This window comes from Streptomyces europaeiscabiei, assembly GCF_036346855.1.
GTDB classification, from domain to species: domain Bacteria; phylum Actinomycetota; class Actinomycetes; order Streptomycetales; family Streptomycetaceae; genus Streptomyces; species Streptomyces europaeiscabiei.
On sequence record NZ_CP107841.1, the window covers coordinates 230,686 to 288,356 of the forward strand.

The 57,671-nt window shown below is 70.0% G+C and carries 49 protein-coding genes and 3 pseudogenes; 31 read left to right on the forward strand and 21 right to left on the reverse strand.

The window, feature by feature from the left end; all coding sequences use genetic code 11:
• Positions 1-617: 617 nt before the first annotated feature.
• Positions 618-1,670: a LacI family DNA-binding transcriptional regulator gene (locus tag OG858_RS01065; RefSeq protein WP_086749420.1), complete on the forward strand. Its 1,053-nt coding sequence runs from the start codon at positions 618-620 to the stop codon at positions 1,668-1,670.
• Positions 1,671-1,873: 203 nt separating this feature from the next.
• Here the strand turns inward: OG858_RS01065 and OG858_RS01070 are convergent, their stop codons facing one another.
• The 3 genes from OG858_RS01070 to OG858_RS01080 form a co-directional block, all read right to left on the reverse strand.
• The gene (locus OG858_RS01070; RefSeq protein ID WP_328545238.1) at positions 1,874-2,434 is read right to left on the reverse strand and encodes a hypothetical protein; all 561 of its coding nucleotides are present in this window, start codon (positions 2,432-2,434) and stop codon (positions 1,874-1,876) included.
• Positions 2,435-2,507: 73 nt separating this feature from the next.
• A complete protein-coding gene (locus OG858_RS01075; RefSeq protein ID WP_086749422.1) occupies positions 2,508-3,071 on the reverse strand; it encodes an MBL fold metallo-hydrolase in 564 nt (187 codons plus the stop codon).
• A 55-nt stretch (positions 3,072-3,126) separates the two neighbouring features.
• Complete coding sequence (locus OG858_RS01080) at positions 3,127-3,741, reverse strand: TetR/AcrR family transcriptional regulator C-terminal domain-containing protein (RefSeq protein WP_086749423.1); 615 nt, start codon at positions 3,739-3,741, stop codon at positions 3,127-3,129.
• A 788-nt stretch (positions 3,742-4,529) separates the two neighbouring features.
• On the opposite strand from OG858_RS01080, the gene OG858_RS01085 reads away from it, so the two are divergent.
• The 5 genes from OG858_RS01085 (at position 4,530) to OG858_RS01105 (ending at position 7,829) form a co-directional block, all read left to right on the forward strand.
• Entirely contained in the window at positions 4,530-4,694 is a 165-nt protein-coding gene (locus OG858_RS01085) for a hypothetical protein (protein WP_328545237.1), read from the forward strand.
• 39 nt (positions 4,695-4,733) lie between these two features.
• Complete coding sequence (locus tag OG858_RS01090; protein ID WP_328545236.1) at positions 4,734-5,093, forward strand: amidohydrolase family protein; 360 nt, start codon at positions 4,734-4,736, stop codon at positions 5,091-5,093.
• 52 nt (positions 5,094-5,145) lie between these two features.
• Entirely contained in the window at positions 5,146-6,354 is a 1,209-nt protein-coding gene (locus OG858_RS01095; RefSeq protein ID WP_456243132.1) for an IS1634 family transposase, read from the forward strand.
• Positions 6,348-6,827: a hypothetical protein gene (locus OG858_RS01100; protein ID WP_328545235.1), complete on the forward strand. Its 480-nt coding sequence runs from the start codon at positions 6,348-6,350 to the stop codon at positions 6,825-6,827. Before OG858_RS01095 ends, OG858_RS01100 begins: the two co-directional genes overlap by 7 nt.
• A 252-nt stretch (positions 6,828-7,079) precedes the next feature.
• Positions 7,080-7,829: a hypothetical protein gene (locus tag OG858_RS01105; protein WP_319266097.1), complete on the forward strand. Its 750-nt coding sequence runs from the start codon at positions 7,080-7,082 to the stop codon at positions 7,827-7,829.
• Between the two features lie 813 nt (positions 7,830-8,642).
• On the opposite strand, the gene OG858_RS01110 is transcribed toward OG858_RS01105, so the two are convergent.
• Positions 8,643-9,212, reverse strand: a complete 570-nt coding sequence (locus OG858_RS01110; RefSeq protein ID WP_086754391.1) for an AMIN-like domain-containing (lipo)protein — start codon at positions 9,210-9,212, stop codon at positions 8,643-8,645.
• Between the two features lie 616 nt (positions 9,213-9,828).
• Between OG858_RS01110 and OG858_RS01115 the strand changes: the two genes are divergently transcribed.
• The 4 genes and pseudogenes from OG858_RS01115 to OG858_RS01130 form a co-directional block, all read left to right on the forward strand.
• Positions 9,829-10,170, forward strand: coding sequence for a hypothetical protein (locus tag OG858_RS01115; RefSeq protein WP_319266099.1), 342 nt, complete (start codon positions 9,829-9,831; stop codon positions 10,168-10,170).
• A 212-nt stretch (positions 10,171-10,382) separates the two neighbouring features.
• Positions 10,383-10,946: a sortase gene (locus tag OG858_RS01120; protein ID WP_327723130.1), complete on the forward strand. Its 564-nt coding sequence runs from the start codon at positions 10,383-10,385 to the stop codon at positions 10,944-10,946.
• Positions 10,947-11,046: 100 nt separating this feature from the next.
• Positions 11,047-11,814: a class F sortase gene (locus tag OG858_RS01125; RefSeq protein ID WP_328545234.1), complete on the forward strand. Its 768-nt coding sequence runs from the start codon at positions 11,047-11,049 to the stop codon at positions 11,812-11,814.
• 24 nt (positions 11,815-11,838) lie between these two features.
• Positions 11,839-12,036: pseudogene (locus OG858_RS01130) on the forward strand (dihydrofolate reductase family protein); the annotation flags it as partial.
• Between the two features lie 166 nt (positions 12,037-12,202).
• Here the strand turns inward: OG858_RS01130 and OG858_RS01135 are convergent.
• On the reverse strand, positions 12,203-14,866 hold the full coding sequence (locus OG858_RS01135; protein ID WP_319266103.1) for a cellulosome protein: 2,664 nt from the start codon (positions 14,864-14,866) through the stop codon (positions 12,203-12,205).
• A 608-nt stretch (positions 14,867-15,474) separates the two neighbouring features.
• Between OG858_RS01135 and OG858_RS01140 the strand changes: the two genes are divergently transcribed.
• The 6 genes and pseudogenes from OG858_RS01140 to OG858_RS01165 all read left to right on the forward strand — a co-directional run.
• Complete coding sequence (locus OG858_RS01140) at positions 15,475-16,530, forward strand: LacI family DNA-binding transcriptional regulator (RefSeq protein WP_319266105.1); 1,056 nt, start codon at positions 15,475-15,477, stop codon at positions 16,528-16,530.
• Positions 16,531-16,755: 225 nt separating this feature from the next.
• A complete protein-coding gene (locus OG858_RS01145; protein WP_086752476.1) occupies positions 16,756-18,000 on the forward strand; it encodes a sugar ABC transporter substrate-binding protein in 1,245 nt (414 codons plus the stop codon).
• A 20-nt stretch (positions 18,001-18,020) separates the two neighbouring features.
• Positions 18,021-19,004 carry a carbohydrate ABC transporter permease gene (locus OG858_RS01150; RefSeq protein ID WP_319266107.1) on the forward strand — a complete coding sequence of 328 codons (984 nt, stop codon included), beginning with the start codon at positions 18,021-18,023 and terminating at the stop codon, positions 19,002-19,004.
• Positions 19,001-19,843: a carbohydrate ABC transporter permease gene (locus OG858_RS01155; RefSeq protein WP_319266109.1), complete on the forward strand. Its 843-nt coding sequence runs from the start codon at positions 19,001-19,003 to the stop codon at positions 19,841-19,843. The genes OG858_RS01150 and OG858_RS01155 overlap by 4 nt, the downstream gene beginning before the upstream one ends.
• Positions 19,844-19,935: 92 nt before the next feature.
• Positions 19,936-21,690, forward strand: a complete 1,755-nt coding sequence (locus OG858_RS01160) for an amylo-alpha-1,6-glucosidase (protein WP_319266194.1) — start codon at positions 19,936-19,938, stop codon at positions 21,688-21,690.
• A 16-nt stretch (positions 21,691-21,706) separates the two neighbouring features.
• Positions 21,707-21,811 (forward strand): annotated as a pseudogene (locus OG858_RS01165) (transcriptional regulator); the annotation flags it as partial.
• 214 nt (positions 21,812-22,025) lie between these two features.
• Here OG858_RS01165 and OG858_RS01170 read toward each other — a convergent pair.
• The gene (locus OG858_RS01170) at positions 22,026-22,817 is read right to left on the reverse strand and encodes a hypothetical protein (protein WP_319266111.1); all 792 of its coding nucleotides are present in this window, start codon (positions 22,815-22,817) and stop codon (positions 22,026-22,028) included.
• A 1,050-nt stretch (positions 22,818-23,867) separates the two neighbouring features.
• A complete protein-coding gene (locus tag OG858_RS01175) occupies positions 23,868-25,010 on the reverse strand; it encodes a substrate-binding domain-containing protein (RefSeq protein ID WP_319266113.1) in 1,143 nt (380 codons plus the stop codon).
• Between the two features lie 416 nt (positions 25,011-25,426).
• Here OG858_RS01175 and OG858_RS01180 point away from each other — a divergent pair, with 416 nt between their 5' ends.
• Genes OG858_RS01180 through OG858_RS01195 form a run of 4 tightly spaced genes read left to right on the forward strand, consistent with a single transcriptional unit; the run spans position 25,427 to position 29,421 of the window.
• Complete coding sequence (locus OG858_RS01180) at positions 25,427-27,925, forward strand: sensor histidine kinase (RefSeq protein WP_319068557.1); 2,499 nt, start codon at positions 25,427-25,429, stop codon at positions 27,923-27,925.
• Positions 27,906-28,382 (forward strand): roadblock/LC7 domain-containing protein, encoded by a 477-nt coding sequence (locus tag OG858_RS01185; protein ID WP_037698046.1) that lies wholly within the window; start codon positions 27,906-27,908, stop codon positions 28,380-28,382. The genes OG858_RS01180 and OG858_RS01185 overlap by 20 nt, the downstream gene beginning before the upstream one ends.
• Before the next feature lie 30 nt (positions 28,383-28,412).
• Positions 28,413-28,859: a DUF742 domain-containing protein gene (locus tag OG858_RS01190; protein WP_086752620.1), complete on the forward strand. Its 447-nt coding sequence runs from the start codon at positions 28,413-28,415 to the stop codon at positions 28,857-28,859.
• Positions 28,807-29,421 carry a GTP-binding protein gene (locus OG858_RS01195; protein ID WP_037698049.1) on the forward strand — a complete coding sequence of 205 codons (615 nt, stop codon included), beginning with the start codon at positions 28,807-28,809 and terminating at the stop codon, positions 29,419-29,421. Before OG858_RS01190 ends, OG858_RS01195 begins: the two co-directional genes overlap by 53 nt.
• A 985-nt stretch (positions 29,422-30,406) precedes the next feature.
• On the opposite strand, the gene OG858_RS01200 is transcribed toward OG858_RS01195, so the two are convergent.
• Genes OG858_RS01200 through OG858_RS01230 form a run of 7 tightly spaced genes read right to left on the reverse strand, consistent with a single transcriptional unit; the run spans position 30,407 to position 39,113 of the window.
• On the reverse strand, positions 30,407-31,135 hold the full coding sequence (locus OG858_RS01200; protein WP_060893783.1) for an alpha/beta fold hydrolase: 729 nt from the start codon (positions 31,133-31,135) through the stop codon (positions 30,407-30,409).
• A gap of 34 nt (positions 31,136-31,169) precedes the next feature.
• Complete coding sequence (locus tag OG858_RS01205; protein WP_319266117.1) at positions 31,170-31,925, reverse strand: maleylpyruvate isomerase family mycothiol-dependent enzyme; 756 nt, start codon at positions 31,923-31,925, stop codon at positions 31,170-31,172.
• Complete coding sequence (locus OG858_RS01210; RefSeq protein WP_086752618.1) at positions 31,922-32,755, reverse strand: fumarylacetoacetate hydrolase family protein; 834 nt, start codon at positions 32,753-32,755, stop codon at positions 31,922-31,924. Before OG858_RS01210 ends, OG858_RS01205 begins: the two co-directional genes overlap by 4 nt.
• The gene (locus OG858_RS01215) at positions 32,752-33,882 is read right to left on the reverse strand and encodes a cupin domain-containing protein (protein ID WP_328545233.1); all 1,131 of its coding nucleotides are present in this window, start codon (positions 33,880-33,882) and stop codon (positions 32,752-32,754) included. The genes OG858_RS01210 and OG858_RS01215 overlap by 4 nt, the downstream gene beginning before the upstream one ends.
• The gene (locus OG858_RS01220) at positions 33,872-35,545 is read right to left on the reverse strand and encodes a (2,3-dihydroxybenzoyl)adenylate synthase (protein WP_086752614.1); all 1,674 of its coding nucleotides are present in this window, start codon (positions 35,543-35,545) and stop codon (positions 33,872-33,874) included. Before OG858_RS01220 ends, OG858_RS01215 begins: the two co-directional genes overlap by 11 nt.
• An 11-nt stretch (positions 35,546-35,556) precedes the next feature.
• Positions 35,557-37,599: an acetate--CoA ligase family protein gene (locus OG858_RS01225; RefSeq protein WP_328545232.1), complete on the reverse strand. Its 2,043-nt coding sequence runs from the start codon at positions 37,597-37,599 to the stop codon at positions 35,557-35,559.
• Entirely contained in the window at positions 37,596-39,113 is a 1,518-nt protein-coding gene (locus tag OG858_RS01230) for an FAD-dependent monooxygenase (RefSeq protein WP_327723140.1), read from the reverse strand. The genes OG858_RS01225 and OG858_RS01230 overlap by 4 nt, the downstream gene beginning before the upstream one ends.
• A gap of 183 nt (positions 39,114-39,296) precedes the next feature.
• Here OG858_RS01230 and OG858_RS01235 point away from each other — a divergent pair, with 183 nt between their 5' ends.
• Positions 39,297-40,130 carry a PaaX family transcriptional regulator gene (locus OG858_RS01235; RefSeq protein ID WP_086752608.1) on the forward strand — a complete coding sequence of 278 codons (834 nt, stop codon included), beginning with the start codon at positions 39,297-39,299 and terminating at the stop codon, positions 40,128-40,130.
• A 245-nt stretch (positions 40,131-40,375) separates the two neighbouring features.
• Here OG858_RS01235 and OG858_RS01240 read toward each other — a convergent pair whose 3' ends face one another.
• Complete coding sequence (locus OG858_RS01240; RefSeq protein ID WP_086752606.1) at positions 40,376-41,158, reverse strand: IclR family transcriptional regulator; 783 nt, start codon at positions 41,156-41,158, stop codon at positions 40,376-40,378.
• A gap of 339 nt (positions 41,159-41,497) precedes the next feature.
• Between OG858_RS01240 and OG858_RS01245 the strand changes: the two genes are divergently transcribed.
• Genes OG858_RS01245 through OG858_RS01265 form a run of 5 tightly spaced genes read left to right on the forward strand, consistent with a single transcriptional unit; the run spans position 41,498 to position 47,279 of the window.
• Positions 41,498-42,484: an amidohydrolase family protein gene (locus OG858_RS01245; RefSeq protein ID WP_328545231.1), complete on the forward strand. Its 987-nt coding sequence runs from the start codon at positions 41,498-41,500 to the stop codon at positions 42,482-42,484.
• 16 nt (positions 42,485-42,500) lie between these two features.
• Entirely contained in the window at positions 42,501-44,051 is a 1,551-nt protein-coding gene (locus OG858_RS01250) for a bifunctional 3-(3-hydroxy-phenyl)propionate/3-hydroxycinnamic acid hydroxylase (RefSeq protein ID WP_328545230.1), read from the forward strand.
• Positions 44,048-45,340: an MFS transporter gene (locus OG858_RS01255; RefSeq protein WP_086752600.1), complete on the forward strand. Its 1,293-nt coding sequence runs from the start codon at positions 44,048-44,050 to the stop codon at positions 45,338-45,340. The genes OG858_RS01250 and OG858_RS01255 overlap by 4 nt, the downstream gene beginning before the upstream one ends.
• Entirely contained in the window at positions 45,337-46,431 is a 1,095-nt protein-coding gene (locus OG858_RS01260) for a maleylacetate reductase (protein WP_328545229.1), read from the forward strand. Before OG858_RS01255 ends, OG858_RS01260 begins: the two co-directional genes overlap by 4 nt.
• On the forward strand, positions 46,428-47,279 hold the full coding sequence (locus tag OG858_RS01265) for a dioxygenase family protein (protein WP_327742940.1): 852 nt from the start codon (positions 46,428-46,430) through the stop codon (positions 47,277-47,279). The genes OG858_RS01260 and OG858_RS01265 overlap by 4 nt, the downstream gene beginning before the upstream one ends.
• Before the next feature lie 333 nt (positions 47,280-47,612).
• Here the strand turns inward: OG858_RS01265 and OG858_RS48030 are convergent, their stop codons facing one another.
• Complete coding sequence (locus OG858_RS48030; RefSeq protein WP_406194270.1) at positions 47,613-47,705, reverse strand: DUF6368 family protein; 93 nt, start codon at positions 47,703-47,705, stop codon at positions 47,613-47,615.
• A 142-nt stretch (positions 47,706-47,847) separates the two neighbouring features.
• Complete coding sequence (locus OG858_RS01270) at positions 47,848-48,783, reverse strand: LysR family transcriptional regulator (protein ID WP_328545228.1); 936 nt, start codon at positions 48,781-48,783, stop codon at positions 47,848-47,850.
• Between the two features lie 95 nt (positions 48,784-48,878).
• Between OG858_RS01270 and OG858_RS01275 the strand changes: the two genes are divergently transcribed.
• From OG858_RS01275 to OG858_RS48035, 5 genes and pseudogenes are all read left to right on the forward strand, one after another.
• Positions 48,879-50,036, forward strand: a complete 1,158-nt coding sequence (locus OG858_RS01275; protein WP_086752624.1) for a nuclear transport factor 2 family protein — start codon at positions 48,879-48,881, stop codon at positions 50,034-50,036.
• A gap of 74 nt (positions 50,037-50,110) precedes the next feature.
• Positions 50,111-50,695 (forward strand): hypothetical protein, encoded by a 585-nt coding sequence (locus OG858_RS01280; protein ID WP_086752592.1) that lies wholly within the window; start codon positions 50,111-50,113, stop codon positions 50,693-50,695.
• Between the two features lie 324 nt (positions 50,696-51,019).
• Complete coding sequence (locus tag OG858_RS01285) at positions 51,020-52,135, forward strand: carbohydrate kinase (protein ID WP_179201386.1); 1,116 nt, start codon at positions 51,020-51,022, stop codon at positions 52,133-52,135.
• 1 nt (position 52,136) lies between these two features.
• Complete coding sequence (locus OG858_RS01290; RefSeq protein WP_086752590.1) at positions 52,137-53,057, forward strand: pseudouridine-5'-phosphate glycosidase; 921 nt, start codon at positions 52,137-52,139, stop codon at positions 53,055-53,057.
• 498 nt (positions 53,058-53,555) lie between these two features.
• A pseudogene (locus tag OG858_RS48035) lies at positions 53,556-53,868 on the forward strand (site-specific integrase); the annotation flags it as partial.
• 451 nt (positions 53,869-54,319) lie between these two features.
• Here OG858_RS48035 and OG858_RS01300 read toward each other — a convergent pair.
• From OG858_RS01300 to OG858_RS01315, 4 genes are all read right to left on the reverse strand, one after another.
• A complete protein-coding gene (locus OG858_RS01300) occupies positions 54,320-54,853 on the reverse strand; it encodes an AAA family ATPase (RefSeq protein WP_327725962.1) in 534 nt (177 codons plus the stop codon).
• Positions 54,854-55,171: 318 nt separating this feature from the next.
• Entirely contained in the window at positions 55,172-55,921 is a 750-nt protein-coding gene (locus OG858_RS01305) for a class I SAM-dependent methyltransferase (protein WP_086748269.1), read from the reverse strand.
• Between the two features lie 430 nt (positions 55,922-56,351).
• Positions 56,352-56,828 (reverse strand): hypothetical protein, encoded by a 477-nt coding sequence (locus OG858_RS01310; RefSeq protein WP_319316010.1) that lies wholly within the window; start codon positions 56,826-56,828, stop codon positions 56,352-56,354.
• A gap of 483 nt (positions 56,829-57,311) precedes the next feature.
• Positions 57,312-57,482, reverse strand: coding sequence for a DUF5670 family protein (locus tag OG858_RS01315; RefSeq protein ID WP_107482317.1), 171 nt, complete (start codon positions 57,480-57,482; stop codon positions 57,312-57,314).
• Positions 57,483-57,671: the final 189 nt, after the last annotated feature.

Here is a 57,671-nt window from a genome sequence, read left to right on the forward strand (position 1 = left end):
CGCGGAGCGCCCTCTCGTTTCCTCGACGTCACCCTCGTGAACCCGAAGACAGCCGGACCAGCTGGTCGGCAGCCTCACGCGCCGATGACGGCGACGAGGCCGATGAGGCCGACTCTATGCAATGCGCGGGTCAGTGACCCTTGGCAAAGGAACCACCTGATGCCTGGCCAGGGGCCCAGTCGAGGGCGACCAGATCGGCCGCCGGCCCGTCCGAACGGCTCCCGCGTTCCCGTCATGCGCCGCGTTCGTGCCGACCGCGAGAACGTTTCCGTCGCTGCCGACGGACAACGCCTGCGCAGGCACGCTGCCCCGGGCCGCGGTGAACACCCGCCCGTTCAGCGCCGCTGTGGCCACCCGCACCAGGGTCCGGCCGGTCGCGGCCAGGGCGACCGGGGCGGCTTCGGCCACCGCAGGTGCGCGCACCCCGGCAGCGGCCAGGAAAGTCCGACGGTGCAGCGGGCCGTCCGTGGGTGCCACGGAGGTGCCGTGGAGAACCTCTGACATCTGATAACTCCTCACCCGACGGCAGTCGTCCCGACCGCCGTCGCCGGGTACGCTGAGTGATTAAGGTGTTAACCACAAGCCGTCATGGGGCTGTTGGGGTACATGGGGTACACATGACGAGTTCGCGTGTCTGGCGGCGTCCCACGCTCGGCGCCGTGGCGGCACGGGCGGGGGTGTCCACGGCCACGGTGTCCAACGCGCTCAACGGCACCGGACGGCTTTCCGAGGCGACCAGGCAGCGCGTGCTCGCCGCGGCGCGCGAGGTCGGTCACGCCCCGGCCAGCGCGGCCCGGGCACTGGCCCGCGGGAGCACCGGAGTACTCGGCCTGACCATGACGACGTACGGTGAACTTCCCGTCTCGTACATGGAGATCCCCTATTACGCACAGCTGGCGCTGGGCGCGATGTCGGCGGCGCACGAGCGTGGCTACATGCTCATGGTGATGCCGAGTTCCCTGTCACCGTGGATGTGGCTCAACACGCCGATGGACGGCGTCATCCACGTCGGGCCACGGGCCGATGACCCGGTGTGTTCCATCCTGCGGGAGCGGGGTATCCCGATGGTCACCGACGGCCGGCCGCCCCAGCCGCACTGGCGCGACGCGTGGGTGGACCCCGACTACGAAGCGGGCCTGCGCCTCCTGCTCGACCACCTCGCGGAGGCCGGCGCTCGGCGGATCGCACTCTCCCAGCCGCGGCACGACGACGAGTACCCGCACCTGATCGGACGCGCCTACGCCTCCTGGTGCGCCGAGCACGATCTGCCCGCCCTCGTCGAGGAGTACGCCTCGCTGCCCGACTACTTCACGGCTGAACGGGACGCGGTCAGCCGGTTGCTCAACCGCGATCCACGACCGGACGCTGTCATCGGCATCTACTCCGACTCCGGTCACAACATCCTCGCCGCCGCCCGGCACCATGGGCTTCGAGTGCCGCGGGATCTGCTGGTGGCGTGCATCAGTGAGGATCCGGATTACGCGACGACGACCCCGCCCGTCACCACGCTGGGCCTCCGCCCGGACCGGTTGAGCGACGAAGCGGTCGACCTGCTGATCGCTCTCATCAACGCCCGCAGCTGTGTGGACCGGCATCGGCTCGTGCAGCCGGTCCTGACCCCTCGCCGGTCCACGCGACGCCCGGTGCGGCGAGAGAACGGCACAACCTGACCGCAGGCCCGGACCGCATCGCCGGTGCATGGCCTCGCCATGGCGTTTCGTTTGGATCCAGCCGCCCTTGCTCCTGGTGTGCCAGGGGACGCACGGTCACCCCTCACGAACGGCAGCGGCGACGCCATGCACCGTCGGCGCAGCTCAGAATGGCCCTCGTGCGCGGGATGGTCGTCGCGCCGCGGTGCTCGAAGCTGCCGGGGCTACTGGCCCTCGCCCAGCGCTCCCACGCGCCGCGGAAGCGCCGTCGGCCCGCGCGCCCCCTCGCGCGTTGCCCCTGCAGAGTTCTCGTAGGTGCGGCGTGCGAGAACTGGGAAACGGAACCCGAGGAGGTGACTTGCGGACGAGGGGTGCGGTACGTACCCGGGTGCGGCAAAACGGCCCTCAGAGGCTTCGATGTCGTGGCATCGGCCTTGGCCCAGCGTCCACTTCGTCTTCTTCAGCTGCTCGACGGCTGTGTTCGCCAGGTTGCGAGCGACCAGATCCAGTGGGTGGGGCGTCGACGGCTCCGGCTGCCCGCTCGGAGCGCTGCGTCGGCGGACGCGGAGCGCTCCGAGCGGGCCGGTCAAAGCGGGCAGTGGGTCCATCCAGCACATGACCAGCAAGGTGTTGTTCTTGTCGGCGTCACGCACGGGACCGCACAGGAACGGGCTGAAGGGGGTGTCGGCACGCAGCCAGTGGATGAGGAACGACACGATCCGTTTGCCCTGCTCGGCCTTGTTGCCGGAGCCCGTCATCCCGCCGCGGGGTGCTGTCTCCGGCATTGCGCCGAGGAACACGGCGCTCAACCCTGCCGCAGCAGGCCAGGCAGCCGACGGGCCTCGGGGACAAGCCGGGCTACAGGGGCGTCGACGAAGACGGTACGAAGGGTGCACCGTGTCCCGGCACAATCAGGGCCGGGCCGAGAGCAAGGACCTTCTCCCTGGCCGCCCGCAGGCGATCACGGTCGGGCGCGAAGGGGTCGTCGGCCGGCCCTTCGGCGGTCCACCACAGATGGGTCATGACCACCAGGCCCTCGTCCACCGTGACCAGGGTGCTGACGTCCTCGGCGGTGTGACCGGGGGTCGTCATCAGCGTGATCGACGGGGAGAGTTGGTATCCGTCGGCGTCCCGGTCTTCCCAGACGTCGTCGTGGTAGATGGCCATGTGGTCGTGGAAGCGGGCTTCGGGAAACAGGGCGGCGTTCAGCGTGTGGTCCGGGTGGTGGTGGCTGAAGATCACGTCGGTGACGTCCTCGGGGGCGAGTCCGTGGGGTGTCAGCGGGTCCAGGATGAGCCGGCGGTCCGCGACCATGCCGGGATCGACGATCGCGACGGTCGCGCCGTCGACGAGCAGGGTGACGGTGCCGGCCACCCGCGTGTCGGCGTAGCCGGTGGTCAGGACGTGGAACGAGGCGGTCATGAAGAAACCCTTCCGGTGAGGCGTTGAGTGGTGGGTGTGGGGCCGTGCGAGCAGTTCACCGGGGTAGGAGTGCCCGGAAGCCGGTGATCAGGGCGCGGAGACCGACGTCGAAGGCGAGTTCGGCGCGGCGATGGTCGGCGGGGGTGTCCTCCAGTACGGCGGTCAGGTGCGGGGCGGTTTCGCGGGTCACGTCGGAGACCATCACCGGCGGGGCCACGAGGTCCAGGGCGGAGCCGAGGACGAAGCTCTCCATCGCGGTGATCAGGGGCATGACCTGGTTCGCGCTGAAACCGGCGGTCAGCAGGAGTTCGGCGACCTTCTCGTACATCGCGTGCATGAAGGGTTCGGCGAGCGGGGCGGTGGCGAGCAGAGGTACCGCCCCGGGGTGCGTGGCGAAGGCCATGCGGTAGGAGCGGGCCCATTCCTCCAGGGCCTGCTCCCAGGGGTGTGACGAGTCCCAGGCGCCGGGGCTGGTCTCCAGGACGAGTTCCTCCCTCATGAGCGAGATGATCTCGTCCCGGCCGGACACATGGTGGTAGAGCGCGGAGGGGGCGACGCCCAGCTTCCTGGCCAGGGCGGGAATGGTGAGGACGCCCTGGTCGTCGGCGAGTCTGAGCGCTGCGGCACCGATGCGTCGGCGGTCCAGCAGAGGGGTGCGCGGCCTTGGCACGAGGGCTCCTCTTCGCATGTCTCCCTGTTCGGCAGGCGGCACACGGCCGCCTGCACGACGTCACCGGAACTTTACCGAACGACTTTCAGTAAAACTCTTCCAGGCCGTTCGAGTGACCCCTGCATTACCGAAACCGAATCGGTTTCGGTGCTGTGGCCGTACAACGGGAGGGCGTCATTGCCATGCGCGCCGACATCGTGTTCACCGGAGGAACCGTCAGCACAGGGCCGCCGAACGCCCCTTGATCGACGCACTCGCCGTCACGGGAGCAGGATCAGTGCGCTCGGACCGGAGGCGCTCGCCGCCCGGGGCAGGCGCACCACCGTGGTCGATCTGCCAGGAGGCGCGCTGCTGCCCGCGCTCGGCGACGGACACGTGCACCCCGGTGATGGGCCGTCTCGGCCTGCTCGGAGCGCCCGTGCACGATTGCACCTCCGTGGACGGGTCGTCGAGGCCGTACGGCGTTGGGCCGACGGGCGCCCGGAGGCAGAGTGGATCATCGGTGACGGCTTCGACGCCTGGCTCCCCCGACGGCGGGAAGATCGTGCGCCGGGAAGGCTCCACCCAGGACGCTTCTGATGGCTCTTGGCCGGAGATCATCCGGCCGGTTGACGCCGCGCGAGGTGACTCGTGAGGCGCCGGCCGCCTCACCGGACTCGTCCGTACCGCTCACGAACGGCTTCAAGAGCCGTCAGAAACGGCCTAACCGCTGGGAACCTTCGGGAGTTCGGCGCCGTGCGGCCCGTCCTCAGCCTCGTACCCCGGCCATCCCACGACGCACAGGCGGGGTGCTGCGCGAGACCGCCGCCCGATTCGCCGCCTCCGGCGCGACCTGGGTGCAGGACGCCTGGGTGGAGCCGCACCACGCTGATGTCTGGATCACAGCGGCGACCAGCGGCCCCGGGCTTCCCGTCCGTGCGGACCTCGGCTTCTTCCTGAGGCCGGAGCACTGACTCGAACGGATCGCCCTGCTCTCTGCCGAGCGTGGTCGTGTGGAGGGTGCCGCCCCCGGGCTGCTCACCGCCCACACCGTGCAGTTCTTCGCCGACGGGGTCATCGAATCCGGTACAACCGCCCTCCTCAAGCCGTACAGCGACTGCCCGCACTCCCACGGAATCGCCAACTGGACACCGGCCGAACTGGCGAACGCCGTCACCTCGGTCGAGATCCTCGGCTTCCAGCCGCACATCCACGCACTCGGCGACGGAGGCGTCCGCGCCACCCTCGACGCCATCGATGCCGCCCTGCGCCCCAACGGCACCCGCGACCGCTGGCCGGTCATCGCCCATGCCCTTCACAGGTTTCGAGGCCACCGTCCTCTACCGCTAGGCCCGTACTTCGCGGGTCGTTGATTCGTATGGTGTGACCGGTCCGGGGTGTCCTGGGCCGGGGGTGTGGCGTTGGGTGGGGTGTGTCGATGACTTCCCGGTCCCGCGGCCACGGTCTCAGCGTCAGCGCCTTGAAGTGGCGGTGACGTCCGTGGTGGAGAAGCGTCTGGGCGCTCTGCCTGTCGCTGCCGAGTTTCTGCGCCGGCTGGATGTCGCCGGGATCGTCGACGAGGTGTGTCCTGGTGGCGCGAGTGCGCTGGTGACGCACGGGCAGGTGATCGAGGCGCTGGTGGCCAACCGGCTGACGTCGCCTGCGCCGCTGGTGCGGGTGGAGGACTGGGCCAGGTGCTGGGCGGTGGAAGAGGTCTTCGGGATCGAGGCCGGTCTGCTCAACGATGACCGTCTGGCCCGGGCACTGGATGCGATCGCTCCGCATCTGGAGCACATCGCGGGCACGGTCGGGGCACGTGCGATCGGTGAGTTCGGGATCGATGTGGCGCGGATGCACTGGGACATGACCAGCATGTCCGTGCACGGGGCCTTCCCGGCTGAGGGCCAGGACGAGGACTTCCCCGTCGTCGGCTACGGGCATCCCAAAGACCGGCGCTTCGATCTGAAGCAGGTCCAGGCAGGGCTCGCGGTGTCGGCCGACGGCGGCATCCCGCTCCATGCCCGGGTCTTCGGGGGCGGGGCGGCCGAGGTCAGCCAGGTCGTCGCCGCGATGAAGGACCTGCGGTCCATAGCCGGCGAGCGCGACTTCCTGATGGTCGCCGACTCCAAGCTGGTCTCCTACTCCAACATGGGCGCCCTGCTGACGGCCAGGGTCCGGTTCATCGCCCCGGCCCCGGCCGCGCAGGTCAAGGACGAGGTCTACGCCTCTCTCGATGCCGCGCAGGCCACTGTCGTGGACTGGACGCCGGGCCGGGACGCGGACAAGCCGCCCGAGCGGCGGGAGACCTACCGCGTGCTGGAGGACACCCACACCCTGACCGGGCCCCGCAAGAACGGTCCTCCGCTCACCGTGCGGCGGATCCTGGTCCACTCCACCGCGAACGCCGCCGGCCGGCAGGCCGCCCGCAGCAAACGCCTGGCCAGGGCCACAGAGGACCTGAACAAACTCACCACCGCGGCGGTGGACGCCACTACAAGACCCGGGAGAAGATTGTTGCCCGGATCGGTGTCATCGCCGCCAAGCGCCGTGTCACCTCGTGTCTGCGCTGGGCCGTCACCGACAACGAAGACGGCACCCCGGTCCTGGCCTGGCACATCGACCAGGACGTGTTGAACGCCGAAGCCGCCGTCGACGGCTGGTACGCACTGCTGACGTCCGTCCCCGCCGACCAGGCGGACGCCGGGCAGGTCCTGATCCACTACAAGGGCCAGGGCACGGTCGAGCGCAGATACCATGACTTCAAGGGGCCCCTCGCGGTCGCGCCGGTCTTCGTGCAGCACAACCGGTGCGTCGCCGCCCTGATCCAGGTCATCTGCCTGGCCCTGCTCGTCTTCTGCCTCATCGAACAGCAGGTCAGACGGGCACTCGGCCCCGAGCAGACCATGAGCGGCCCCTACCCCGACAACCGTCGCGTCCGCCCCACCGGTCGCATGATCTTCTACCACCTCGGCGAACTCACCCTGCGGATCGGCAACGTCACCGACCCGCCAACCGTCCAGATCACCCGCGGCGTCCAACTCCACCTCCTCGACCTACTCGACACCGACATCGGACAGACCCGCTGGCCACAGACCTGTGACTACTGATGATCTCGACGTCATGTCGCCGGACGGTTGAGGGGACCTCCGAGTCAGACAGGTCTTCGTTGGGTGACATCACGACCGGAATCTCAGTAAGCGTCTTAGCTGGCCAGTCCGGCCACTGCAGAGGGCCACGCAGCCTGACGCGAACCTCAGCGTCTCCGGGCCCAATCCGCCTGTGTGATGGGATGTCCCACCAACGCTCGCAGAGGGCGGGGATACGTCGCAGCAACGAACGAGGGAAGGGGAGAGGGGGCCATGACGAGCGGGCACCAGACTCACGGGGCAGCCTCCGGCCCGCGGCCGTTGCAGACGCGCGCCCTGACCCGTGAGGCCGGGCGGGCACGGCAGCTCCTGGCCGCCGGGGAGTGGCGCCCTGCCGCGGCGGACTCCGAAGCAGCAGCGCGCGTCCTGGCCCGCCTCACGGCCCCGCTCCCGGCCCGGCGGGCAGCAGCCACACGGACGCTGGCCACGGACCGGGACCGGCGCCTCCAACGTATCCTGCGGACCACCCTCCACCACCTCGACGCAGGCGCCGTCAGCCCGCCCGCAGCCGCCCTCCTGGCCGCCGTCGCCCGCGCCTTCCTGCCGTGGCACACCACCCCGAACCCACCGCGCGCAGCGGCGGCCCCGAGATACGGGACCCCGGTGGGCACGGCTGACGGCCCGGCCGTGCCACCGACAGAGGCGGGCGAGGCCCTGCTCCCCGATCTGATCGCACTGTTCGCCGTGCTGGCCTCGGCGAGCCCACCCGGGACCGTCCCGCTCACGCCCCCGGTCGAGCCCTGGCGGGTCCGGTACGCGGGCCGCTTCCGTCGTTACGGCAGACCCGCTTTCGGGGTGTGGACGGCCGAGACCATCGGCTGTCCGGCATGCGGGGGTAAGGCCGGCCCGTGGACGGTGACCTGCGACTGGCGCCTGATCTCGCTGGGCTGCCCGTGCGGGGCGGTGACCCACAAGCACGGCCTTGCCTTCTCCGAAGTCTGGCTCCTCTTGCCGGACCTGTGACCGGGTGTCGTGACCGACCGCCCGCACAGTGGTGCCCAGTTGGCCAAATCAACGCTCACTGGGCAACTGAAGCGCTCAGCAAGACCTGAAACAGCGACCCGCGAAGTCCGGGGCTAGGAGGCCTGCGATCCCGACCGCAAGGTGCCCCGCGCCACCTGTCCGGCCGTCGGCTGCCTCGGGCCGTCAGTGAAGCTCTCCGCGACGGTGCGGTCGTCGGCCAGGAGACGGTCTTGGAGGGCGGGGAGCACGGCGGCCAGCCGCGGGCCCGGGTGCCGCTGCCGTTGGGGCACACCAGGGTGTGACGCGTGACGATGACACGCACGCCGTTCGGCACCGAGCACGAGGGTGGTTCACGAGTGCCGGCCCGGTCGGCCATACCCCCGAAGGGGCGCACGACCTGAGTTCGTCGCGGCAGCCGGGCGAGCCAGCCTCTCGAGGTGGCTCGCCCGGCCAGCGAGCGGTTCACCGGATGGGCAGTGTCAGGTGGCGTCCGCGCCGGTGGCCCGGCGTGTCGACGCGATCTCGTTCCAGGGCTCGCCGCACTTCAGGCGGGCACGGAGCGGCCGACACCCCCGGCCGTGCTGCCTTCGACGTTCGCGGCAGCGCCGACGGAGGTGTGCTTCCTCGAGACTGCAGGTGCCGGTGGGCCACTTGGTGGGGACCGGAGTCTGCATGGAGGCGTTGTGCGCCGTCCCGGGCCGCTCGTGCGGCGGTCCGGGACGGGGACGGGCTGCGGGTGACGCTGCCGCGTACGCCAGGCCCCATGGTCGGGCCCACCTGTCGGACGTGGCGGTGCCGGTCAGCCTTGGTGGTTCACCAGGTGTGGGCCACGTCCACCACGAGATGCCCGTCCAACTGCAGCACCCGGAAGGGCAGCCGGGCGCGGATCCCGAGCCCGAACTGCGATTGCCCCTCGAAAGAGCTGGCGAATTTCGCGTCCCGGAAGGTGCGGTACCCGGTGAGGTTCACACCCGGCAGAGGCTGTCCCGCCTGGCCGGGGTACGTGGGGTTGCCCGAGTCGTAGGCGGGCGCCCTGACGACTACCTCCAGGATGGCGCCGCCGCGGATCGGGATGGGGTCGCCGGTCGGGTCCTGGATCAACTGGTCGACGTAGCTCACGGTGTACCCGAGCTGGTCGGCGGACGCGCCCGGAACGTCGACGACGAATCGGTCATAGCAGTCGTGGCGACCGGTCCTGGCATTCGTGATGTACTCGCCCGACGTGCTGGACAAGTCCACCTTGCTGAGGCTGCCCCAGCCGGTCGGGCATGCGGCCGCCGCCCGCGGGCCGACGGCCGCCGTGGCCACGGTCGGCACCGCGACGGCGCCCAGTGTGGCAGTCACCAGGACCGCGGTCACCCAGGCTGTTCTGCTTCGTGTCATCTTGTTCCCCCAACGGCATGAATGTCCGGCATCAGAGGAGACAGTCGAGCCGACCCGAAGGTTGCACGCCTTTGTCGCGACACCCTTGGTGCGGCCAACCCGGCTGGCTGCCCGGCCGGGGCGGGCAGCCTGAGGCGTACCGCCACCGAGCGATGCCGGACGCGGTCCGGCACCTCGTCGACAACGGCAGGTGCTGGGAAAGAGGTTCACCCGATCGTCGGCTACGGCAGCGGCCGGGCCAAGCCAGTCCGGTGGGCGGCGAGCCCGTTCGCCCGGGTCGGGTGCAGCCGATCACTGGCCGGGCGAAAGCGACTGCGCCGACGAAGGCGCCTCCGGCAACCAGTACTGCGACCGCCCCCGCGTCCCTTGCCAGCACGGCCAGCACGTCGGCGACCACGGCGACCTGCGTGCCCAGTTCGACTGCGGCAGAAGGGCCTTCGAAATGGACTGTGACTGAGGCCCTACGCGTGCCCTCGCCCCCGCGACACTCCTGGTCGCTGTCGGCCCGGCGCCTCAGGCAGGTCCACGGCAGCCGACGTCGCCTCGGTGGACGCGGCGGTCTGCCTCGATTCCTAGCGGCGCAAGATCGGCGAGCACGCGGGCGACCAGCCAGTCCGTGACCCGCAAGGTCGTGGTACAGCAGAACGAGCTGCTGGACAAACGCCTCGCGGCCGGGGAAAGCATCTTCGTCGGCTCGACCGATGTGGAGGAGGGGGTGCGGCCTGACCCGGTCGCGCGGACCCGCCGGCACGACCGCCCAGCCATCGCCCTGCGATTCACCACCAGCCTCGACCCCTACCGGGAGCGGAACTGGCTGCGCCCACCCGACCTTCCTGTGACGGACCGCGTTCTCGACTGCCAGGACCGCCTCGCCCGGGCCGCCCCCTCGGCCGTCCTGCTCGCCGAGGGCTTCACCGGTCCACGGGTCTTCACGGGCACGCGCCGCGCAGGTGGATGAATCACGGCGGCCGCAGCCACAGGCATCCTGCGCCGCTTCCACATCACCTCGGACACCGGTCTCTGCGTCGCCCGTGCGGTGCGTTCTTCCGAACTCGCTCTCAGGAGCGCTCACCTGCATAAATGATCAAAAGAGTGCGGTCGCTGGGCCTGGCCGGATGACCCATCCGTCCGTATGGCGTGTTGCAGCCCTGACGGTCTGTCGGTTTCCTCGTGAGCGGAGCACAACAAGGTGCCGCGCACTCCGGCCGGCCACTGCTTCCTCGGAGGAACTTCATGCGTATCAAGTGTGCTGGCCTCGGCATCGGTCTGGTTCTCGGCGCCGTCGGCCTCTCGAGCCCGCCCGCAGCAGCCGCGAACGGTCCCACCAGTGATCCAGGTATGCACATCAGCCCGAGCCACTCCGCCCCAGGCTCCACCGTCACGGTCAGCACTACAGCTTGTGGCTCGGAGATCTACGGGAAGGGCGAGTCTGAGGCAGGAGGCAGCTTTCACCTCCTCCAAGGCGACCAGAAAGGTGTACTGACCGGCGAATTCAAGGTGCCGGCCGGCACCGAGCCCGGCGAATACACGGTCACCGTGAAGTGCCCACCGCGAGTCAGGATCACGGGCACGTACTCGGTCGGCACCGGCAACCCCAGGGGCGCGATCGACGCTGGTTTCGGGGAAGCGAACGACAAGGACACGCAACTTGCCCTCGGGGCGGTACTGCTCGCCGGGGCCACCGCCGGAGGTGCGATCAAGATGCACCGCCGCCCGGCCGGTCCCCGCACTTGACGCTGCCCGCCGGCCCACCCCCCGGACCCGTGTCGGTCCGGGGGCTCCAGGATTACCCCGCCTTCACTCACTTCGGCCGCGAAGCGGAGGCTGCACAGCGATGGACCCCTGGCCCGAGCCCGCCGATCCATCCCCCTGGTTCACCCCCTCCACCAAACTTCTCGCCTGCGCTCTACTGACGGGCATGGCGCTGGTGACCACGGCACTCCGGAGCGAACAGCCTCCGCAACCTTCGTCCGCGCAGTCCTTCTTCTCCTCCGCACGCCCCGGCCCCAGCAGCACCGCCTCGGCCCAGTACCCCTCTGTGCCGACCCTGCCCCCGTCGGCTCCGGTCCGGCTGCGAGTCCGCGCCATCGGCGTGAACGCACCGATGACGGAACTGACCCTCGATGAAACAGGGGCGCTGCACCCGCCACCAGCTGATAGGCCAGGCTTTGTCGGGTGGTACGGCGCCGGCACGAATCCCGGCTCCGTGGGCACAGCCGTCACGACGGGACATGTCGACACACCTGAAGGCCCCGGGGTCTTCTACCGCCTCGGGGCACTGGCCAAGGGCGACACCATCGAGATCACTAGGGCAGACCGGCGGACAGCCGTCTTCACGGTCGACGCCGTGGAGCTCTACGACAAGGAGGCCTTTCCGGATGAGAAGGTCTACGGCAGTTCCCACCAGCCCGAACTGCGCGTGATCACCTGTGGGGGTCAATACGCCGAAGAAACCGGCTACCAGGGAAATGTCGTGGTCTACGCGACGCTGACCGCTGCGATGAACGATGGCGGTGCCGCTGAGCAGGCCGAGCTTCCGGCCCAGGCCGAGCAGGACGAGGGCGAGCAGGACGAGGGCGCGCAGTGGAACGGGCCTGTCTAAACGAGCAGCTCCGTCACGTAATCAGTCGTCCTCACGGGCGGCGACACCACGATTGTCTTGGCACTCGACGCCGGACTGGTCGACACGCTGACGCCGCACCTCGCGCCCGTCGTGCTGGGCGCCGGACGCCGCTGTTCACCGGCGCAGCGCCGCGCACACTGGTGCACCAGAGCGTGACCTCGACATCGACCGCGACGCCCTCTGACCTACGACGTCCTCTGACGGCGACGGCCTCTGACGGCGACGGCCTGCGGGAACTTCAACCGAACAGCCGACGGCGCCCCGCCGGGGCGCCGTCCGTCGCGCTCGCCGGTGTACGGAACCCGTGGACATCCAGGTGCCGGCCGGAGTCCGGCAGGCACCTGGATGTTCTGACGAGCTCGGGCTGCTACTTCTCCGTCAGCGGGGTGACGGCGACTTGGTCGATCACCGGCGCGTAGGGGGATCGCTGGTCGTACTGGTTGAAGGAGTCGCCGTCGAAGTCCGGCAACTCCTCGGCTGTGAACGTGAGCCGGTTCGTGCCCTTCTTCAGGGTGACCGGGACGGTCAGATCCCTGAAGCTGTTGAAGTGGAAGGTGGTCGGGAACAGCACCCGACGGGCCGGTCCGCCATTGACCGAAAGGTCGGCGTGGCGTGCGATCGGGTCGGGGTTGTAGTGGGTGGCGGGTGCCTGTTCGGCGTTGGAGTAGCGGATGGTCACCGCGTGCCGTCCGGCACGCTTGGCGACGACGTCAAGGGTGAGGGCGTTGGCCTTTCCGTTGCCGATGTCGGTGACCGCCCTGCCGCCTGCGGCGAAGGTGTACGCCTCGGTGGCCTTGGCGGCGCCGCTCAGGGCACCGGCCTCCGCCTGGTACACCTCAGTCACCAGGTTGCCGCTGGACGGCGCGACCCGAAGCCGGTCGAGCACCAGCTCGCGGGAAGTGCCGGTGACAGTGATCTTGTTGATGCCGGCGGACAGGAACATGTTGACCGTTTCCGTACGCGGCTTGCCGCTTCCGATCTTGGGAAGGTCGAGCTCTTCACCGTTCAGCGACAGCGCTGCCCTGCCTCCGCCGAGGTGGTCGACAGACACCGTCGCCTCGCCGTCGGTGGGTGAGTAGACCCAGAAGGTCGCGGAATCGCCCTCGGACAGAGCCACCGCGCCCGGTCCCGAAGCATCGGGATAGGTGTAGCCGGGCCGGGCTCCGGTGAGGGTGGCGTACTCGGCTTCGTAGATCGCCGGCTGGGTGACGTGCTCGTCGCGCAGGGCCAGGTCGATCTTGTCGATGATGGCGTCGCCCTTGGTGACGCCCAGGTCCGTGTCCTTCGCCGAGAGCGTGATCCTGTGCTTGCCGGCGGTGAGCTTCACGGTGGTGTCGGTGTGTCCCCAGACCACCCACTTGTAGCCGAGCGGCATCCGCAGCTCCTGCGGGTCCTTGCCGTCGACGCGCAGGAAGACGTTGGTGGGGCCCTGGTCCTTCACCCGGCCGTCCAGGTTGTAGGAGTTGGCGAAGACGCTCAGGTCGTAGGTGCCGTCCTGCGGTACGTCCACGTCGAAAGCGAGCACGCCGTCGGAGCCGGTGCGCAGCCCGCCGACGTTGTAGTCACCGGACGTGGCGAACTTGCCCACGTTGGAGGGCGTGCCCTCGGGTCCGTTCTTGGAATAGCCGCTGCCGGTGTAGGTGGCGTTCTCCGCCTCGTACGTCCTGCGCCAGCTCGTCGAGGGTGTGGCCGGCTTGGAGCCGTTTCCGCCCGGGGAGAGGATGATCTGGTACGCGGACATGGCGTTCATGCCCGTCATCGGCAGCGTCACCGCGCCGTCCGTGCCGACCTCGACCTCCTGGTCGGCCAGCCGCAGGGGCTGGGCCGAGTCGCCGACCTGTCCGGTCCAGGGGATCTCCTGCACGGTGGCGTGCACCGTTTTCCCGAACAGCTTCGGGTCGATGTTCTCGAAGACGACGTTCGCGTCACCGCTCTTGCCGCCGAAGAGGGCCCTGGACTGCTTCTTCTCGCTGTCGAGCGTGGCGACGCCCTGGAGCGTGTACTGCTGGTTCGGATGAGGAGCGGTCACTTTCACCGTGTGCCCGGACATCTGGCCGTAGGCGTTGAACAGCCACCACTGGCCGTTGCCCCTGTTGACGTCGACGGCCGAGTCGTTGAGGTTGCCGTCGATGTTCCAGTACGCCAGGTCGGCGTCGATCTTCGACTCCTCGATGGCGGAGACCCACTGGATGACCTGGCCGGGCACGGAGAGGTGGTAGTTGTGGCCGTACTCGTTGACGTTGATCGGCAGCGGGTCGATACCGACCTCCTTCTCCCACTGCCGGTACTTCGCGACGCTGGTGCGGACCGCGGCGGGGCTGGACAGCTCGTGCCAGGTCATCACGTCCGGGACGACGTCGTTGGCCTTGGCGTACTGCAGGAAGCCCTTGACCTGGTCGAAGAGGAGGGAGGTGTTCGGACCCGCGATGCGCGCGTCCGGGTCCAGGCTCTTGATGAGGTGGTAGGTCTCCTTCCACGCCGCGAAGAAGTCCTTCGGGTCGTTGAGCCAGGAGGTCCTGTTGTAACTCCAGTCGCCGGTTCCGAACATGTTCCCTTCGGGTTCGTTGAAGGGAACATAGACGACGTGGTCCTTGTAGTCGCCCGTGGTCAGGACCTGGCGGACCTGCTTCTTGATCTTCTCCTGGAAGTCGGCGAGCTTCGCGGGACCGTTCGCGCCGGGCCACTCGTAGGGGAAGCCCCGGTAGATGTCGGTCATGTAGATGTAGACGTCCTTGCCGCCGGAGTCCACGAACGGCGGCAGGATTTCCAGCGCGTCCGCGCCGGGGTGTTGCGGACCGTCCTGCGCCTTGGTCGACACCGTGCGCAGGTGCATACCCTCGATGAGGTTGCGGCTCGGCGCCCCGTCGCCGTAGACCCCGTACAACGAGCCGCTGGCACCCCCGTGGAAGGCGCCGGTGTCGGTCGCGAGATCGATGACGAGCCGTTCCGGTTCCACCGCCCGGGCCGTACCTGCGGACGGTACGGCGAGCATGGTGGTGACGACGGCTACCACCGCGGCGCCGACTGCCATCGTTCTTTTTCCTTGTCGCACTGGCATCTCCGTGGATTCCATGGCTTCTCGGACACTGGATCCGAACCGTTTCGTACGTACGGGGCCGGTCCGTGGCGCCCGAATCAGCGAGGTACCCGCCGCCATGTGCGAGCGCGGCGGTCACTCGGCGGCAGGCAACGCCCGGAGGGGGAGCTCCGAGCGGCGGCTGCGCAGGGGGCCGGGCGGCGCTCCGATGTCGGTGGCGCGTCGACGGCGGTCACGGCCCCTGGACGGATCATCGAACCGGTTCGAGGAAGCTAGCACCGGGGAAACCGGCCAGCAATACCCCCGACACGGATGTCCTCGGCCGCGCACGGCCGGCCGTCCCGGCGGTGCCAGGGTGTGCCCGTACGTGAGACCCGGCGCCCGACCTGCTGGTGAGCGGGTGAAAACCCAGGCAGACCGGACAGCACACCACCGCACGCCGACGTTTCCGGGCCGTTGCGAAAGATTCGGCACGAGGCGTTGACACCCGTCTTGGTTGCTCTTACCTTCACTTCACGCGAACCGGTTCGATGGTCGGTGGTCGACCGATCCTGTTCTCTGGAATCATCGAACCGATTCGACCGCTCTCAGCTAGGAGTCCCGTGAACATCGGTGAGATTGCCAAGCGGGCCGGTGTCTCGCGGAGCACCGTGTCGTACGCCCTGAGCGGGAAGCGACCGGTGTCCGAGGACACCCGGCAGAAGGTCCAGCGGGTCATCGACGAGCTGGGCTATCGGCCCAACGCGAGTGCGCGGGCCCTGGCCAACGGCCGGACCAACACCATCGGTCTGGTCTTCCCCCCGGCCGGGAACCACTACACCGGCATGCAGCTGGACTTCATCGGCAGCGTCACCGAGGCCGCCGCGGCCTACGACTACGACGTGCTGCTCTCTCCTAGCGGTGTGGACAGCGACCGTTCGTTCCAGCGGCTGCTGGGCGAGCGGCGGGTCGACGGCGCGATCCTGATGGAGATCCGGCTGCACGACGACCGGCTCCACCATCTCACCGCGGTGGATTTCCCCTCCGTCGCCATCGGCCGCACCGCGAACCCGCAGGGCAGCTGGTGGGTGGGCCTGGATCACACGGCACTGGCGGCGGCCTGTGTGCATCACCTCGCCGATCTGGGGCACCGTCGGGTCGCCTTCGTCAACCGGCCCGAGCAACTGCTTCGGGCCGGGTACGAGTCGGCCCAGCGTGGGCTGGACGGTTTCACCAAAGCCGCGGCGGAGCGCGGGCTGACCGTCCGGACGTACTGCTGCGGAGACGACGCCGCCTCCGGCCTGGCCTGTCTGGAGCGGATCCTGCACGACGATCCGGCCACCACGGCCCTGGTCACGCTCAACGAGGCCGCGCTCGGCGGCCTCTACCGGGGGCTGGCCCAGGCCGGCCGCCATGTGCCACGCGACTTCTCCGTCACCGGAGTGGTGGCCAGCAGGTGGGCGGAGACGGTGACCCCGCAGCTCACCGCGGCCGATGTGCCCGCGGAACAGATGGGCCGTCTCGCCGTCGAGCTGCTCGTGGAGCGGCTCGACCACCCCGACGCACCGGCCCGGAATCACCTGCTCGCGCCACCGATCTCGTTGCGAGCGAGCACCGGACCTGCCGGCACCAGGCCCACCGACCCCGCTGCGGACCCCGGCGCCCCCACCCATCTCTGACCGTCGCCCCGCACCCTCCGCTTCACCCTTCACCCTTCACCCTTCACCCTCCACGCCCCACACCCCGCACCCCGCACCCCGCACCCCGCACCCCGCACCCCGCACCGGCCGATCGGGCAGCTCACCGCCCGGGTTCGGCGGGCCCCGCACCCCCCGATCACCCGTCCCAGAGCACACCTGTGCCGATCCCAGGGCACACCCGTGCCAAAAACACGAGGAACTGCAATGAACACATCTGCCAGACGGCGTCTCACTGCCGCAGTCCTGACAGTCGTCACCGTCACCGCCGGCGCCACAGCATGCTCCTCCGGCTCGGGCGATACCTCGACGAAGGCCGCGGACGGCGGTACGTACACGATCTGGGACCCGTACCCGCAGTTCAACAAGGGCTCGGCGTGGGCGAAGCTGCTGGACGACTGCGGCTCCAAGGCCGGCGTGAAGATCAAGCGGACCGCGTTCGACACCAGCGACCTGACGAACAAGGCGCTGCTGGCCGCGCAGCAGGACAACTCCGCGGACGTCCTCGTCGTCGACAACCCGGTCGTCTCCACCCTGGCCGAGGCGGGGGTGTTGACCACGACCGACGACAACAAGCTGGACACCTCGAAGGTCAGCCCGAACCTCCTCGCGGCCGGCCAGTCGGGCGGGAAGACGTACGGAACACCGATCGGCGCGAACACCCTCGCCCTGTACTACAACAAGGCGGTGCTGGAGGAGGCCGGCGTGGACATCTCCTCGGTCACGGACTGGAAGTCGCTGACGGCGGCCCTGGCGAAGGTGAAGAAGGCAGGGAAGAAGGGCATCACGTTCTCCGCGATCGGCACGGAGGAGGGCAGCTTCCAGTTCCTGCCCTGGTACTGGGGCTCCGGAGCCCAGTTGACCGCACTCGACTCCGACCAGGCGGTCTCCGCGCTGTCGCTGTGGAAGAACTGGCTGGACAAGGGCTACGCCCCCAACTCGGTAATCAACAACACCCAGACGACCAGCTGGCAGGAGTTCGCGAGTGGTGACTACGCGTTCGCCGAGAACGGCACCTGGCAGCTCGCCAATGCCGAGAAGGCCGGATTCGAGTACGGGGTCATCCCCGTCCCGGGTGCCTCGGGAGGCGACGCGGCGGCACCGACGGGCGGTGAGTTCGTCACCATCCCGGCGCAGGGAGACACCAGCCGTTACGCCACCTCGCAGAAGCTCGTGTCCTGCCTGACCAGCACCGACAACCTCCTCGCCACCGACACGACCCTGTCGTACGTCGCCCCCACCACCGAGGTGCAGGACAAGCAGGTCGCGGCGAACGCCGATCTGGGGCCGTGGGTCGACGCGGTCAAGGCGGCCAAGGGGCGTACGAGTGACGATCTGGGCACCAAGTACCCCAAGATCTCTGAGCAGTTGTGGAAGGCGGTCCAGTCCGCGCTGAGCGGGTCCCAGTCGCCGAAGGACGCGCTCACGGCCGCCCAGTCCGCCGTCAAGTAACCAGTGCCAGAGGCTCGTTGATGAACCGCACGACACAGACGCCGGATGCGCTGCCGGCACGCGGCCGGAACGGGGCGGCCACCACCGGCCCGCCCCCGGCCCGCACGACGACCCTGCGCCGTCCCGCCTCCCCGCAGTGGGCGGCCTGGGCGTTCCTCGCCCCGGTGACCCTCTACCTCGTCCTCTTCTACGCCTATCCGCTCTACCGCAACATCGACCTGAGCCTGCGTAACTACACGGTCCGTTCCTTCGTCCAGGGCGACGCGCCGTTCACCGGCCTGGCGAACTACCGGGCCGTCCTCGACGACCCGACCTTCGCTCCCGCACTCCTGCACACCGTGGTGTTCACCGCCGTGTGCCTGGTCTTCCAGTACGCCATCGGCCTGGCCCTCGCGGTCTTCTTCCACCAGCACTTCCGGCTCTCCGCGACCCTGCGGGCGCTGTTCCTGGTGCCGTGGCTGCTGCCGCTGATCGTGTCGGCGTCCACCTGGTCGTGGATGCTCAACAGCGACTCCGGCATCGTCAACGCCGTCCTGCACGCGGTCGGTATGGGCCCGGTGAACTGGCTGACCTCACCGTCCTGGTCGCTGGCCTCGGTGATCACCGCCAACATCTGGATCGGCGTGCCGTTCAACCTGGTCGTGCTCTACAGCGGCCTGCAGTCCATCCCCACCAGCCTGTACGAGGCCGCCTCCCTCGACGGCGCGGGCCCCTGGCGACGCTTCTGGAGCATCACCTTCCCGTTGCTGCGTCCGGTGTCCGCCATCACCCTGCTGCTGGGCCTGGTCTACACGCTCAAGGTCTTCGACATCATCTGGATCATGACCAAGGGCGGTCCGGCGGATTCGTCCACGACCTTCGCCACCTGGTCCTACCAGCTCGGCTTCGGAAACCTCCTGCCCGCCTTCGGCCCCGGCGCGGCCGTCGGCAACCTGCTCGTGGTCGCCGCCCTGGTCTTCGGACTGGTCTACGTCCGGGTCCAGCGAAAGCAGGCGCTGTCATGACGAGTGCACAGACGGCCCTGAACCGGCGCCCACGCACGTGGTGGAAGACGGCCGTCGGCCTCCTGCTGACCGCGGTCATGCTGTTCCCGGTCTACTGGATGCTGAACGTGTCCTTCACCCGCGACCAGGACATGCGCAAGAGCCCGCCGGACCTGTTCCCCGCCCACGCCACCCTGGAGGGCTACCGGGCCGTCGTCGACCAGCAGTTGCCCTACCTCGGCACCAGCCTCGTCATCGGCCTGGGCACCGTCGCCCTGACCGTGGCCCTGGCCGCACCCGCCGGCTACGCACTGGCCAAACTGCGCCCGCGCGGCGGCGGCATCCTCAACTTCGTCCTGCTGGCCGCCCAGATGATCCCCGGCATCATCATGGCGATGGGCTTCTACGCCATCTACCTCCAACTCGGTCTGCTGCAGTCGGTCCCCGGCCTGATCATCGCCGACTCCACGTTGGCCGTCCCCTTCGCCGTGCTCATCTTCACCGCGTTCATGTCCGGGATCCCCGGCGAACTGCTCCAGGCCGCGAAGACGGACGGCGCCGGGCCCCTTCGCACCTTCTGGTCGATCGTCCTGCCGATGAGCCGCAACTCGATCGTCACGGTCTCGCTGTTCGCCTTCCTGTGGTCCTGGTCCGACTTCATCTTCGCCAGCACCCTGGTCAACGGTGGCGCCCACGAGCCGATCACCCTCGGCATCTACCAGTACATCGGCAACAACAACCAGGAGTGGAACGCCATCATGGCCACCGCCGTCGTGGCCTCGCTGCCCGCCGCGGTCATCCTCGTCCTCGCCCAGCGCTACGTCGCCGCCGGTGTGACCGCCGGCGCCGTCAAGGACTGACGCCGGACCACCCGGCTCGCGCGCCCGCGGGCGCCGTCGCGCCGCCCGGCAGACCGCCGACCACCCCCACTCAAGAAATGAGTGCCGCCTTCATGACCGCCGCCTCGTCCGGCCCGGCCTTCTCCGTTCACGACATACCCTTCAGCACGCACGGATCCTGGTTCGGTATCTCTCCCGTGCTGGCGGAGAAGACGCGCGCCGAGGACCTCCACCTCGTCTCGCACCAGAACGGCATGCACCCCGTCCTGCGCCTCGTCCCCCTCGACGCGGCGACGGGCGAGCGGGCCGAGACCACCGTCCGGGCGACACCCGGCCTGCTCAGCTGGACCGGCACGGTCGGGCGCATCGATCTCGCCTACGAGTCGCCGGACACCGTCCGCGTGCGCGGCGAGGGACTGGGCCTGCGCGTCACCGCGGCGGCGAAGGCCCTGACCCCCTTCAGCGGCACCTACTTCTACCGCGACCCGGTGGACGACGCGCACGTGTTCACCTCCTACGAGACCGGGCGCCGCTACCGCATCACCGTAATGTCCGGCACGCTTGCCGACGTGACCGGTTCCCAGGCCCTGGGCGCGGGCGAGCGCGGTCTCACCGTCACCGCCGGGGCCGACGGATCGTGGGAGGCCACGGTCGAGGAACTCGACAGCGCGCGCCGGCCCTTCCGCTCGTCGGCGGCGTTCGGCGAGGTCACGGAGGCCGCACGCCAGTCGTTCGCCGACTTCGTCGACACAGCCGCCCCCTGGCGCTCGGCCGCCACCCCGGCCGCCGAACTCGCCGCCTACGTGGTGTGGTCCGCCACCGTACGGCCGGCAGGCCTGGTCACCCGGCCCGCGGTGCTGATGTCCAAGCACTGGATGGACAAGGTCTGGAGCTGGGACCACTGCTTCAACGCCCTCGCCCTGGCCCCCGGATCCCCCCACCTCGCCTGGGACCAGTTCGCACTGCCCTTCGACCACCAGGACCAAAGCGGGGCACTGCCCGACTCCGTCACCCACTCCGAGGTCCTCTACAACTTCGTCAAACCGCCCATCCACGGCTGGGCCCTGGGCCACCTGCGCAGACGGCTCCCCGAACCGCTCGCCCCAGCGCAACTGACCGAGGCGTACGACAGACTCGCGCGCTGGACGGACTTCTGGCTCACCGCACGGCGCGCACCCGGCGCGAGCCTGCCCCACTACCAGCACGGCAACGACAGCGGCTGGGACAACGCCACCACCTTCGACCCCGACCGCGTGGCCGTCACCGCCGACCTCGCCGCCATGCTCATCCTCCAGCTCGACGAACTGGCCAGGCTGGCCGCCGAACAGGGCTTCCCGGACGACGCCCGGCACCGCACGGAGACTGCCGACGACCTCCAGGCCGCCCTGCTGGACGAACTGTGGGACGGCAAACGGTTCCTGAGCCGCCCGGCCATCGGCGGAGCCCCCGCCCAGAGCGCCAGCCTGCTCGACCTGATGCCGATCGTGCTCGGCGACCGCCTGCCCTCCAAGGTCCGCGACCGGCTGGCCGAACTGATCGAAGCCCACCTCACCGTGTTCGGTCTGGCAACCGAGCACCCCGGCTCCCCGCACTACGAGCCCGACGGCTACTGGCGCGGCCCGATCTGGGCCCCCGCCACCGTTCTCATCGAGGACGGTCTGCGCCGCGCCGGGCACGAACGTCTGGCGGACGAGATCAGCGCCCGCTTCCGCGCCCTGTGCGAAACCTCCGGTTTCGCCGAGAACTTCGACGCCCTGACCGGTCAGGGACTGCGCGACCGCGCCTACACCTGGACCGCCAGCAGCTATCTGCTGCTCGCCCGCGACCACCACCGCCGCGCGGACGCCGGGACCGACGCCGCCGTCTGACCCGCACGGCACCGAGCTGGGCCGCTTCGTGCACGCCCGCCGCGCCCGGATGACCCCCGCCGAGGCGGGCCCGACCGCCGGCGCCGGTCGGCGCCGCACGCCCGGACTGCGCCGTGAGGAAAGAACCAGCGGGTCTCGTCGGCGAGTTGAGCCTGGTCGTGGGCTCGGCTGTGCATCGGGAGACTCCGTTCGACGTCGGCGTTGACCGGTTCGTCGGGTCCCCCGCAGAGCAGGTGGCGCGTACAAGGATCTGCGCCCCCTTGCCTTCCGACGCCCGGCCCGATTCCCGAGGCGTTCTCGCCGCGCAGTGCGCCCTGTCCTCGCCCTCCTCGAACTCAGTCGTCGTTTCTGGTGTTCTCACTCGACAGGAACGTCTGGCGTGCCCAGAGGCTCAGCAGAGCGATCCCGCCGACCAACAGCGGCACCGGGTCGCGGGCGGGAGGAGCCAACACATAACCCAGCGCCGTGACCGTGCAGACCGTCAGGGGGATGAACGCCGCCGCACCCTCTATCCCCCATCGCAATGTCGGCTGAGCAGCACCCAGGACGCTGGCCCCGCCGGGCACCCAAGGGCCGACCGCAACCACCAGCAGGCCCGCGGTACTGCAGGCGTCGGCCAGCTGACAGGACATCGCCTCGGGGCTGTGCGGGCCGACCGTCCACAGTCGCAGCGTGTCGCCGATCAGCATGAGGGACAGCCCGCCGATCCCGACCCACAAGGTGACTCTCTGGTCGCTCCGTACTAGACGGCGCAGGGCGAACAGAAAACTGAGGAACACGACCTCCGCGGTCCACAGGACACCGACCATCCCCGTCCCCAGCCGCCAGCCGTCACTGGCCCCCCGCAGCAGTACCCATCCCGTCATGAACACGGCCCCGGCTGTGACGACCCCGTCGAGCACGCGCCGCAGCAGGACATGCCGGCCTTTGCCCGCGTCGGCCGCGACCACCAGACCGGCCATGCCCAGGCCGATCGCCAGCGTCACTCCGGTGACCACCACCGAACCGAGCAGCGATCGCTCGTCCCGTGCCTCACCCGGAGGGTGGGCCGACAGCACGTGGACCGCCCCGCGGTACACACCCCCGGCTACCGCCGAGCCCCCCATCAGCAGCAGACGCGTCCGCACCCGTCCACTCACCCCCCACGCTCGGAGCGCCAGAGAGGCCGCCAACCCCCAGCAACCGGTGGACGGCCCGAAAGTCACCATCCGCGCCGCCACGCTCCCGGCCGTCCACGGCCCGCTGAGAGTCAGCACCGTTCCCATGAGGCAGGCCAGGCCCACCGCGGCCCAGGCCCACGCCCCGTTCCGATGGCAGCGACCCGTCCGAGCCCTGAGCACGTCCGGCGACTTCCCCAATCCCGACATCAGGTGCGCCCTTCCAGCGGTCCCCCGCCCGCAGGGCCTTTCCAGCAGCCCCCGGATCCCTTCAGGAACCGTAGAAGACTCGCCACCTGCCCCGAACTGAACAGTCGACTCATTCACTCGTACTGCGTAAGGGAGGAGTGGAGGAGGGATCACCGGTCTCGGGTCTGCGAGGCCATCACCCGACGGCCTCGCCACCACCTGCACCCCTATCGAACCAACAGGCGACGTCCGGATGTTCCTGTCCGGCCTGCGGTGTGTTCCGCCGCGCGCCGGACATCGGGCAGTATGCCCCTGTGCCCGTCACGTCGTCGGCGTACTGCTGGGGTCCCGGCTCGCCCGGCCGATGAACTCGGCCGACCGCAGTCACTGGATGGCCGAACAGTCACGACTGATCATCGCGCTGGTCACACCACCGCTCGGCGACACCGTGACCGTGGTGGCCGACGGCTTCGGTTTCGTGGCCGCTTTCGTCTGTGGGGTCGCCTTTCGCGAAGGCCGTGATGGCGGGTCTGCCAACGCCAACACCCTGCGCAGCGTGATGAACAGACACATCACCACGGTGGCGGACCGCTACGAGGCCCTCTCCATTCCTGTCGGCATCAGGACAGCCGGGTCCACCCGCGACCGCCACGCACATCAACTGTGCGGTAGCAACCGGTGGATGGGGCCCCGCTCCAACCGTGATGCACAGCCTCCTCACCGGAATCGATCAGGGGCACCGGCGAGTCCGAGTCCTGCTCGGCCGCCGCACCCTCCGGTCCGTCGTCACACTCGCTGCTGTCCCTCGCCCTCCCGACCGCCCACCAGCCCCTACTTGTCCCAGATCTTGCGGTAAGCCTGACGGTAGCCCTCGGAGTCCCAGGAGAGCGCACCGCCGCTGTTGTCCGCGGTGGTGACGTGGACAGGGGCGACGTATCCGCTGGCCGGCTCGCCCGCGAAGGCGCGGTTGAACTCGTCGACGATCTGCCATCCCTGTTCGGACAGGGGCTCGGGCACGGTGGCGGACTGGAACTGCTTGCCGTTGATCCGCTCGAAGGCTGACGGGTCACCGTCGCCGGCGCCGATGTTGAACGGGGCGCCGGCGCCCTTGTGACCGGCGGCGCGCAGCGCTGGTGCCGCGTGGTCGAAGTACAGGTCGTTGATCGCGGCGGAGTAGGTCCATCTGTCGCCGAAGCGGGATTGGAGGGAGGAAACCTTGTCGACGGTGCGGCTGTTGGCCTCCGGGATGGGGATGTCCTCGTAACTCAGCAACTCGACATCGGGGCAGGTGGCGAGTCTCTTCTTGATCAGATCGGACTTCCGCTTGGCGAACGGTATCGAGGCGTCGGTGAACAGCACCACGCCGGCGCGGCCGCCCGAGCGGGCGATGATCCAGTCGGCGCTGATCTCCGCGACTTCCTCGACCTTGGTGGTGACGTTGCTGAAAAGCTTCGGATCCGTGCTGGGCCCAGGGGTGGCCGTGGCGTGCCAGCCGATCAGCGGGATGCCTGCGGTGTCCGCCTGTTCGACCTGCTTGGCCACGGACTTGGGGTCGAAGCCGCCGATGACGATGCCGGAGGGCTTGAGAGCGAGGGCCTCGGCGAAGGCCGCCCGGATGCCGGCGGGCGTGCCCTGCCCATCGATGGTGCGGACGTCCCAGCCGAGGACCTTCGCCGCTTCCTGGACGCCCTTGGCGACTCCGGAGACACCGGGGTTGGTCATGGTCTGGGCGACATAGGCGACGGTCCTGCCTGAGACGGCCTCAGGTCCGGTGGTGGGGCCGCCCCAGGGGGCGTTGATGTCCTCGGCCTCCCGCACTGCCTGTTTCGCCTCGTCGAGGACGGCAGGGCACCCCGGCTCCCGCGAACCGGCGGTGGACGTGTTGGTGGTCGAGCCGCTGTCACAGCCGCCGACAGCAGTGGCGACGACCAGGAACGTGACGGCTGCCGCAGTCGCTTTGCGGGTGGAGTGCACGGGGTCTCCTCAACTGGGCACAAGGGGGTACGGGTTGCGTGGGGGGAGGAGAACGATCCGGCAGACGGCCGGAATCGCAACGGCGGCAGCACCTCGGGCTGCGGCCCGGTGGGTTGTCGCGGTGGGAATGTAGCAGGGCATCGACCGGCCCCTCCACGGAGGTGGCACCGCTCAGTAGGCGCGCGTGAACAATTCGTAATCAATTCTTGATTACACACAGGCTCACAGCGATCACACAGACGATAGTCTCCGACCGACCGGATCCGGACACATGACGTGATCCCGTCGTTCACGTCACCTGTCCGATCGCTCATGCCCGGCGACACCGTGCGAGCGTCGGGCCCGCTCCCGTTCGTTGACGGTCCTGCCGCAACGACGCCGCGGTCGCCACTCACCAGAACTCGAAGGAGGCCAGCGTGCCCACGAACACAGTGGAGCCGCCGCCCGGACGCAGGGACCGGACTCCTCCGTTCCGTCGGAGAGCGGTATCCGTTCTCGCCCGCTGGCCGTTCCGGCGGAAACTCAACGTGCTCGTCATCGCGCCCATCGCGGTCGTCGGCGTACTGCTCGGCATCGGCGTCACGGGCCAGATCGAGCAGGTCCGCGACGCGGACCGGATCGCCGAACTGGTGCGCGACAGCGAACAGGTCACGGCGCTCATCAACGACGTACAGGCCGAACACCGGCTGGCACTCCTGCTGTCCGTGCAGTACGAGGCGGACCGCCCCGGAACCGCCCATCCGTCGACCACGGCCTACCTGGAGGCACAGCAGGCCACCGACGCACGGGTCGCCGCCGTGCGGTCCGCGTTCCAGTCGAGCCTGCCCGCAGAGGAGACACAGGCACTCGAGTACATCGGCAGCCTCGACTCCCTGCGCGAGAAGCTCGGTCGCGGCTATGTCCCCGCCGCCAACATCGACCCCGCCTACGCCGCCGCGGTCGGCTACCTCATCGACGGCATCGGACTCGACCGCTTCGCCGCGACGTCGGAGTCCTCGGTCACCAATCTGCTGGACGCCGTACTACGCGCGGACGCGGCCCACGCGGCTTTCGAGAGCGCCGTGTTCTCCGCACAGACCCGAGACGCGAACGCCCTCACCGAGTACACCCGCGCGGTCGGCGCCCACGAGCTCTTCACCTACCAGTCGGACCGTTTCAGTCGTATCGCCACGCCGGAGCAGGTCCTGAACATGGACGGCATCGAGCGCAGCGCCGAACAGTACGACGTCACCTCCCAGTTCGCGGAGCTCCAGGTCGATCCGGGCTCCCTGCAGTCTCAGACCACACGGGAACTGCGCGAGAAGATCGCCGCCGGAGAGCAGCAGGCCGACACACGCCTCGGCATCACCCGGACGCTGATCAGGCAGACCGCCGCTCAGGCCGACTCGCTTTCCGCGAACGCCCTGCGCAAGGCATGGTGGATGCTCGGCGCGGCCCTGCTCGGCTTCGCCGTATGGCTGGCGTTCTGTGTCCTGGTCCGGCGCTCGGTCATCCGCCCCCTCATGGCCCTGACCGGATCCGCCCAGCAGGTGGTCGAGGCCGCGGACGAGGAACTCGCCCGGGTCGCGGACGACGAGTGGGCCGGCAGCACCCCGTTCCGGCCGCAGGCCATCCCGGTGCCGGTCCGCGACGACATCGGGGAGTTGGCCGAGGCGTTCAACCATGTGCAGGTCACCGCCTCCGCGCTGCTGGAGAGGCAAGTACTGAGCCGCCGCAACGTCGCCGAGATGTTCGGCAACGTAGGGCGCCGGGTCAGCAATCTGACCACCCGACAGCTGACGCTGATCGATGCCGTCGAACGCGAGGAGACCGACCCCGACCTCCTCGACCGGCTCTACCGCATCGACCACATCGCCGTACGCCTCCAGCGCAACGCCGACAGCCTGATGCTGCTCGCCGGAATCCGGGAGACCGACGTCGAGGCCCGGCCGGCCACTCTCGTCGACGTCATACGCTCCGGCCTCGGCCGGATCGAGGGCTACCAGCGGGTGTCCCTGCGGTCCGAGACGGACATCACCGTAGGGCCCGACATCATCGGCGACCTGACGCTGCTGCTCGCCGAACTGCTGGAGAACGCGGTCTCCTTCTCCCCGTCCGACACTCCCGTCGAGGTGGTGGTGCGGCCCGGTACGGACGTCACCAAGGACGGCGGGGCACTGATCGAGGTCATCGACCACGGCCTCGGCATGAGCGCGGAACGCCTCGCCGAGGAGAACGCCCGCCTCGTCCGCAGGGAGCGGCTCGACCTGGTACCGACCAAGGTGCTCGGCCTCTTCGTGGTCGGCAGTCTCGCCCGCCACCTCGGACTGCGCGTGACCCTGAGTCGTACACCGGGGGGTGGTGTCACCAGCACCGTCTGGATCCCCTCCGTGCTCCTGCTGGCGATGAGCCTCGTGGACGCCACACCGCCCGTCGTCACGGGCCCGACCGGGACCGCGGCAGCGCCCACGACGCAGCAGCGCGGCCTCGGTGGCCCGCCGCTGGACGTCCTGAGGCCCGAGCGGACTGCCGCCGCCACCGCCGAACCGGCCACCGCGACCGTTCCCGAGCGACGGCCGACCACCGTGTCACCTCGCAGCGGCCTGCCCCGACGCGTCCCGCCTCGCCTCGGCGCGACGAGCACCACCACTACCGAGGGGCTTTCGCCGACAGCCGCCCGGCCACTACGACGACGGGTCCGGGGCGCGACGCTCACGGTGACCACCCCGGCCGACGACCGAAGCATCCCACCGGTGCGACCGCCTCTCGACGCCGACGCCGTCCGCTCGGAGATCGACGAGTTCGAGGCCGCCGTGCGCAGGGCGGAGCAGGACAGTGCCGCGCCCCCGGACGGAGCGGGCACCACCGCAACACCAGAAACTCCAGAAACCCCAGAAGGCCAGAAGGAGACGGGCAGTGACCACGTCGACAGGTGACAGCACCCCCGAACAGGCGAAGCCCAACGACCTGCGAACCGCGGCAGCCGACTTCACCTGGTTGCTCGACCGCTTCGCCACGGACACCGCCGGTGTCGTCGACGCCATCGCGGTGTCGTCCGACGGCCTGCTGATCGCCGTCTCCCAACTACGCGACAGGGCCGACTCCGAGCGGCTCGCCGCGATCGTGTCCGGCATCACGAGTCTCGCCGCAGGCGTCTCCGGCAACTACAGTCTGGGCGGTCTCAACAAGGTCATCATCGATCTGGAGGGCGGGCATGTACTGGTGTCGGCCATAGGCAACGGCGCCGTGCTCGGCGTGGTCGCCTCCAAGGAGGCGAAACTGGGCAACATCGCCTACGAGATGACCCTCTTCGCCAACCGCGCCGGGGCCGCACTCACCCCCCAGCTGGTCATGGAGCTGAAGAACAACGTCGGCTCCACACCGGCCGGCTGACCCATCCCCGCAAGGCAGGAGGTCGTCGGCATGGCCGTCGGTGGACCAGGACCACATGAGGCAGCAGAGGACATCGAGGGCGGCCCGCCGGAGCCGGTCGGCCGCGCCCCCGCGGTGCGGCCGTTCCTGCTGACCGCCGGCCGGGTCTCGGGGAGGGGCGCAGCGGCACCGATCCCGATCGAGACCCAGATCGTGGCGACCTCGGCCGGGCTCTCCGTCCTCGGCACGCTCGCCTTCGAACACCACGACATCGTCGCCGCCTGCCGACGGCCGCAGTCGGTGGCGGAACTGGCCGCCTGCCTGCGACTGCACCTCAACGTCGTCCGGGTGCTCGCCGAAGACCTGTGTGCCGCCGGGCACCTGGCGGTCCATGTGCCCAACGCCCGGACCGCCCAGGACATCTCCGTACTGCGAAGGGTTATCAATGGTCTCCGTGCCGTCCCCGATTCACGGGGCACACTCCGCGACAGCGGCTGAGCAGCCGCCGCTACCGGTCAAGCTGGTCATCGCCGGCGGCTTCGGGGTCGGCAAGACCACCACCGTGGGCTCGATCTCAGAGATACGACCGCTCACCACAGAAGCCGCGATCACCGAGGTCGCGGCAGGCGTGGACGACCTCACGCACACTCCCGGCAAGACCACCACCACCGTCGCCCTGGACTTCGGCTGCATCACCCTCGACCCGACCCTGAAGCTGTACCTGTTCGGGACACCGGGCCAGGACCGGTTCGGCTTCATGTGGGACGACGTGGTCGAAGGCGCCCTCGGTGCCCTGGTGATCGTGGACACCCGACGCCTCGACGACTGTTATGCGGCCGTGGACTACTTCGAGCACAAGCGGATCCCTTTCGCGGTCGCCGTCAACGCCTTCGACGGGGAGGTCGAGCACGACCTGGACGAAGTGCGGTGGGCACTGGACATCGCGGAACACATCCCGCTGATCGTCTTCGACGCACGCAGGACGGGCTCCGTCCGTGACGCGCTCCTGGTCGTACTCGACGTCGCCCTCTCCCGCGCCGAAACGGCTGCGGCGACCTGACTCTCCCAGCTCGCCTGGGGCGGCAGTCGGCGCCGGCGCCTCGCATCTCGCATCTCGCACGCGGGAACGCGGGAGCAGGAGCCGGTGCGGATCAGGTCACCGGCCTTCAGGACCAGGACCGGCTCAGGTGGTACACGCACTTGAACGGCCACAGCCGGCCCGATCGGTGGGGACGGCATCGACTCCATCCCACGCCTGCGCCCGCGTTCCCCCGGCTCCGTCGTTTGGATCACCTGGGGGTGCTGGGTACTGCACGCTCGGCGGCCAGAGGCTTCGAGTCGCTTATCGACCTTGGGTTTCGCAGCCTCCGGGATCATCCCGAGCGGTTCCTGTCCCACCGCATCGGCGGATGCCCGAGCTTGATCCGGTCAGGGTCGTCGAGAACCGCACGACGCGTGCCAGGCGACCCCGGCTGTGCAGCATGGTGGGTCACAGGTCCCGGAACTCCGGCGACCGGTGTTCCGTCAGATGGACGCGCAGGGCAATGCCGATACATCGTCGTCGATGCACTGCCTACGGCTGTTCGACCGCAACCTTCAAGGGTGCTCTGAACGACAGCAGCCCGAGCATGGATGGTTCCGGCGCCCCGGTCGCCAGCCGGATGTCCGGAAGGCCCCGCGCGCTGCTCGCCCCAGGACCACCGCCGCCTCCGTGCGTGCCGAGGAAGCGCCAGGGCGGCGGTGGCGACCGGCGCCGAAAGCCGGATGATGCCGGACGTTCGCCCGGTTCGGGCGCATCCGTTCGGTCTCCGGAACAACCTCCGGATCGGATCCGCTGCCCACGAGCAACGGTGCTCCGGCCGGCAGTCGCGCCTCGCCGAGCCGAGTGGCCCGCGCGCTCACCCGGCGCCACGTTGTCACCGGCCCTCTCGCCGAAGGACCTCCTCCACCCATGCCTCGGCCGGGCAGCAGCATGCGACGGGCTGCCGGCCATGCCCGGCGCGGGTCGGATGTCCTTCTCCGCGTGTGACGCGAGAGCCGTCGTCCTACACCGCGCAGGCCCGGACGAACGCGTCGGCCAGTTCGGCGGGGCGGGTGAAGAGTGCCTCGTGGCTGCCCGGGGTCTCGATGAGCAGCGGGTTCTTGAGCCGCTGGGGAAAGCGGGGGGCCCAGGCCCACTCGCCGGGAAGGGAGAGGTCCTCGGTGGACAGGACGTAGGCGGTGGGAATGTCGAGGGCGGCGAACGCCGTCGTGTCCGGCTTCTCGGTGAAGGTGCCCAGAGGCTGCGGGACGAGCAGGGAGTGGATCATGCGCTGGGTCTCCTCATCGGCGTCCTGCATGAACGCCTGCTGGAAGACCTCCAGGGGAAACGTCACCGTGTCGTTGCCGGAGGCGGCCGCGACGGCGTGGAACATCTCGCCGTAGTGCGGCGGACAGGCGTCGATCAGCGACTCGCCGTCCTGCGGCACGAACGCGCTCCAGAAGACCAGGCGCCGAATCCGGGCCGCGAGCTTCGGCGCCGCGCCGGTCAGGACGTAACCGCCCCAGCTGTGGCCGACCAGGGTGATGTCGGTCAGCCCGGCACGTTCGACGTAGTCCACGAGGCTGTTCACACAGTCGGTGAGGGTGACGCCGCGCGGGTCGTCGTCAGCGCCGAGCCCGGCCAGGGTGGGGGTGTGCACCTGGTGTCCGGCGGCTCTCAGTTCGTTCGCGACCGGGCGCCAGGCCCATCCGCCGTGACAGGCTCCGGTCACCAGGACGAAGGTCTCGCTCATGTCGATCTCCTTTGCTCGATAGGACACAGCCGGCTCACAACCAGCGTGGAACGTCCGGAAGTTCTCCCGTGACGTGCAGTTCTTCGGTTCCGCTCCGGCCGGTGAGCCAGGCGGCGACGGCGTACGGCGGTCCACTGACCGTGGCGCCGGGGGCGGGCGTGCCGAGGACGACGGTGTCGTGGCCGTCCGCCGACAGTTCGGCACCGACACCCGGGCCGAGGCGGGCCGACATCCACCCGGCCACATCGCCTGCGAGGGCCCAGGCGAAGTCGGGCGGCAGCGCGTCCATGCCTACGCCGACCTGCAGATCGACCAGGTGGATCCACACTTCGCGGGCCCGCAGCCACGGCACTTCCGACGCCGGGATCTCGCGGCCCTGCGCGCTGACGACGGTGGCCGACCAGGCGTCGGCCGAGAGTGCCTCGGCGGCTTCCCGGAAACGCGTGGCGGACTCCCGTACCTCTGCCTGCTGTTCGCCCAGGGGGCGTCCGGCGCCCGCCTCTATGTCCGTGGCGCGTTGGTCCGGCGAGGCGTACATGGGCGTACGGATCCCGGTCCGCGCCCAGGTCAGCAGGTTGACCAGGGCGTCGGCGTTGCGCGCGAGGTGGGTGAGGAGGTGGCCGCGGGTCCAGCCGGGGAGGGCGGACGGCTCGGTCACCGCGTCGGCAGGCAGCGCGTCGACCGCCTGCTGCAGCGCGAGCTGCCCCGCCTCGGCCCAGGCCCGAGACCGCACGACGGGAACGGGGGCGAGGACCGGGACGGGAACGGGAACGGGAACGGGGACTGTCACAGCTTGTCCTCGACGATGGTGTTGACGCACTCCCCTATGCCCTCCACCACGGTCCGTACGACCTGGCCGGGCTTCAGGAACACCTTGGGATCGCGGGCCGCGCCGACCCCGCCCGGGGTGCCGGTGAGCACGAGGTCGCCCGGCTCCAGCGTCGTGAACGTGCTGAGGTACACGGCGATGTCCGCCGGGGTGAAGAGCAGGTCGGACGTGCGCGAGCGCTGCATGACCACGCCGTCCACGTCAAGGCGGATCTCCAGGTCGGCCGCGTCGTCGATCTCGTCGCCCGTCACCAGCCAGGGCCCCGCCGGGGTGCTGGCCTCCCACGCCTTGCCCTGCAGCCACTGCGGGGTGCGCCACTGCCAGTCCCGCATGGAGATGTCGTTGACGACGGTGTAGCCGGCGATCGCGGCCGCCGCCTCCTCCTCCGTGGCCCGGCGGCGCAGCCGGGAGCCGATGACGAAGCCGAGTTCGGCCTCCCAGTCCAGTTGCTCCGTCTCGCCCGGGTGGACGATGTCGTCGCGGGCACCGAGCAGGACGTTGGCGAACTTGCCGAAGAGAGCGGGGTGCGACGGCATCTCCCGGCCCATCTCCGCGATGTGGGTGCGGTAGTTGTGGCCCACGCAGAAGATCTTGGCCGGGGTCGTGACGACCGGGGCGAGGTCGAGTGCGGTCGCGTCGTGCGCCGGGCCGTCGGCGGCGGCCGCGTGGCTACGCCAGTCGGGGCGGCGCAGCAGGGCGGCGACGTCGGGGGCGCCGGTCTCCACGGCCCTGGCGCCGTCGATGCGGACGGCCGCCGTACCGGCGGCGGTGCGGATGGTGGCGAGCTTCATGCGCGGGTGCTCCCGGAGTTCCCAGCCGTGTGCGGCTTCTCGGTGGTTTCGGTGCGGGCGAGGTTGAGCGCCTCGTAGAGGGGCGCGTCGCCGAAGGTGAACAGGTCGAGCTGTGAATGGGCGGCGATGGTGAGCGCGCACCAGGAGGGGACGGCGATCAGGTCGCCGGCGGACACCTCGATCACGCGGTCGTCGAGGGTGACGGTGCCGCTGCCGCGGAAGACCTGCCAGACCGAGGAACCCACCGTGCGGCGGGTGGCGGTGGCCGTGTGCGGGCGCAGGCGGTGCATCTCGGTGCGCAGGCTCGCCAGGGCGTCGCGGCCGGTGGCGGGGTTGGTGAAGCGGATGCCGGCGTGGCCGGGCTCGATGACGCCCGGGTGTCCTTCGTCGGCCAGCTCCAGCTGGGCGGTGAGGGCGTCGTCGGTGTCGGCCCAACGGTAGGCCATCAGTGGGGAGTCGGGGCTGTCCTCGGCCCCGATCGGGCGCAGTCCGGGGTGGCCCCACAGCCGCTCGTTGCGTGACCGGGTCGGGGTCGAGCGGTCCGACACGCCGTCCTCGCCGAACTCGAAGAACCCGGCGTCCAGGCGGTGCACGAGCGGTATGTCGAGGCCGTCTAGCCAGACCATCGGCGCGTCGCCGACGTGATGGTGGCCGTGCCAGTGCATCGACGGGGTCAGCAACAGGTCGCCGGGGCGCATCTCCACGGCGTCGCCGTTGACGACCGTCCACACGCCCTCGCCCTCCAGGATGAACCGGAACGCGCCCTGCGAGTGGCGGTGCGCGGGGGCGACCTCGCGTGGGCCCAGATACTGAATCGCCGCCCAGAGATTGGGAGTCGCGTACGGCCGTCCGGGCAGGCCGGGGTTGGCGAGCGCGATGGCGCGGCGCTCACCGCCGCGCCCGACCGGCACCAGGTCTCCGGACCGGCGGGCGAGCGGCAGCAGGGTGTCCCACTGCCAGACGTGCGGGACCGCTTCGGGCTGCGGGGTCATCGGCATGAGGTTGCCGATCTCGGTCCACAGAGGGATGAGCCCGGCCACCGCGAATCCGTCGTACAGCTTCCGGAGTTCGGGGTCCGTCTCCTCCGGGGCTATGACGGGCGCCATGCCGTCGGTGTCACTGGTCATCAGGGGTTCCTTCGGCGTCGAGCCGGCGCGTGATGTCGGCGCGCAGCGCTTTCTTGTCGATCTTTCCGACCTTGGTGGCGGCGAGTTCGGGGACCGTCACCAGCCGGTCGGGGAACTTGAAGCGCGCGATACCGGCGCGCTCCATGACGTGGTGGATGTCGTCGAGGGTGACCGTGTGGCCCGGTTCCGGTACGACGTAGAGACAGACGCGTTCGCCGAGCCGGTCGTCGGGCATCGCCACGGCGGCGGCGCGGGCGATGCCGGGGGTCTGGTAGGCGAAGTTCTCGATCTCCTCGGCGGAGATGTTCTCCCCGCCTCGGATGATCATGTCCTTGTCGCGGCCCTCGACGACCAGGTTGCCGTCGGGCAGCAGCCGCACGATGTCTCCGGTGCGGTACCAGCCGTCCTCGGTGAACGCGCGGGCGTTCTGCTCCTCGGCGCGGTAGTAGCCGCGCGGGGTGTACGGGCCGCGGGTGAGCAGCACACCCGGGGTCCCCTCCGGGACGGGGTTGCCCAGCTCGTCGACGACGAGGATCTCGTCGTCGTCGCACATGGGGCGCCCCTGGGTCGTACAGATGACGTCCTCGGGGTCCTCCAGGCGCGTGTAGTTGAGCAGCCCCTCGGCCATCCCGAACACCTGCTGGAGCGTGCAGCCCAGCTCGGGACGCACCCGGCGGGCGACGTGGTCGGCGAGCCGGGAGCCGCCGACCTGGAGCAGACGCAGCGAGCCCAGGTCGGTTCCGGGGTGTGCGCGATGGTGGTCGAGCCAGCGCTGGGCGATGGCCGGGACCAGGGCCGAAGCGGTGACTCTCTCCTGCTCGATGAGCGGGAACGCCTTCTCGGGGTTGGGGGACCCCAGCACCACCCGGCCGCCGTTCAGCAACGCGCCCAGCAGGCCCGGGCAGGCGAGCGGGAAGTTGTGTCCGAGGGGCAGCGCGGCGAAGTAGACCGTGTCGGCTCCGAACGCGCAGACCTCGGCGCTGCGGCGGGCGTTGTAGACGTAGTCGTCGTGCGTGCGGGCGATGAGCTTGGGCAGCCCGGTGGTCCCGCCGGAGAGCAGGAAGACGGCGATCGAGCGGCTGTCCGGCCGGTACGCGTCCACGGCTGCCCGGTCCTCGGGGGTGCCGGGCGCGGCGCACAACTCCCGCAGGTCCACGGCGTCGTCGCCGGGTTTGTCGCCGAGTACGAGGATGTGCTGAAGGGTGGGCGAGTCGTCGGCGACCTCGACGGCCATCGACTGGTGGTCGTGGTCCTTGAGGACGTCCGGCACCGCGATGGCCACGGCCTCGCTGTGCTCGACGAGGTGGCCGATCTCGTGTCTGCGGTGTCCGGGCAGTGCCATCACCGGGATGACGCCGAGGCGCAGACATGCGTATGTGAGGATCACGAACTCGGCGGTGTTGGGGAGTTGCACCACGAGCCGGTCGTCCGGGTGGAGCCCGAGCGCGGCCAGGCGCAGGGCCACGGCGTCCGCCCGTTCGGCGAGTTGCCGGTAGGTCAGCCGCCGGTCGCCGTCGACGAGCGCGACCGCGTCGGGGGTGGCGTCGGCGGCGGCGTGGAGCCGGTCGCCGATGGCGTGACCTTCCCAGTGGCCCTTCGCGGTGTAGCGCTCGGCGTATTCCGCGGGCCAGGGGACAGCACCGTTGCTGCTCGGCCTTGGCATGATCGTTCTCCTCAGGTGCGGTCGGCCGTGTGCACGATCACGGCGTCCAGGGCGATCAGCCCGTCGGCGGTGAGCCGCAGGGGGTTGATCTCGATCTCGGCGGTGTCCGGACTCGCGGCCAGGGCGGCGGCGAGCGCCGCCACGATCCGCCCGAACTCGGCCCGGTCGAGCACCGGCCCGCCGCGCCAGCCGTCGAGCAGGGCGCGCGCGGCCAGGTCGTCGGGCATCCCGGCGGCCTCGGCGGCGGAGAGCGGCGCGAGCCGGATCGCGACGTCGGCGAGCGCCTCGGCGGCCGTGCCCCCGAGCCCGGTGAGGACGACCGGCCCGAACACGGGGTCCCGTCGTACGCCGAGCACGAGGTCGACGCCGGCCGGGGCCATCGCCTCCACCAGGTAGCGGTGGTCGGGACCGATGGCGTCCAGTGCCGCGTCGAGTTCGTCGGGGGTGCGGACGCCCAGGTGGACTCCCCCGATCTCCGTCTTGTGGAGGATCGCGGCGTCGAGCACCTTCACCGCGACGGGCCCGCCCAGCAGGCGCAGGGCGTAGTGGGCGTCGGCGCGGGTGTCGCAGGCGACGCGGTCGGGAGTGCGGATACCGAGCCGCGCGAGGAAGGCCTTGGCCGCGTCCTCGTCCAGGGGGCCGACGGGCACGGAGGCGGCCGTCTCCCGCGAGGGCTCGCCGGCGCGCACGGCCCGCTGCCGGGCATGCGTCACCAGTGCCCGTACGGCGTTGGCGGCCGACGCCGGTCCGGTCAGCGCCGGAATCCCCGCCTTGTGCAGCCGCGCCCGCTGCTCGGCGACGTCCTCGGGCAGGCCGCCGACGGCCACCACGGCCGGGGACCGGGCGCCGAGGCCGGCGTCCTGCGCGGCCGAGGCGAGGTCGACGCTGTCGGGCTCGGTCAGGGCGTAGACGGCGAGCAGGTCCACCGCCGGATCCGCGGCCGTGGCGTCGAGGACGCGGGCGAAGGTCTCGGCGGGTCTGCCGGTGTCGACGGGGTTGCGCTGATAGGTGAGCGGGGGCAGCAGTTCGCCCAGTGTGCGCTGTGTGCTCGCGGCCAGCTCCGGCATCCGGACTCCGTCGGTGCCCGCCCGGTCCGCGAGCAGCAGCCCCGGCCCGGCCTGGGCGGTCACGATCGCGAGCCCCGGGTCCGGATGCGGCCGCAGCCGGACACGCGACAGCGCGGTGAGCGCGTCGACCATCTCCCGTTCGTCGTCGACGACCACCGCCCCGGCCTGCCGCAGCGCGGCGCGTGTGGTCCGCCAGGAGGTGGCGAGCGCGCCGGTGTGCGACCGGGCGAAGTCACCTACGTCACTGCGGCCGACGACCAGTGCCACGACCGGCTTGACGGCGGCCACCAGGCGTACGGCCTCGACCAGCCGTGGCCCGTCCGGAACCGTCTCCAGGTGCAGTGCGACGGCTGTCGTACGGCCGTCCCCCGCGAGGTGTGCCAGGACGTCCGCGGCGGTGACGTCGAGGCCTGCCCCGATGCCGACGCCGAGGCTGATGCCGTTCCCGGCGGCGACGAGGTCGAAGGAGAGCGCGTGGTTGACGCCGCCGCTGGCCGCGACGACCGCGATGTCCCCGGCCGGCAGTTGCCCGGCCGCCGGCACGAAGCTGGCTGTCAGGCTCAGGTGAGGGGCGAAGAACCCGGAGGTGTTGGGACCGAGCAGACGGATCCCCGTGTGCCGGGCGACGCGGCGCAGTGCCTGAGCGTACTGCTCGCCCTCGGGGCCCGCCTCGCCGAAACCGCCGGCGCAGACGAGCGCGGCACGGCAGCCCGCGGCGGCGGCCTCGGCCAGGGCCTGGGCGCAGCCGGCCGCCGGTACGCAGAGTACGGCCAGGTCGAGCCGTCCGTCGGTGTGCGCGGCGGCGTCCGCGACCGAGGCGTACATGCCGGCGTCGGGCTCGGGGCGCCGCGCGTTGACCAGGGCGCGGGCGCCGGGGAAGGAGGCCAGCGAACGGGCCATGGCGGCACCCAGCTTGCCGCTCTGCCGTGAGGCGCCGATCACCACCACACCCTCGGGCTCGAACATCGGCGTCAGGTTCGTGCTCATGCCTGCTCCCCCGCCACCAGGTCGGCGCGCCCGGACAGCAGCAGCGTCTCGGCCCGGTCGTCGTCCATCGTGTCCTCCACGATCAGTGCGGGTACGCCGTGCTCCAGCCGGATCTGTTCGGCGAGCAGCGACCGGGTGAGCTGGGTTCCACCGTGCACGGCGACCAGGTCCGGGGGTGTGTCGCCACTCAGGGCGTCGGCCAACTCGCCGTAGCTTTGGGGTAGTTGGGTCTCATCCTGTGGTGCGGTGAGCCACAGGCACCCCGCGGAACGCAACGCCGCGAGCTCCGCCGCGGTCAGCCGCCGTCCGCTGAACTCCCGGAACGGCGTGTCCAGGGGATCCAGCCCTTCGTGCGCCGCCCGCCAGTGCTGTACGGCCTGCTCGACGAACTCCGGGTCGCGGCGTGCGATCCGTTCCTTGCCGATACTGCGGGAGATGAAGTGGAAGGCGAACTGCGTCGGTTCGAACGCGTCGTGGTAGCGCCCGAAGTGCTCCCACCATGACAGGCTCGGCCGGGCAGCGCCCTGGATCTTCGCCACTGAGGGCTGCCGCGCCGCCTCGTACGCGTTCAGGGCGCTCGCAAGGTCGTCGCGGTGGGCGAGGAGGCTGTCGGCGAGGGCGACGGCGTCCTCCATGGCCATCTTGGTGCCGGAGCCGACGGAGAAGTGCGCGGTGTGCGCGGAGTCGCCGAGCAGAACCACGTTGCCGCTGTGCCAGCGCCGGGTGCGCCGGGTGCGGAAGTTGCCCCAGCGGGAGTTGTTGACCAGCAGTTCGTGCCCGTCGATCTGCTCGGCGAAGAGCTTCTCCAGGTAGTGCTTGGTCTTCTCGTCACTCGGGCCGGGTGGTTGCGCGGTGTCGAACTCGTCGAGGCCTGCCCGCCGCCAGGACTTCTCGTCGGTCTCGACGATGAAGGTGCTGAGGCTGTCGCTGATCGGGTAGCCGTGCACGGCGAAGGTGCCGTGCGGGCCGTGCTCGTGCACGAAGGTCAGGCCGTCGAAGAGGTAGTTCGTGCCGAACCAGATGAACTTGGCGGTCGCGACCTCCACCTCCGGCACGAGCACGTCGGCGAGACGGTCACGGAACCGGGAGTTCGCCCCGTCCGCGGCCACGATCAGGTCGTAGTCGGCCAGTCGCGCGGGGTCCGCGGGAACCTCGTGGCTGAACCGGAGTTCGACGCCGACCTCCTCGGCCCGCCGGTGCAGCAGGTTGAGCAGGGTCTTGCGGGTGATGGCGGCCATGCCGTTGCCGCCGCACCGGATCCGCTGCCCCTTGAGCCGCACCTCGATGTCGTCCCAGTGCCGGCCGTGCTCCGCGAGCGCGTCGCGCAGCACGGGATCCGCGGCGTGGATGGCGGCCAGCGTCGCGTCCGAGAACACCACGCCGAAGCCGAAGGTGTCCTCCGGGCGGTTCCGCTCGAAGACCGTCACCTCGACCGACGGATCGGCCTGCTTGACGAGTGCCGCGAAGAACAGCCCGCCGGGGCCGCCCCCCACACAAGCGATCCGAGAAACCATGGCTCCTGCCTCCACGTCGAGTACAAGCCCAGACTCAGGCCCGGACGCATCTTGTGTCAATGGATACACGGACGTCAATCATTTGTTACGCATTGCCGAGACGGCTTCACCACGGGAAACAGTGGTTCCTTGGCCGGATGCCTCATCATTACGACGGCCGTCCCGTGTGACATAGTCGATTCTGTGAAGCCTCGATCGATCGTCTTCGACCTCTTCGGCGACTACGTCCGCTACCGTGGCGGCGCCGCCCGGCTGCGCACCCTCAGCACACTGATGGGCTGCTTCGGTGTCGGTGAGAGCACGGTGCGGGTGGTTCTCGCGCGCCTGCGCAAGGAGGGCTGGTTCGACGTCCGGCGCGAGGGCAGGGAGACGCTGTACGCGCTGAACAAGCGCAGTCTGCACCTCCTCGACGAGGGCCGCTCACGCATCTTCGACCGGGCACCGTCCGACTGGGACCGACACTGGTACATGGTCATCTACTCGGTCCCCGAGAGTGAGCGCGGTGTACGCGACCGCATCCGCAAGGACCTGGCATGGCTGGGCTTCGGCCCCCTGGCCCCGTCCACGTACGTCTCCCCGCACGACCGGCTCCAGCAGGTCCGGGAGAAGTTCGCGGACGAGCCGGCCATCCGCCTGGACACCCTGCGCTGCCAGTCCGGCGGGCTGCCCGTCGACCGCGAGATGGCGGCGCGCAGCTGGGACCTCGCCGCCCTCAACGAGGACTACCGGGAGCTGCTGCGCACCTATCGCAGCCGCATGCCGTCGTACCGGGCCGGGCATCTCAGCCCCGAAGAGGCGCTGGTCGAGCGCATGCGGCTGACCTACGACTACCGCAAGTTCCCCTTCCGCGACCCGGACCTGCCGACCGAACTCCTCCCGGCGGGCTGGGTGGGCCAAGAGGCGCACGAGATGTTCCTGGAGGCCCACGAGATCCTCGGCCCGTCGGCCGAGACCCACTACGACGAGGTGGCCGGCCCGCGTCCCGACGAGTCGGCCGGCCCGCGTCCCGTCGCGTAGGGCATGCCCGGCGGATCAGGTCGCAGGAGATCGGCGGCGCCTTGTCGACGCCGTCGAGCGGTGCCTGGTGCGTCGAGCTGCAAGGCGGAGGAGGGCGTCGACGTGACGGGGGTCCCTCCCGCGCGAACGAGGTCGAGAGTGGGGGGAGTCGGCAAACCGACGACAACGCCGCAGTCCGGCGTGGCAGACCTCGCGTCCGCGGGATGCTCCGCCAGGCAAAGCACCCGAGGTCCGTCCCCAGGGCACTACGACAGGTACCCCAGCTCCTGCGACGCCGCGGACACGGTGTCGCGCAGTTCGCGGGTCACCTCGGCCAGGTGGTCCGGGGTGCCGAGGCTTTCGGGCAGGACGACGGAGACTGCGAGCGGCAGCGGGTCGTTCGCCGCGAAGACCGGCGCGGCGACCGAGATGATGCCCGGGATCACGCCGCTGTGCGTCACCGCGTGCCCCTCCTCCCGGACCTGTGCCCGGATGGCCGCGAGGCGCTCGCTCGTCCACTCCGCCTCCTTGCCACGGAGCTCTCCGCTCAACACCTCGCCGGTGAGGCTCTCGGGCAGAAGGGCGAGGAAGACCTGCCCCACGGACGACGTGAGCAGGGGAAGCGTGGCGCCGACGCGCACCGTCAGGGGCAGTGGGCGGGTGCCGTACGCCCAGCTCACCACGAGCGGACCGCGGTCCCCCCACACGGCCAGGTTCACGGAGTGGCCCGTACGGTCGCGGAGCTGCATCGCGTGGCCGCCCGCCACCGCCACCTCGTTGGTGCGACGCAGCGCTTCGGCGCCCATGCGGCGCATCGCGGCCCCGAAGTCGTAGAGACCGGAGGCGGGATCCTGCGAGGTCAGCCCTATGCGACCGAGGCTGACGAGATAGCGGTGCACCTTGCTGGGCTGCATGCCGCTCGCCTGCGCGATCGCCGACAGGCTCAGCGCTCCGCCGCCGTTCTCCAGCGCCAGCAGGACCCGCATCGCGGTCTCGACGGACTGAATGCCCTGACGCTCCCCGTTCTCCCTGGGGTCGGTCTCGGTCACAGCGCGCTCTCTTCCCGCAGGTGAATGACGGTGCTCAGCCTATCGACGCGACGAGCGCCGACAGCCGTTCACGAACAGATCTTATATTCACTATTGCGGAACGCGTTACGTTCTGGTGAACTGCGACAGCGGTGGCACTCACCTCCCCGAGTGCCCCGGTCACACCGGCGGCCCGTTTCGCAGCCGCACGGAGCCGCTCACCCTTCGGCGCACTCACCGGCGCATCCACCTCCCGGCCACTCACACCGAGTCGGGCATCGCCGCACCCCCGCATAGCCGCACCCCCACATACGAGACATCGGCTGCGAACACGCACCCATCCCCGAGGAGAACTCCGCAATGAAGCTGATCGGCCTCGAAGAGCACTTCGTGACCCCCGACCTGGTGGGCCATGGCGCGTCGACCGCGTCCATCGCTCAGCCCGGCGCCTGGGCCGAAGCCTCCCGCCGGCTCCTCGACCTCACCGAGGAACGCCTCGACACCATGGACGCCGCCGGCCTGGACATACAGGTGCTGTCGCTCAACTCCCCCGGTCTTCAGGCGGAGAAGGACCCGTCCACCGCCGTACGCCAGGCGATCACGGTCAACGACTTCCTCACCGGCGTCATCTCCGAGCACCCCGACCGCTTCTCCGGCTTCGCCGCGCTGCCCCTGCAGGACCCCGAGGCAGCGGCCGACGAGCTGGAACGCGCGGTCACGCAGCTCGGCCTGCGCGGCGCCCTGGTCAACGCCCACACCCACGGCATGTACCTGGACGACCCCGCCCTGCGCGTCGTGTGGGAGCGCGCCGAGCACCTCGACGTGCCGCTCTACCTGCACCCGGCCAACGGCGTCGACACCGCGCACGTGCTGTCCGGGCACCCGGAACTCGTCGGGCCGATGTGGAGCTGGGGCATCGACACCGCCACTCACGTCCTGCGCCTGATCTTCGGCGGGGTCTTCGACGACTTCCCGAACGCCAAGCTGCTGCTCGGCCACATGGGAGAGGGCCTGCCGTTCGTGATGTGGCGCATGGACTCCCGCTGGGACTTCCACGCGCACCACGGCATCGAGCTCAAGCGGGGGCGCCCCTCGGAGTACCTCCGCCACAACCTCTACATCACGACCAGCGGCGTCTGCTCCGCCCCTCCCCTGCTCACCGCTCTGCTCTCGATGGGTGCCGACCACATCCTCTTCGGCACCGACTACCCCTTCGAGGACATCGCGACGGCCACGACGTTCCTGCGCGACGCCCCGATCAGCGATGCCGACCGGCTCAAGATCGGCCACCAGAACGCCGAGAAGCTGCTCGGCCTCACCACCGCACCCGCGTTCGCGGGCGTATGAGCGGGAGGAGACGAACGTGTACGACGTCGCCGTCATCGGGTACGGGCCCGTGGGCATGGTCACCGCGGCGCTGCTCGGGCAGGCGGGCCATGACGTGGTCGTCCTTGAGCGCTACCCGACCCTCTACAACCTTCCGCGCGCCGCCATCTTCGACGACGAGACGATGCGGACCTTCGACCGTCTCGGCATCTCCCACGATCTGCTGCCCACACTGCACGTCCAACGGAACTACGAGTGGCGCAACGGCGCCGGCGAGTTGCTCATCGAGCACGACTTCGCCGCCGTCGGGAGCCAGGGCTGGGCGGAGTGGTACATGATGTACCAGCCCTACCTCGAGGACACCCTCGACGGCCTGGTCCGCGGCCTCGGGAATGTCGAGATCCGGATGGACTCCCGGGTCACCGGCCTGCACAGCACGCGCCACGGCGTGGACATCCAGGTCGAGGGAAGCGGCACGGAGGTCTCGGCCCGGTACGTCGTTGCCTGCGACGGTGGCAACAGCTTCACCCGGGGATCGCTCGGCATCGACCAGGAGGACTACGGCTTCTCCGAGCCGTGGATGGTCTGCGACTTCCGTCTGACCGGTGCCACGGACATCCCCAAGGCCCGCCAGGTCTGCGACCCGGGGCAGCCGACATCGATCATCTCGCTGGGCCCTGAGCACCACCGGTTCAGCTTCATGCTCGACTCGGCCGACTCCTTCGCCGTCGAGCGGGAGCCCGACCGGGTGTGGGCACGGGTCGCCGCCTACCTCGACCACTCGCAGGCGGAGCTCGTCCGCGTCGCCACGTACACCTTCCGCTCGCTCGTCGCGGAGCACTGGCGCAGCGGCCGGATCCTGCTCGCCGGGGACGCGGCCCACCAGATGCCACCCTTCCTCGGGCAGGGCATGTGCTCGGGCATCCGGGACGCGCAGAACATCGCGTTCAAGCTCGACGCCGTGCTGCGAGGCGCCGACGATGCCCTCCTGGACACGTACCAGAGTGAACGCGAACCGCATGTGCGGGCCATCATCGCCAAGGGCATCGAGCTGGGCCGGGTGCAGACCATGCGCGATCCGGTGGCCGCCGCCGCGCGGGACGCCCGCCTGATCGCGCTGCGCGAGACAAACGGACGCCCCGAGAAGATGCGCTTCCCCGGCCTCGGCCCCGGCCTGCACGACGAGTCCCCGCGCGCAGGACACCTGATGCCCCACGGCCGGGTGGAGTCACAAGGGGCCGAGGGACTCTTCGACGAGGTCCTCGGCCGCGGGTTCGTCCTCCTCGTCGACGGCCGCGAGGGCGCCTCCCTCCACGCCTCGACCACCGAACTCGCCGCCGGGCTCGGCGTGGCCGTCCACCACCTCACCGACCGCCGGCTCACCACCGACGGGATCACCGATGTCGGCGGCGTCTACGGGCGCTGGTTCGACGAGACCGGCCGTGCAGCCGTGCTGTGGCGGCCCGACTTCTACATCCTCGGCACCGTGGGCGTCCTCTTCGACGTCCCGGCACTCCTGACCACACTTGCCTCAGCAGTCGAGCCGGTACAGGCTCCTGCCACAGCTGGAGAAGGGATCCGGCCATGACCGCACCCTCTGTCACCCGCCCGCAGGCCCGCAGAGTGTCCGCGAGCACGTTCATGCTGATCGCCGCCTGGGTCGTCGCGTCCCTCGAGGGCTACGACCTCGCCGTGTACGGCGTCACCGTCCCCGCGATCCTCGGCGACCCCTCGCTCGGTATCGACAAGGCCGAGGCCGGCACCATCGGCTCGCTCGTCGGCATCGGGATGCTGATCGGCGCGGCCCTCGCCGGGGCCCTCGTCCACCGCACCGGCCCGCGCCTTCTCCTCCTCGTCGGCACCAGCGTGTTCTCGCTCGGCATGGCGGTCTGCACTGTCGCCGGCGGCGTCCCGTCCTTCGGGGCCGGACGCCTGGTCGTCGGCCTCGGCCTGGGCGTCGTACTGCCGACGATCAACGCGTACGTCGCCGACCTCAGCGAGCCGGGCCGCCGCAGCCGCAACGTCGCCCTGATCATGAGCGGCTACGCGGCCGGGGCCCTGTGCTCCCCCCTGCTCGGCACGGCCCTGCTGCCCGACATCTCGTACCGCTGGCTGTACGTGATCGGTGTGATCCCTGTCTTCCTGGCCATACCGCTGGTGCTCCGGCTCCCGGAGAGCCCGTTCCACCTCAGCCGTACGGGCCGGACTGCCGAGGCGAGGGCGGTGGAGGAGCAGCTCGGCCTCGCCCCCTCGGACGCCTCCCCGACGTCGGACCCGGGTCGCTGGCTCGGTATCGGCTCGCTGCTGACGGGCGGGCTCGCGGTCTCGACGGTGCTGTTCTGGGCCATGTCGTTCTGCGGCCTGCTTCTGGTCTTCGGCATCAGCACCTGGCTGCCCAGCATCATGCAGGCAGCCGGGTTCTCCCTCGGCTCGGCGCTGCTGCAGACGGCCGCCATGTGGCTGGGTGTCGGCGTCGGGGCCATCGTCGGCGGCCGTGTCGCGGACGCGCTGGGCGCCAAGCGTGTGGTGGTCGTCGCGTTCCTGGTCGGCACGCTGAGTCTGGTCGCGATGAGCACCCGCCCGCCGACGCCGGTCATGTTCGTGCTCATGTTCATCAGCGGGTTCGGGTTCATCGGCTCGCAGATCCTCGGCAACGCGTTCATCGTGACGCGCTACCCGGACGCCCTGCGCGGCAACGGGCTCGCGTGGGCCCTGTCGATCGGCCGCTTCGGCGCGATCGCCGGCCCGTCCCTGGGCGCGTTCGTCCTCAGCTCGGGCGCCGATGTCGAGTGGGCCTTCTACGCCTTCGCCGTACCGGCACTGATCGGGGCGTTCGCGGCGGGCGCGGTACCCCGGGTGCGAGCGGTGACCACATGACGCGAGTCGTCTACGAGTCCTGGGGCCAGCGGGTCGTCTTCGGTTCGGGCACCGCTCGGGAGGACGTGGCGGCGGAGGTCGCGGGACTCGGTGCGAGCCGGGTCCTGGTGATCGCGGCCGACGGGGAGCGGGCCCTGGCCGAGGACATCTGCAAGGACGCTCCCGTAGTGGCGGTCTTCGGTGCCGTCCGTCCGCACGTGCCGGCCGATGTGGCCGAGGCCGTGCGGGCGGCCGCCCGCGACCACGACGCCGACCTGCTGCTGAGCGTCGGCGGAGGATCGACGACGGGAACGGCGAAGGCGGCGGCTCTCACCACCGGCCTGCCGATCCTCGCCGTCCCCACGACGTACGCCGGCTCCGAGGCCACCCCCGTCTGGGGCCTCACCGAGGACGGCCACAAACGCACCGGCGTCGACTCGAAGGTGCTCCCTGGCGTCGTCGTCTACGACGCCACGCTGACGCTGTCGCTGCCGACGCGGCTGTCGGTGACATCCGGCCTCAACGCGCTCGCCCACTGCGTCGACGCGTGGTGGGCCCCCCGGCACAACCCGATCAACTCCGCCCTGGCTGTCGAGGGCGTCCGTTCGCTGGCATCCGCGCTGCCGCGCGTCGTCGCCGACGGCCAGGACGTTGCGGCCCGTCGGCAGATGCTCTTCGGCACCTACCTCGCGGCCGTCGCCTTCGCGGGGGCCGGCTCCGGACTGCACCACAAGGTGTGCCACGTACTCGGCGGCGCGTACGACCTCGACCACGCCGCCCTGCACTCGGTGGTCCTGCCGCACGTGGTCGGCCTCAACCTGGCCGCGGCACCCGAGGCGGCACGGCACCTCGGCGCTGCGCTCGACGCGCCCACGGATCCCTTCGCCGCGCTGCTCGATCTCTACGCGAGCGTCGAACCCCCTTGTTCGCTCAGCGAGTTGGGGCTCCCCGAGGAGGAGCTCGACAGGGCCGCGGACCTGGTCATGGCGCAGGTGCCGGACTCCAACCCACGCAGGGTGACCCGCGACGAGATGCGCGGCCTGCTGGGGCGCGCATGGCGCGGGGACACCCCCACCGATACCCCTCCCTCGTGCGAAAGGCCAGTCCCATGACTGAACAGGAGCTGACCGACGAAGTCGTCGCGAGCTTCGGCTCCGCGAAGGACGACCGGTTCCGTGAGGTGATGCAGGCACTCGTGCGACACGCACACGCGTTCGTGCGCGAGACCGGGCTCACGGAAGCCGAATGGAGCGCGGCCATCGAGTTCCTCAACGCGGCCGGTCACATCACCACCGACACCCGCCAGGAGTTCGTCCTCCTCTCGGATGTCCTCGGCATCTCCATGCTCACCGTCGCGGTGAACGAACCGGGCCCCGACGAGTCGACGGAGTCCACGGTCCTCGGCCCGTTCTTCGTCCAGGACTCACCCCTGATCGAGTTGGGCGGCGACATCGCGGGCAGCGCGACCGGGGAGCCGTCGTGGGTCGGCGGCCGGGTCACGGACACCGACGGCAACCCCGTCCCCGGGGCCCGCGTCGAGGTGTGGGAGGCCGACGACGACGGCAACTACGACGTCCAGTACGAAGACGGCGAACTCGCGGGGCGCGCCCACCTGTTCACCGACGCCGAGGGCCGCTACCGGTTCTGGGGGCTCACCCCCACGCCGTACCCGATCCCGGACGACGGCCCGGTCGGCCGGCTCCTCGACCACGCCGGCCGCTCCCCGATGCGCGCACCTCATCTGCACTTCATGGTGACGGCACCGGGCTTCCGTCGTCTGATCACGCACATCTTCGTGGCGGGCGACCCTTGCCTGGACGCCGACTCGGTCTTCGGTGTGCGGGAGTCACTCATCCGCCCCTTCAACCGTCACGAGGCCGGAACACCGGCGCCGGACCACCGCCAGCTGGACGGCACGTGGACCTCGACGACGTTCGACATCGTCCTCAGGAAGGAGTGAGCGGACACGGGTCCGAACCGGAACCGGGACACGGGCCGCGCGGCTTGGGTCAGCGCAGTGGTTGTCGTGTCGGGTGTTGTCTCGTAAGCGACGAGGCCGTGTCGTCCGGGGGCTGGAGTGGCGTCGTCGGGTGTGGGAGCGGTGCGGCCTGCGGAACAGGTCGGTGCGGGTTTCCCGCACGTCGGCCCAGGCACTGCGGCCTTGGAAAGGCTCGCGCTTGCATGTGGCGCACAAGGACTCCGCGAGCGGACCGGCAGCCGAACGAACGGGCGAGTCGGTTGACTTCCTGTGCTTCTACCGGGCCGGACGCAGGGCCGCCCGAGCCGGGGGCCTCTACTTGACCAGCCGGAAGCCGGGGTGTCCGGCCCAGGCCCGCAGGAACTCCGCCGTTCCCAACGCCGTCCAATCCTCCGCGATCCCCAACACCCCTGGGGGGGCCGCAGGACCGTTCTCCCATATTCCGTCCGACTGTTACGACGCCCGACCATCCCGCGCGATTGCCGGTCCGCCGTGCACGAGGGCGGACGCGCGCTGATCGTCGAGATGGTCGGCATCGCAGAGTGCCGGTTCATTGCCCCGGGGCGGTGTCGGTCGGCTGGTGCGTGGCCCGGTCCGGACGGACCGAGGCGAAGGCTGTGGCGAGCTGGTCGAACAGGGGCGCTGTGGAGGGGTGGGGGTCCCGACTTGGTGTGATCGCGTAGATGCCGCGGGTCGGGGGGTCGACGAGAGACACTGTTGTGACGTCGGGCCGCAGGGCGCACGTCAGTACCCCGGGTATCAACGCGATGGCGTGGCCGGTTGCGACCAGGGCCAGCTTGCCGGGTAGATCGGCCGCGGTGAGGTCGATGCGGGCGCTGGTTCCGGCGCGGGCGGCGTGCTGGCGCAAGAGCGCTGCCGAGCCGTCGTTGTCCTCGGCCCAGGACTGGTCGGCAAGTGTCTGTATGTGTACCGGGCCACGCCCGGCCTGCGGATGGCCGACGGGCAGGACGACAACCATGGCGTCCAGCCCGAGGAACCGACGTTCGAGCCGCGACTCATTGGGCAGTCCTGGCGGTGCATCGGTGACGACGGCGATGTCGAGATCGCCGTCGATCACGCGGTTGTGCAGTTGTGCGCTCAGGCCGGGCAGCAGACTCCACCGGATGGATCCGGTTTGTCCCAGCAGGCCCCGGATGGCCTCGGGGACTACTCCCGCGGCCAGCGAGGGTGTCGCACCGACGGCCAGCGGCCGGTGGGCCGCTCCGTCACCAGCGTCCCGTACGGCACGAACGGCGCGGTCGGCCTCGTTGAGTGTGGCCAGTGCATGCCGCCGGAACACCTCGCCGACAGGCGTCGGACGCACGCCGCGCGCGTGGCGCTCCATCAGCGGCACGCCGAGCTGCCGCTCCAGTCCGGCGATCTGCCGGGAGACGGCCGACTGCGTGTGATTGAGCGCGGCAGCCGCCGCCGACAGCGACCCGAGCCGGCACACGGTCACGAAGGTGCGCCACACCGTCAGTTCCATGGCACCAGTATGCCCAGCCGGTATGCGCGTCGCGCAGGGCTGACCTGCGAACTATGCGCTTGTCGCAGCCCCTGCTGTGCACCAGTCTGGCGCGCATGACCTCACCGCACACAATCGCCGTCCTTGGCTTGGGGCGTATGGGCGACGCGATCGCGACACGGCTGGCCGCCAAGGACTGGGACGTCGTCGGCTGGACACGCTCCGGGCGGACGTCAGGCGCCGTCAAGATGACCGGCGATCCGCACGAGGCCGTGGCGGAGGCCGACCTCGTGCTTCTGTCGTTGTTCGACGCTCCGGCCTGCCGGCAGGTTCTCGACCTCGTCCGTGGCTCGCTGCGAGCGGACACGATCGTGCTCAACACAAGCACCGTCGCTCCCGCCGAAGCGTCGGAGCTGGCCCGGCGCATCGGCGAGTCCTACGTCCACGCGCCCGTGCTCGGCTCTGTGCCTGCTGCCTCCAACGGCACCCTGCAGATTCTCACCGCCGCCGGCCGGGACGCGTTCGATCGAGTTCGACCGGTGCTGGAAACGCTCGGCACCGTGCGGCGGGTCGACGACGCCTCCACTGCTGCTTCGCTCAAACTGATCGCCAACAACAGCCTCGCGGGTGCCGTCCTCGCACTGCGCGACTCACTGCGGCAGTCCGACGCCCTCGGCCTGCCCCGCGCCCAGGCGCTGGATGTTCTCGAACTCGGCCAGCTCGGCGGGCTCGTGGCCCGCAAGCGTCCCTTTCTCATCGGCGAGTCGGGCGCGGTCCCGGCTGAATTCACCATCGGCGCACTGGTCAAGGACATGGCGCTGCTGGCCGCCGCGTCGAACACCCCCCTGCACAGGGCAGCCGATCTGGCCGGCGCCGCTGCCGATCCTGAGTCCGACATCGCCGTTGCCGCCACGGTCCCCGCTCTGCAGGACGCCGTGTTCGAACCGCTCCGCTCCTACATCCGCGGACACGCCACCGGCGACCCCACCCACTTCCGCTGCGCGTTCCTGCCCACCGCCCACATCGAAGGAATCCGGGACGGCGCATTCGTCTCGTGGCCCCTGGACGAGTACTGCGCTCTCTTCCAGGGCCGACCGGCCCCCGACGAACCGACCAGATCCCGCCGTATCGAAACCATCGACGTCCACGGCACCGTCGCGACCGCGACCATGACGCTCTCGCACGGCGCGGACACGTTCACCGACATCTTCTTGCTGGTCCACGTCGACAACGGCTGGCGCATCGCCAACAAGGCCTATCACCGCCATTCGTGAGCTGGTGCGGCAAGGTCCGATCCTGGCAGGGCCTTCGAAGAGGGTGTGTCGGTCTCCCGTACTACAGTCCGCTCGTGATCGATGCTGCTCGCCGCACTGCTGCGGATGATGATGCGCTCCTGGACAGGCTGCACACCCTCGCCCGGGGTGTGGCGGGCGTGGTCCCCTCCCCCGGCCGCCTCCCGGACGGGCCCTTTCCGCCACTCGCGATGGCCGAGGTCGAGCGCGCCGAACGGAGGCTCGGGTATCGACTGCCCCTGTTGCTCCGGCGCATCTACACGGAAATCGGTGACGGGGGATTCGGGCCGGAAGGCGGCCTCGCGTCGCTGACGCCGCGCCGCATTCCGCAACGGCCTGTGGCGGACTGGCCTTGCGCGACCACCATCCACGCCAAGCGGCCGGGGTGGGGGCCGGCGGCGTCGTGGTTCTTCCTGACGGGCGGCGGCTGCACCATGGAGTGGTACGTCTCCCTGATAGCGGTCGATCACCCGGTCCTGCTCTGGGACGCCGACGGCTGGGAACCGGGCTGGGGCCAGGATCCTCACGACGGACTGCGGTACGCGGCGCCGTCGTTGCGCCAGTGGCTGTGGACCTGGGCGGACGGAGGCGATGTGTGGGATGAGGTACTGGCCCGACCCGAACAGCCGCTGAGCATCTGAGCCCGTTCAAGAAGGGCCATGCCTGAACGGTGCGCCGTGCACCGTCACTCACCTGGGCAGGGGCCGGAGAGCTGGACTGCCCCCGCATGATCATGCGTTGCGTCACAGCACTTTTCCGAGCCCGTGCGGCTGGTCATGAGCGTGACGCTTCGGGATGCGCCGCGCGCGAGCGGCGACAGGAATGCCGGCCCTTGCGACAGACCTCCTCCTCGCCCCATTCCGAGCCTCGCGCTCGATGGCCCCGATGGAACGCCCCCGCGCGTCGGCATTCTCGGCGACCACCACTCTTCCTTATTCCAGCAAAGACACCTTATTGTAACAAGCATGATGCTGACGCAACGGGAGCGCGAGATCCTGGCACTCTTGCGGCGTGACCCTCTGGCCGGGCCTCAGGCGCTGGCCGATGCGTTGGGCACGACCCGCACCGCAGTGAACGTCCACCTCTCCAACCTCGGAAAGAAGGGCGCCATCCTGGGGCGCGGCTACATCGTGCGCCAGGAGAACGCGGTGGTCGTGGTCGGCGGGGCGAACATGGACCACAAGGTGCGCAGTCTGGCACCAGTGACCCGGCACACCAGCAACCCTGGCCGCTCGCACACCAGCCCGGGCGGAGTCGGGCGCAACATCGCCGAGAACCTCGCCCGGCTGGGTACGCCGACCCACCTGATCGCCGCCATCGGCCGGGATCCGGCAGGCGAATCACTGTTGCGCGACACCCAGGCCGCAGGGGTGCGAACCGACCACGTCCACCTCAGCGCCCATCCCACCGGCACCTACACCGCCGTCCTGGACGCGGACGGCGACCTGCTGGTGGCCGTCGCCGACATGACGGCCACGGACGAGCTGTCCCCCGCCGACCTTCCCCACATCCGCGAGCTGGTGGCCGGCGCCACCATGCTGGTGCTGGACGGCAACCTCGCCACGGCGACGCTCAACTATGTCGCCGACCTGGCCAAGGCGGCCGACGTCCCGGTGGTGATCGATCCGGTGAGCGTCCCCAAGGCAGCGCTGCTGGGCCCCGGGATCGTCCCAGAGCGGCCGTACTTCGCCGTCACGCCCAACAAGGACGAGCTCCGGGCACTGGTGAACCTCCCAGTCGGGACCGACGAGGAAATACTGTCCGCCGCCGCCGCACTGCACGACCGGGGTGTCACCCACGTCTGGGTGCGGCTCGGCCCCGGGGGAAGCGTGCTGAGCAGCGCGGGCCACGGTCACACCTTCCTGCCCGCGCCCCGGACCGAGGTCGTGGACGTCACCGGCGCGGGAGACTCCATGCTCGCCGCCTTCGTCCACGCCGTCCTGGGCGGCGCCGAGCCCGTAGAGGCCGCGCGCTTCGGCCATGCCGCCGCCGCGCTGACCGTCGCGGCCACCGCCACCGTACGACCCGACCTGTCCCCGCGCCTCGTCGAGGACGCGTTGAACCACCCTGACGGAGACTGAGATGACCACCCATCACCCCCTGCTGACGATCACCGACGAGGTCCGCGACGCCCTGCACGACGGCCGCCCGGTCGTCGCTCTGGAGAGCACGATCATCAGCCACGGCATGCCCTACCCCCAGAACGTCGAGATGGCCACCGAGGTCGAGCGGATCATCCGGGAGAACGGCGCTGTCCCCGCCACCGTGGCGGTCCTGCACGGCCGGCCCCGGATCGGCCTTGAGGCTTCCGACCTCGAACTCCTGGCCACCAGCCCCGACGTGGCCAAGGTCAGCGTCCGCGACCTCGGCCACGTCGTCGCCCGCGGTGCCCACGGCGCGACGACGGTGGCCAGCACCATGCGACTCGCGGCGCTCGCCCGGATCCCCGTCTTCGTCACCGGAGGTATCGGCGGCGTACACCGGGGCGCCCCGGCCACCTTCGACATCAGTGCAGACCTCACCGAACTCTCCGCCTCCCCCGTCGCGGTCATCAGCGCCGGGGTGAAGAGCATCCTGGACATCGGGCTGACCCTGGAAACCCTGGAGACGCTCGGCGTCCCGGTGATCACCTACGGCACCGACCAGTTCCCCTCCTTCTACTCCCGGACCAGCGGCCACGCCTCCCCCCTGCGCGCCGACTCCCCCGAGGAGATCGCCGCCGTGATGCGCGCCCACTGGGAACTGGGCGGAACAGGCGGTCTCAACATCGCCAACCCCATCCCCGAGGCCGACGAGATCCCTGCCGAACGCATCGAGGGGATCATCCAACAGGCGATCGCAGAGATGGAGAAGGCGGGTATCGGCGGCAAGGACGCCACCCCGTATCTCCTCGGCAAGATCGTCGAACTCACCGAGGGTGCAAGCCTCCGCGCCAACATCGCCCTGGTCAACAACAACGCCCGTCTGGGCGCTCGCATCGCCGTGGCGTACGCCCGGAAGTAGGTGGCAGCGGGCCACGCACAGCCGTGGCCCGACACAGCAACCGAACAGCCTGTCGCCCACCGCAGGAGTCGCTTCGCCACCGACCAGGCAGGGGAGAACGGCAGCAGTCCGAAGGACGCGCTGTCCTCGTCTCCTGCGGGTCGCGGGCAAAGGGTGGTGTTCGGGACACGTGCCGCAGGGGCGAGTGAACGACCGAGCCGATCACACCGGTCCCCGGCGCGGATGCGGTCGTCCGCCTCCTCGGCCACCAGGCGCGCCTCGCGCGTGGTCGAGGCTGATCTGGTGGGCGACCCGATCGGCGTCGACCACATCCTCGCCCGTGAGCACGAGTCGGTCGGGCGTCCGCACTGGAGGGCGGCGGCGATCTCCGGTACCCGGAACAGGACACCACCGATGCTCCTCGCCGCCACTCCCCCGATCACCGAGGCCGACCCGTCCGGGCCCGTCTGCACCGGCGGCCTCTGCTCCGATGCTCAATCGGGGCGCGGTGTACTTGTGCGGTCGGAGCAGGTTCTCGGCGTCAACATCGAGGAGTTGGACCCCGCCGGGCGCGGCGCCGGTGAAGGAGAAGGCGATGGCGAGGGGCGCCCCAGCCGCGTACGCACCGTCAGAGCGCTCCGCGCGAGGACTTCGTACTGGAGATCGTGTACTGGGATGCGGGCACCGCGCGCCTGCTGCCCCGCCAAGGTCGTGAGCCCGCCCGACGTCTGCCCGGACACCGGCCCGGTCCGGCTGTCGTACGGCCAGGCACGCGCTCTGCTCGACGCGGACACGGCTAGTGCCGGCATGCTCGGAAACGGGCTGGGACCTGCAGTGTCGGCGACCACGTCGTGCGACGCCCTCCTGCGGCTGGTGCCCCAGCGCTGCCTGGCCCGGTGCAGGAGCAGGAAGCGCGGCCGTGCGCTACGCCAGCACACGCTGACGTAGCGCCTCGTTGAACCGCACGGCCGACGAAGTGTACGGATTCCTTCCGCAGCCACCCTCCCAGGATGCTCCCGTCGCTCTGTCGGCGGGCTGGCGCGGCGGCCGCCCAACGCGTGACCAGAGCGAGCGCGCCCTGATCCCCGGTTGCGTCCGCGCCGCCCTTCCGGCCCGCCCCCTCCCCTGCAACGACGGTCAGGGAATGGGCGAGGCGGCCCGGTACTCCCGTGGTGACCGGGGCGAACCCGAGCACCGGGAAAGCTCGCGCGACATTCATCGCCGCACTCTGCGCGACACACGGGCAACAATTGGCGCGACAGCTGTCGCAACCAGGCCCCGGGTCAGCGGTCCAGTGCGGACAGGTCCGCCAGGCCGGTGTCGAGCATGATGCGGCCGACGGTCTCCTCCAGGGCGCTGTCAGCTCCGATGACAGTCTCGATGCCGCCGGGCAGGAGATCGCGTGGCCGGAACCACTCGCGCAGCCGGGTTTCGTCGACTTCGTCGGCAATCGGCTTGGTTGCGTGCCGGGCAAGGGTTTCGGCGAGCGGCACATCGAGGTAGTAGGCGTGGGTCGGGCCGCAGTGATCGGCGCACAACCGGGCGAGCATGTCGCCGTAGCGGTCGGCATGGAGGATGCCTTCGACGACGACGTGGAATCCGGCGTCCAGGGCGTAGCGGGCCGTCAGATCGATCAAGCCGATGTTCGCCGCTCCCGGCCGGTCTCGTTCACGGAGCACCACGCGGCGCAGGTTGTCCTGGCCGACCAGGGCCAGACCTCGGCCGAACCTCTCGCGCATGCCTGCCGCGACGGACGACTTCCCTGAGGCCGAGTTGCCACGCAGCACGACCAGTCGGGTTTCCACTGTGCCCACCATCACGACGGTCACGCTACCGACGACCGGTGACACCGCTGAGGCAATTCCCGATGCCGACTACATCGGCACCGGGACGGGCAGCAGTAGGTGGTCAACCCATGTACTCGGAGGGCATGACCGGGTGAGCCACCGCCAGGGACATGCGGCTCACCGCCGTCCGATGACTGCGCGCACCTCTCGACGAGTGTCGTTCGTCGATGAGTCCGGACGTCACCCGACGGCTTGTCGGCCTCTGGCTGTCGGTGAGTTCGGGTTCTGGCACAGCTCTTGGGGACCGGTGACGGAAGGTGGTCTCAGACCTTCTCGGAGGCGAGGTGGTCAGGTGGCTCGGAGCCGGAAGTGCAGCAGGCCGGTGCCATCGGCAGGGGCCGGCTTGCCGTCCGGATCCGTCACCTCGGTCACTGTCAGGCCGACGGTCGTGGCCAGCTTCTCGAACTGCTCCCGGGTGTACCAATGCATGATCCACGGGCGCTCTTCGATGTTGCTGTCCGAGCCATGGTGGCGTTCGTAGCGCAGAAGCGTCGTCTGGGTTCGCGCTGTCTCGTCGCGTTGCTCGGCGACGACGGACACCCGGAGTTCGGCGCCGTCGGGTGCCGCGGCCGTGCGAACTTGACCGATCTGTTCGGCGGGGGTCGGTGTGGGGGTGAACAGGGGCACCAGGGCGGTGCCGCTCTCCGCCAGGTGAGCGCGGATGCCGCGCAGGGCGGCGAGCGCTGTGGCATCGTCGGGGAGCAGGGTGAAGGTCGGACCGGCGAGGAAGATCGCCCGGTAGCGGCGGGGCAGGTTCAGAGCTTCCATGCGCTGGTGGAACACGGTGACACCGATGTCCTGTTCCTCTGCCCGGCGCCGAAGCCGCTCCAGCATGTCGGCGGAGGAGTCGACCCCGTCGACGTCCAAGCCGCGTCGGCGCAGTTCGAGCAGGGGATCACCGTCTCCGCACCCCAACTCCAGTGCCGGCATGCCGGTTTGCTGAATGAAGGCTGCGTAGGGTTCGGGGTCCTGAGAGAAGGCCTTCAGCGGTCCGTAGAGGTCTGCGACGATGCCTGTGTAGAAGTCAGCTGGGTCCACGCCGGTCACCCTATGCAGCTCCGCTCATACGCGCACACGAATATATGGAGCGCAGCCACTGCGGCGGACAGGCACACGGCAGGTGCCACCGGTCCGCAGGTGCCACCGGTCCACGGCCCTCCAGCGCATCGGGGAGGCTCCTTGATCGCCTTGGTACAGGCGGTGGCCCGGTAGCGGCAGATGATGTCCGCGCCGGGGTGATCCGCCTCCCGCCCAGTGTCTTCGACCGCCTACGCGACCTTGCTCCCGTCGCCGCCCCTGCTGCTCGCCCCGCCGCCCTGGTCACCGCAGGAGCGTCCACCGCAGCAGCCGGCGTCGTCTTCCGCTCAGTACGCGGCATGGCCATGCCCCCTGGCATGGCCCAAGGTGGCTGACCTCCTGGTGGCCGGGGGCGCGTGTGGTCGACGACGGCTTGCCAATCCTCAGGCGGTCACCGCACGTTGGGCAGTACCCCTGTACGCAGCTCAACCCAGCTCTCCTCCCACTCCGCCCGAGACTGGGGCGGTGGCACCTCCACTCCTGCGATGCCGGCGGGGGACGAGAATTCATGGCAGAGCCGGCCAAGGAGGTGTCGAGCTGTCTCCCTTGTCAGCGGGGAGTTGTCCGGGTCGTCGAGGCTGAGGCCCAATACGGCTGCACCGTCGTGGGCAACCGTGATGATGGCCCCGTAGAACTCGCGCGCCCTCACGTAGAGCGAAAAGGCGCTGCCGGAGCCATCTCCCCGGCCAAGCTCGGCGAGAGCCCGGTAGTCCCCCTCGGCCGGCGCTCCCGCAACATAGGTCCGCATGAAGGCGCGTAGCCGTTCGTCACCGGGGTTCTCGGCATCGACGTAGCGGTCGATGAACGCTTGGAAGACGCCGGGCGTGCACTGCGGAACCCACACGTAGACGTCCAGGCACGGTGGCATGACCTCAGCCTAGTGTGAGGCGCCGTTGGCCTGTCGGCAGAGGGGGGCGATGCGGTCTGGCCCGAACGCGGACGCGGCGGCGAAGACATTCGCGGAGAAAAAGAGAAAACACCGCAGGCGGCGGACCGGCTGTACAAGACCCGGGTCCTCCGACGAGGCTCTGGCCGACGCGGATACGAGTCCCTTGCCGGCAGGGCCACACACAGCGGGTTGCGTACGACCGGAATCACGGAACCCCGGATCGCAGGCGGCACGTCGCTGAAGGTGTCCAACCCTGCGGCCCGAGGCTGATTCCTGCTGGAGGTGCCAGGGTTCCCTTGCCGGCACAGGAATCGGCCTCGGGCCTGACCGGGCGCGTACCCGCGGAGAGTCCGGCGATACAACCAGCCGTGTGTACAGGACGTGAGAGACATGCGTACCTGGGTGGGGGCGCACCAGTGATCGGTGCGCCCCCACCCATGTCCCGCGCGTTATTGGCGCGTCTTACCAGCGGTACCAGCGGCCTCGCTTCCCGCCTGGCCCGGTGGAGCGGGCAAGGAATCCGACCAGCCAGACCACCAGGACGATCACGGCGATCCACCACAGGGCCTTGAGGGCGAACCCGGCGCCGAAGAGGATCAGGGCGAGCAGTAGAACCAGTAGCAGGGGAACCATAGTTATCAACCTCCGTCCCGCCGTGTGCCCCGACCTGATCTGTGCACACACCAAAAATTTATCTGTTTCTTATCCACTGCTCGGGGCATCTGACGGGACTGCCCTCAGCCGCCCTTGCCTCACCTCGGACTGTCCGCGGCATCGGGGATGCGCACCCCGGCCGGCATCGTCTCCCCGGGCAGAGTCAGC

Excerpts from the sequence above, each read along its gene's own strand:
- OG858_RS01065 (WP_086749420.1), top strand. The coding sequence starts at position 618 with ATGACGAGTTCGCGTGTCTGGCGGCGTCCCACGCTCGGCGCCGTGGCG.
- OG858_RS01245 (WP_328545231.1), top strand. The coding sequence starts at position 41,498 with ATGAAGCTGATCGGCCTCGAAGAGCACTTCGTGACCCCCGACCTGGTG.
- OG858_RS01270 (WP_328545228.1), bottom strand. The coding sequence starts at position 48,783 with ATGGAACTGACGGTGTGGCGCACCTTCGTGACCGTGTGCCGGCTCGGG.
- OG858_RS01075 (WP_086749422.1), bottom strand. The coding sequence starts at position 3,071 with ATGACCGCCTCGTTCCACGTCCTGACCACCGGCTACGCCGACACGCGG.
- OG858_RS01195 (WP_037698049.1), top strand. The coding sequence starts at position 28,807 with ATGGTCTCCGTGCCGTCCCCGATTCACGGGGCACACTCCGCGACAGCG.
- OG858_RS01155 (WP_319266109.1), top strand. The coding sequence starts at position 19,001 with ATGACGAGTGCACAGACGGCCCTGAACCGGCGCCCACGCACGTGGTGG.
- OG858_RS01255 (WP_086752600.1), top strand. The coding sequence starts at position 44,048 with ATGACCGCACCCTCTGTCACCCGCCCGCAGGCCCGCAGAGTGTCCGCG.
- OG858_RS01315 (WP_107482317.1), bottom strand. The coding sequence starts at position 57,482 with ATGGTTCCCCTGCTACTGGTTCTACTGCTCGCCCTGATCCTCTTCGGC.
- OG858_RS01135 (WP_319266103.1), bottom strand. The coding sequence starts at position 14,866 with ATGGCAGTCGGCGCCGCGGTGGTAGCCGTCGTCACCACCATGCTCGCC.
- OG858_RS01105 (WP_319266097.1), top strand. The coding sequence starts at position 7,080 with ATGACGAGCGGGCACCAGACTCACGGGGCAGCCTCCGGCCCGCGGCCG.
- OG858_RS01285 (WP_179201386.1), top strand. The coding sequence starts at position 51,020 with ATGATGCTGACGCAACGGGAGCGCGAGATCCTGGCACTCTTGCGGCGT.
- OG858_RS01230 (WP_327723140.1), bottom strand. The coding sequence starts at position 39,113 with ATGGTTTCTCGGATCGCTTGTGTGGGGGGCGGCCCCGGCGGGCTGTTC.
- OG858_RS01225 (WP_328545232.1), bottom strand. The coding sequence starts at position 37,599 with ATGAGCACGAACCTGACGCCGATGTTCGAGCCCGAGGGTGTGGTGGTG.
- OG858_RS01300 (WP_327725962.1), bottom strand. The coding sequence starts at position 54,853 with ATGGTGGGCACAGTGGAAACCCGACTGGTCGTGCTGCGTGGCAACTCG.
- OG858_RS01160 (WP_319266194.1), top strand. The coding sequence starts at position 19,936 with ATGACCGCCGCCTCGTCCGGCCCGGCCTTCTCCGTTCACGACATACCC.
- OG858_RS01265 (WP_327742940.1), top strand. The coding sequence starts at position 46,428 with ATGACTGAACAGGAGCTGACCGACGAAGTCGTCGCGAGCTTCGGCTCC.
- OG858_RS01310 (WP_319316010.1), bottom strand. The coding sequence starts at position 56,828 with ATGCCACCGTGCCTGGACGTCTACGTGTGGGTTCCGCAGTGCACGCCC.
- OG858_RS01260 (WP_328545229.1), top strand. The coding sequence starts at position 45,337 with ATGACGCGAGTCGTCTACGAGTCCTGGGGCCAGCGGGTCGTCTTCGGT.
- OG858_RS01210 (WP_086752618.1), bottom strand. The coding sequence starts at position 32,755 with ATGAAGCTCGCCACCATCCGCACCGCCGCCGGTACGGCGGCCGTCCGC.
- OG858_RS01145 (WP_086752476.1), top strand. The coding sequence starts at position 16,756 with ATGAACACATCTGCCAGACGGCGTCTCACTGCCGCAGTCCTGACAGTC.
- OG858_RS01215 (WP_328545233.1), bottom strand. The coding sequence starts at position 33,882 with ATGACCAGTGACACCGACGGCATGGCGCCCGTCATAGCCCCGGAGGAG.
- OG858_RS01200 (WP_060893783.1), bottom strand. The coding sequence starts at position 31,135 with ATGAGCGAGACCTTCGTCCTGGTGACCGGAGCCTGTCACGGCGGATGG.
- OG858_RS01150 (WP_319266107.1), top strand. The coding sequence starts at position 18,021 with ATGAACCGCACGACACAGACGCCGGATGCGCTGCCGGCACGCGGCCGG.
- OG858_RS01220 (WP_086752614.1), bottom strand. The coding sequence starts at position 35,545 with ATGCCAAGGCCGAGCAGCAACGGTGCTGTCCCCTGGCCCGCGGAATAC.
- OG858_RS01070 (WP_328545238.1), bottom strand. The coding sequence starts at position 2,434 with ATGCCGGAGACAGCACCCCGCGGCGGGATGACGGGCTCCGGCAACAAG.
- OG858_RS01125 (WP_328545234.1), top strand. The coding sequence starts at position 11,047 with ATGGACCCCTGGCCCGAGCCCGCCGATCCATCCCCCTGGTTCACCCCC.
- OG858_RS01290 (WP_086752590.1), top strand. The coding sequence starts at position 52,137 with ATGACCACCCATCACCCCCTGCTGACGATCACCGACGAGGTCCGCGAC.
- OG858_RS01190 (WP_086752620.1), top strand. The coding sequence starts at position 28,413 with ATGGCCGTCGGTGGACCAGGACCACATGAGGCAGCAGAGGACATCGAG.
- OG858_RS01275 (WP_086752624.1), top strand. The coding sequence starts at position 48,879 with ATGACCTCACCGCACACAATCGCCGTCCTTGGCTTGGGGCGTATGGGC.
- OG858_RS01110 (WP_086754391.1), bottom strand. The coding sequence starts at position 9,212 with ATGACACGAAGCAGAACAGCCTGGGTGACCGCGGTCCTGGTGACTGCC.